Source organism: Desulforamulus aquiferis (genome assembly GCF_030577015.1).
Classification (GTDB): domain Bacteria; phylum Bacillota; class Desulfotomaculia; order Desulfotomaculales; family Desulfotomaculaceae; genus Desulfotomaculum; species Desulfotomaculum aquiferis.
The window spans coordinates 1-57671 of sequence record NZ_JARPTC010000018.1 but is presented as its reverse complement, the minus strand read 5'-3'; the positions used below and the strand labels follow the sequence as shown (position 1 = coordinate 57671).

The window sequence follows — 57671 nt, the reverse complement described above, 5'->3', positions numbered from 1 at the left end:
ATATGGCTCACACACTAAGTACCTTCAGGGGAGTTGCCCATAGGCTTGAGCACGTAGCCACCCTTGGCGGGGTTGACTACGTCAACGACTCCAAGGGAACTAATCCTGATGCCTCCATCAAAGCCCTGGAAGCTTACAATGTACCCATTGTTTTAATAGCCGGTGGCAAGAACAAGGGCATTGATTTTACCGAATTTGCTAGAAAGATAAAAGAAAAGGCCAGGGTTCTGATTGTCGTGGGTAAGGATGGGTACCAAATTGAGGAGGCGGCCCTGACCCAAGGTTTTGAACATATCTTAAAGGCCAAGGACTATGAGCATGCCGTAGAGCTTGCCCATAACCATGCAAGGTCAGGTGAGGTTGTACTTTTATCCCCGGCCTGTACAAGTTGGGATATGTTTAAAAACTTTGAGGAGCGAGGAGATCTATTTAAGGAACTTGTTTTAAAACTAAAAAGCTAATCGGGCACCAGTAATCAGAGCCAGGTACCATTTAGGGGTTATGGAACTGAATTTGGTGACCCCGGTAACCTGAAGCTGATAGGGGGTAGAGCCTATGAGATTAAAGAAAAGACCTCCGGACTTTGTCTTATTTCTCACGGTATTGATGTTGCTAAGTGTTGGATTGATTATGGTCTTTTCTTCCAGTGAATATGTTACCATGGTGAGATATGGGGATAGCTTCTACTTCTTCAAAAAACAACTTCTGTGGGCACTGGTAGGTTTGGTGGCCATGTTTGGTATGATGAATTTTGATTACTACAGGCTAAAGCGATTTATTGGGCCAATAGTATTAGTGGGTTTTGCCCTATTGATAGCTGTGCTATTACCAGGTATTGGGACTGAAACCAATGGTGCTCAACGCTGGATTAATCTGGGCTTCATGTCTTTTTCACCGGCAGAATTGGTTAAACTTTGTATGATTATGTTTGTAGCCTTTGGCCTGTCAAAGTCGGAGAATATCCACTCCTTTAAGGAAGGACTGCTCCCCTATTTGGTTGCCATGGGGTTTGCGGCCGGACTAATTTTGCTTCAGCCGGATTTAGGGACAGCAGTTGTATTGTCTGGAACCATATTTATTATGCTTTTTGCAGCGGGGGCCAGAGTACTCCATTTGAGTGGTTTGATGGGTTTAGGGGCTGTGGCCGTGGCCTTTGCCATTTATTTTGAGCCCTATCGCATGAGGAGGTTCCTGGCCTTTATGGACCCTGAAAAGGATCCCCAGGGCACAGGTTACCACATTATACAATCCTTATATGCCCTTGGCTCAGGGGGGCTATTTGGCCTTGGTCTGGGACAAAGTAAGCAAAAGTTTCTCTACCTGCCAGAAAACCATACTGACTTTATCTTTGCCATCTTAGGGGAAGAACTGGGTTTCATTGGGGCTTCATTGGTGGTGCTATTATTTGTGGTATTTATTTGGCGGGGTCTAAAAATTGCGGTTACTTCACCGGATCCCTTTGCCAGCTTGCTGGCTGCCGGTATAACAAGCGGCATAGCCCTACAAGCAATTATTAATATGGGTGTAGTTACCGGCTCAATGCCTGTTACCGGAGTGCCACTGCCCTTTATAAGCTATGGTGGTACATCCCTATTGTTTACTCTGGCGGGCATTGGCATAATACTAAATATTTCAAAATATACAACTCCCCGTTAAAGGAAGCATATAATCCATTTTAGAGGTGAGTAATTTGCGTGCAGTATTAACAGGCGGTGGAACAGGTGGTCACATCTATCCGGCCCTAGCCATTGCCAAGGGATTGCAAGAGCGCTTTGCTGGCACAGATATACTCTATATAGGAACAAACCGAGGTCTTGAGGCCGACCTAGTGCCCAAGGCCGGTTTCCCTTTTAAGGCCATAACGGTGGCAGGCCTGGAAAGAAAAATATCCCTAGCCAATGTCAAAATACTCTGGCAAGCTATACGGGGGTTTCAGGAGGCTAAAGCCCTCCTTAAAGAGTTTAGACCGGACGTAGTTATAGGAACGGGTGGCTATGTTTGTGGACCGGTGGTGCTGGCAGCCTCTAGATTGGGAATTCCCACCTTAATCCACGAGCAGAATGCTTTACCAGGTATCACCAATAAGCTTCTATCCCGGGTAGTAGATCAGGTTACTGTAACCTTTGAGGACTCCAGGAAGTATTTTTCCAAAGGAGTTAAGGTTGGGCTTACGGGTTTGCCAATTAGACCGGAAATTCTTCAGGCTGAGCGCCATACAGCCCTAAACAATTTACAGTTAAAGGATGACTTGTTAACCCTTCTTGTTTTTGGCGGCAGCCGAGGAGCCAGAAGGATCAATCAAGCCATGGTTGATGTAGTCAGGGAATTTGGCAATAGTCAATCAATTCAGGTGATTCACGCCACCGGGCAGACGGGCTATGATGAATTTATTAAGGATTGCCAAAATAAGGGTATTGATTTGGATAAATATGTCAATATTAATATTAAAGCCTATTTGTACAATATGCACGATGCCTTAGGGGCGGCAGATTTGGTTGTCAGCAGGGCTGGTGCGGCAACACTGGCGGAATTGACGGTTCTTGGCATACCTTCGATTTTGATTCCTTATCCCTATGCCTCAGAAAATCATCAAGAATTCAATGCCAGGGCCCTCGCAGATCGTGGGGCAGCGGTGCTAGTCAAAGATAAGGATTTAACCGGGCCGTTATTGGTAAAAGAAATAAGAAGCATTATTAATGATGCCGAAAGGCTGAGGAACATGTCCCTGGCCAGCAAAAGACTTGGACGGGCCGGGGCCCTTAATGATATTATTGATTGCGTAGAAAAGATTTTGCCGCGGCATTAAAAAACTAAGTTTGCCGGGGCAGTCTTTGTTTCAGAAGAGTGGACAGGCCTGCCGGTATAATCCCTGGAAAGCCATTGGTGGGCGTTAGTAACACCTACTGTTCGAGATGCATAGTATGGCTTACGGAAACGCTCTTAGGGACTTAAAGAATAGTCGGGGTAGTCCTGTTTCAGGAAGGAGTTGAAGTTAGTGCAGGTAATTGAAAAAGGAATACATTTTGTTGGCATCGGGGGGGCAGGTATGAGTGGTATTGCCACCGTTCTATTAGGAATGGGTGGTTATCGCATATCTGGCTCAGACTTAAAAAGAAGTGCCGTTACCGAGAGATTAGAATCCCTTGGTGCTGTTTGTTATATCGGGCATGCTCCAGAAAATTTAAAGAATGTTGATATAGTAGTTGTTTCTACAGCCATTTCACCGGATAACCCTGAAGTTCAGCAGGCTCGAAACCTGGGCTTGCAAGTACTGAGAAGGGGAGAAATGCTGGCCTGGTTAATGAGGGAAAAAACAGGAGTCGCCATTGCCGGAGCCCATGGGAAAACTACAACCACATCTATGGCTGCTCTGGTACTGGAAAATAACGGACTTGACCCCACCATTCTAATTGGAGGTGACTTGAGTAACATAGGTGGGAACGCTAAAAAGGGACAGGGTGACCTGCTGATTGCAGAGGCTGATGAGAGTGACGGTTCTTTTTTACTCCTGGACCCAACTATTGCAATAGTAACAAACATTGAAGACGATCATTTAGATCACTATGGAACTAAAGAAAATATTATCGCAGCCTTCAAAGAATTTTTAAGCAAAATACCTGACAAGGGATTGGCAATTCTTTGCCAGAATGACCCTGTACTTAGGGCTATGGGCAAAGAACTGAACTGCCGGCTAATTACCTATGGCACAAAGGGGACTGGCGCAGACTATACACTGGGGGCAGTTAATTTTGTCCATGGGTTAAATAGGGGAGAAGTACTTTATCATGGTGATAAGCTGGGAGATGTCGAATTGCATGTCCCGGGGCAGCATAACCTATTAAACTCATTGGCGGCCATTGCCCTGGGACGGTACCTAAATTTGGATTTTGAGGATATTGCCAGGGCCTTAAAGGAGTTTAGAGGGGCTAAAAGACGCTACCAGCTATTGGGTGAAATTGATGGGGTTAAGGTTGTGGACGATTATGCTCACCATCCAACGGAAATTAAGGCTACCCTGCAGGCAGCTAGAAACTCCCATCCCGGCAGGATCATTACAGTTTTCCAGCCCCACAGATATACCCGGACACGTCAGCTATTCAGGGAGTTCGGAGAATCCTTCCAGGATAGTGATATTGTAATTCTGACGGATATATATGCAGCATCCGAAGCGCCAATCGATGGTGTAAATACTCAATTAATTATTGATGCCATCCCGCCAAGGGAGAATCAGCAGATTATTTATCTTTCTAACCTTGAAAAGACCGTTAAATACCTTGAGTCAAATGTTGCTAAGGGAGACCTTGTGCTAACAATGGGTGCTGGGGATGTCTGGACCTTGGGACGGGAACTGTTAAGGAGGCTTGGCTAAAACCATGGATTATAGGGTATTGTCGGAAGAACTCCAAGCAATGATTAAAGGGCAAGTCAGTTCTTCTGAGCCCATGAATAAACACACTACCTGGAGAATTGGGGGACCGGCGGATATTTTTGTTAATCCGGCTAGCCTAGAGGACCTATACCAGGCAGTTGAGTATGCCCGTAACAGAGAAATACCCCTCACTATCATTGGCAACGGATCTAATCTGTTGGTCAAGGATGGTGGCATTCGGGGGATGGTAATTAAGATTGGCCGAGGCTTGGCGGAGATATCGGTTGAGGGCAATTCTATTCGGGCCGGAGCCGGTGCTATGCTGCCGGAACTGGCTGCTGCCGCTCGCCGGGCAGGTATTGGCGGATTTGAGTTTGCAGCAGGTATACCTGGTTCCCTCGGTGGGGCGGTTGTGATGAATGCCGGGGCACTAAACGGTTGTGTCGCAGATGTACTGACATCGGTACTGGTACTTGATGAGCATAGCAATTTTATAACTTTAGCAAAGGAAGATTTGGGTTTTAGCTATCGCACCAGTGCTTTGCAAAGAATGCAGCTTATTTGTGTAGAAACTACCTGGAGCAGCACCTTTAAGGATAAGGCTCTTATTGAGGAGGAAACCAGGGAGTATCTAAGTAAAAGAAAGGCTATACAGCCTCAGGGATTTCCCTGCGCAGGAAGCGTGTTTAAAAATCCTGAGGGTGACTCTGCCGGGAGATTAATTGAGGCCGCCGGTGGAAAGGGCCTGCAGGTTGGAGATGCCCAGGTGTCCACTAAACATGCTAACTGGATATTAAACCTTGGCAATGCAAAGGCCAGGGATGTATTAGCTCTAATTGAGAAGGTTCAAGGGTTAGTGGAAGATCACTTTGGCATTCTGCTTAAGAGAGAAGTTAGATTGCTGGGTGAAGACTAGGCGGAGGTGGCAACGTGGAGAAATTTGTTATTGTGGGAGGTAACCGCCTTAAGGGAACAATCAAAGCCAATGGCTCAAAGAATGCTTCGTTACCTATCCTGGCGGCAACGCTGCTGACCGGGGGCGTCTGTACTGTACATCAGGTGCCAAGACTCAAGGATATCATGGTAATGCAGGAACTGCTGGCATATCTTGGGGCAAAGGTAAACTTTGAAGGGCACACCATGACGGTTGACTGCTCGAATGTACAGCCCCAGGAAATATCGGAAGACATAATGAGAAAAATGAGGGCTTCAAATCTAGTCCTTGGACCAATACTTGGCCGGTTTGGAAATGTTAAGATATCGCACCCGGGTGGCTGCAATATTGGCTCCAGGCCGATGAATCTACATCTTAAAGGTTTGGTCTCTATGGGGGCTGAAATATCAGAAAAATTTGGTTATATCACCGCAGAAGCAAGTCAACTAGTTGGCACAGTAATTCACTTAGACGTTCCCAGTGTAGGAGCTACGGAAAATTTGATAATGGCTGGCATATTGGCCAACGGTACTACAGTTATAAGAAATGCGGCGAAGGAACCTGAGATTGTGGATTTCCAGAACTTCCTCAATGCCATGGGAGCTAAGGTTGTTGGTGCTGGAACGGACGTTATTAGAATTGAAGGGGTGAAAGAATTAGGTTCGGTCACCCACACAGTAATCCCAGACCGTATTGAGGCAGGAACTCATATGATCGCCGGAGCGGTTACCCGGGGGGATGTGACGGTTAGCAACGTCATCCCAGAGCACCTTGATCCCTTAATTTATAAACTGAGGGAGGCTGGTGTACTTGTGGAGGTAGGAGATGATTGGGTACGTGTCCAAAGTAATGGAACCCTTAAGGCAGTAGACATTAAAACAATGCCCTATCCGGGGTTCCCAACCGACATGCAGTCACAAATGATGGCATTAATGACCATTGCAGAAGGTACCAGCGTCATTAGTGAGACCATCTTCGAGAATAGATTTAAGCATGTGCCTGAGTTCCGCAGGATGGGGGCTGATATCCGTCTGGAGGGCCATACCGCCATCATTAAGGGGGTCAGTCGACTATCAGGAGCCTGTGTGGAGGCAACTGATTTGCGGGCAGGAGCTGCCCTAATTCTAGCAGCATTGGCCGGGGAGGACGGAACAGTGCTGAGTAATATCGAGCATATAGATAGGGGTTATGAGCGAATAGAAAAAAGATATAATTCCCTGGGGGCAAGAATTATAAGAGTCAATAGTTAATGGCTCTTTTTTTAGTTTTGCCTTGGACAAGGCTATCACTTATCAGTTATAATATTGTAAAAATGGGCAACATCGGAAATTATTTCAAGGGGTGGGAGATTTGTATCGACCTCGTGCTGAAGCCCCGGAAAAAAAACACCACTTGGTACAAAGTGTTTTTTTTATTTTGCTGGTAAGTGCTGCCGTATATATCTTGTTACAGTCTCCGTTGTTTGAGATTGAAAAAATAGAAATTGTTGGCAATCAGCAGATGAAAAAGGACGAAATAAAGGAATTCTCTGGAATTATTCCTGGAACTAATATATTTAAACTTAATTTGAGCCAGTGTGAAGAGCGGCTGAGCATGCTCCCGCTCCTTAAGGTCGTTAGCTTAGAAAGAAAACTACCGGATAAAATTATTATTAACGTTACCGAGCGAAGGGCGGTAGCTCTGCTCCCCCTGGAAAACAGCTTTATTAAAGTTGATAATGATGGGGTATACTTGCAAAAGGGCACAATTGCCTCGGCCTTACCGGTGATTACAGGACTGACCGTTAAGGAGAGCGGTCCAGGCAAAACTGTCGAGTCTAAGGATTTGCCCATGATGCTTCACTCATTGAGTCAACTACCAAGAACCTTGATCCAACAACTCTCTGAGATGCATGTAAATGAAACTGGACAAATTTTTCTGTACACGGTGGATGGCACCCAGGGAAGGCTTGGCCTGCCCAAGGAAATTGAGTATAAAGGACTAGTTTTTGAACAGGTAATCACAAACCTAAAGCAAGCTGGCGGAGAGATTGAATATATAGATTTGTCTAATCCTAAGGTGCCGGTGGTTAAATATTCTAAACCGGAGGGTGTCCAATAGTGAAAATAAAGGGTTATCAATTGGGTATAGCTCTTGTCGCCTTGGCACTGGGGCTAATGATATCTATTCAATACAGGTTTTCCCGAGAGGTTAATGAAAGCCCTCCCATTGCTCGGGTACAAACCTTAAACAACGAAATAAAGGAAAAAAGGGAAGCCCGGAACCAACTGGAGAAAAGAGTAGTGGAGCTAAGGGAAAGGTTGGATCAAAAGGCCAATGTTCAGCCCGATAACTTTGCTGCCGAAATGGAAACCAGTAGAATCATTGCGGGAATTCAGGCTGTTTCCGGGCCAGGTGTGGAAGTAACATTAAATGATAGCAATGTGGTACTTCAGCCGGGACAAGATCCAAACCTATATGTTTTACACGATGAAGATGTGCTTAGGGTACTTAACGAGCTTAAGGCCGCAGGGGCAGAGGCCATAGCCCTAAATGATGTCAGGCTGATAGCTACCAGTGAAATACGTTGCATTGGGCCAACAATTCTTACCAATAAAAACAAAAGACTGCCGGCCCCATTCACCATCAAGGCTATCGGCAACCCTCAGACTTTAGAAAATTCACTCTTTATGAAGGGTGGGGTTGTTGAGCAGCTTAAAATATGGGGTATTCAAGTACAAGTTCGAAAACAAACAAACCTTGATGTTCCAGGGTTTTCAGGAGCTATTTCCTTTGATTATGCCAAACCTGTGGCTGATAATTAAGGCGGTTGAAGATGAATAAACCAAGCTTAAAAACTAATATACCATTATTTTTTTCCATATTGCTTGTTTCAATGGCCCTGGGGCTGATGGTGGCTTTTCAGTTTAGGACGGCTGGCCGGGTGGATTCAGGCGTGCCCTATGACAGGGTGCAGCTTCTGACAACGGAACTTAGGCAGATAGAAAGGGAATATAGTACTCTGTTTAGTGAGGCCATTGATTTAGAAGATAAGCTGGCAAAAGCAGATAAAGGGCGTCCCGAGGCATCCCAGGCAGTTCAAGAGGAATTGATCAAGGTTAGGCAAATGGCTGGTCTAACCAGGTTACAGGGCCCGGGGGTGGAAGTAAGCATAGCTCCTATGAATAAGGGGGATAAACCAGGGGATAACCTCTTTACGGTTAGAGACGAGGACCTCCTTAGGGTTATTAATGAACTAAGGGCATCAGGGGCAGAAGCTATGTCAATTAACGGTCAGAGGATTATATCTACCACCGAGATTAGGCTGGCAGGGTCTTTCATTGATGTAAACCTTACCAGAATATCGCCTCCCTATAAGGTTTTGGCTATCGGTTCCCCAGGCCAGTTGGAAAGTGGTCTCTTAATCAAAGGTGGCCTGGTGGATACTATGCAAGATTGGGGCATTACCGTTAGTGTGGAAAGGCAAGACGAAATTGTAGTACCGGCATTTTACCATAATATAAATCTTGAATATGCTAAACCACTGAAGGAGGCCAGGTAACCGTGTGGATAGGTGTTATAATTGCCCTGGTTGGATTATTCCTGGGCGTAATGATTGGCCTAAATGTTCCGATAGTTTTACCCCAAACCTATGCACAATATCTGGGACTGGCCGTGCTGGCAGCTCTAGATTCAGTTTTCGGAGGAATCAGGGCGGCTATGGAAGACCATTATGATAACCGCATATTTGTTACAGGTTTTTTTAGTAATGCCCTATTAGCCGCGGGATTGGCATATCTGGGAACAAAGCTAGGAGTACCCCTAAGTACAGCCGCAGTGGTTGCCTTTGGTGTGCGCTTGTTCCAAAATTTAGCCATCATTCGCAGGCATATATTAAAAAAATAACTATTTTTTGGTCTTCTTTGAAAAGGGAATTTTTATTCTTTGTTGAATTTTACATTTTAAGTAAAAGCTGCACTGGAGGTGCCTGGGCTTGTCCAGGAGACGTACTGTCGCGGGATTAGACATTGGCACTACAAAAATTGTTGCAGTCATTGCCGAGGTTGGTCCCAATGGATATCCGATAATTACAGGTTTTGGAGAGAGTCCGGCCATTGGTGTCCGGCGGGGTAAGGTATATGATAGTTTTGCTTTAGGCAAATCTATTGCCCATGCCGTTGAGCTGGCCCAGGACATGACTAAAGAATTGGTTAAGGAAGTATATATTACCTTCCCAACCTCTGATTCACTAACTGGAGAGTTTGAAATTATTGATGAAAGCTTAGCCCAATGTGTTGTTAATGCTGGCTTAACCATCATAGAAACCGTTCATTCCGCAATTGCTTCAGCAGAAAAGCTTTTAACCGAAACAGATAGAAAGCTAGGTTCAGTATTAATTGACCTGGGAGGAACAACGACTGGTTTAGCTGTGTATGATCAGGGTGAGCTGATTTATAGTCATACAATACCCATTGGCAGTGAGCATATCACCAGTGATCTAGCGGTTTGTCTTAGGACAACCCTAGGGGAAGCAGAAAGAGTTAAACGAACTTTAGGAATATCCTATCCAGAACCGGAGGTCATATTAGAGATATCCAATCTTACAGGTAATGGCATAAGAAGTATCTCAGGAACCGTAGCAGTAGATATCATAAAATCTCGGGTTAAAGAAATACTTGAGTTATGTTACCACGATTTAAAGAAAAATTGTCGGTTTGAAGCATTATCCGGCGGTCTGGTATTTACAGGGGGAGGGACATTACTGAAGGACTTTTTAAGTCTAGCCCATTCGCAATTCCCCTTTTCCCGAATTACTATAGGTCCTTCAGGAGGGTCAAAACCTTCCCAAGAAGGCCTTGATGGACCTGGCTATACCTCATCGGTGGGACTGGTTATATATGGTGCTAAAAGAAGTTCCAGTCGCTTGGAGGACCATTCTGGATGGCGTGGAGTCTTGGCCCGGTTTAGGTAATATTTAAGCGACTTTCTGTGATAAACATAGAGGAGGATTATTTATATGCTTGACTTCGAGCTGGACCTGGACCATTTTGCTAACATTAAAGTAATCGGGGTCGGAGGTGGTGGCAATAATGCCGTAAACCGTATGATCAGTGCTGGACTCAAAGGAGTAGAGTTCGTTGCGGTTAATACAGATGCCCAGTCTCTGTTTTTGTCCCAAAGTAACCATAAAATCCAAATTGGCACTAAGCTGACTAAAGGTCTGGGTGCAGGGGCCAACCCGGAAATTGGCTGTAAAGCAGCCGAAGAGAGCCGGGATGAAATACTGCAGGCCCTAAAGGGTGCAGATATGGTCTTTGTTACCGCCGGCATGGGTGGTGGCACTGGTACCGGTGCTGCACCGGTGGTGGCGGAAGTTGCCAAAGAAATAGGAGCACTTACTGTAGGGGTTGTTACAAAGCCCTTTACCTTTGAGGGGAGAAAAAGGCTTTCCCAGGCTGAATCCGGCATTGAGAACCTCAAAAGCAAAGTAGACACCTTAATTACCATCCCCAATGATCGCTTGCTGCAGGTAATTGATAAGCATACCTCCATTGTTGAGGCCTTCCGTATTGCCGATGACGTCCTGCGTCAGGGTGTACAAGGTATTTCAGATTTGATTGCCGTTCCTGGACTGATTAACTTGGACTTTGCCGATGTTAAAACTATCATGAAGGATACAGGCTCTGCCCTAATGGGTATTGGTAGTTCAACGGGTGAAAACAGGGCTACAGAAGCTGCCCGGGCAGCTATATCCAGCCCGCTGTTGGAAACATCCATTGAGGGAGCTAGGGGCGTGCTCCTTAATATCACAGGGGGTTCTTCCCTAGGGTTATTTGAAGTTAACGAAGCAGCTGAAATTATTGCCCAGGCTGCGGATCCTGAAGCTAACATTATCTTTGGTGCCGTGATAGATGAAAGAATGAACGAAGAAGTACGGGTTACCGTAATTGCCACAGGCTTTGAGCACCGTCTTAATAACAAAAAGGAAAAGGGCAAAAAGGAAATGGAGATCAAGCCCTTTGCCAGCCACGATGACCTAGATATCCCTGCCTTCCTACGCCGCCGCTAATACCTCACCCCCGGACAACCCCGGGGGTTTTCCATTTGTCAATGCGAGCCGGGGACAGTTCCTTGACTCATGCCTGTTCTAAGGATATCTTTACTTAGCCTGGGTACACTAAGGTTAAGTATTTGATAGGGAGGTACAACATGAAAAAGAATATTGATAATAAAGAAAATCTGACCCGTAAAGAGGCACTAAATGAAGTAAGGGGAGAGCAGGAGTTTATTGATCATAATAAAGGGCCTGCTAAAAAAGACTCCAAACGAAATGACTGGAATGATCCGCAAAACTAGAAAATCCCGGATGTAAAAAGATATGAAAGGGTGTAGTATGATGACTCCTACTTGGCGTTTACTAACTAACGCGGCCAATATGATGGAAGCCGAGATATTAAAGGGGGCTCTGGAAAGCTCAGGATTTCCGGTCAACCTAAAATGGGAGAGTTTTAGCTCTATTATCTTTGGCAATTCAGCCACTGGCCCCTACTCTCAGGTCCAGGTGTTGGTTCCCGAGGAGTTATTGGAGGAGGCCCAGGAATTTTTAACGTCTATGCAGGAAGATGACGAAGAAAGATAGTAATTATTTTGTAGATATTAGGGTGAAATTAAATGGAATTAAATACCAGAAATTGACAAGTTTCCCAGCCCTGGCATTGTATAATATTGCCAGGGTTTTGTTATTTTGGCCATATTGGTATAAATAGATTGTTTACACCATATCATGGTAGTAACCACCCCTTTAGGCAGGGGGAGTAATGTAATGAGACAAGTGGTCTACGTGGATGAGCTTATTTTTGTAAACTTGGTGATGAACTTTACAGTGCTGTGGTTGACATCAAGATTTACAGGCAATAGGTTAATACCGGCCAGAATGTTTACTGCAGCGACTGTGGGGTGCATTTATGCCCTTTCTTTATTTATTCCCGGGTTAGGGCTTTTTGGTGTTTTATACATAAAGCTTCTTTTGGGCCTAGTAATGGTTTTTATTGCCTTCAAATACAGTGGCTGGAGAAAGCTGCTCAAGGATACCCTGTTATTGATGCTGGCCTCTTTTTTTACAGCCGGCCTAGCCATGGGCCTGCAATATTTACTGGTGTCAAATACAGGAGGCTACAGTAGTAACTGGCTCGGCCAAGCTGAATACAATAAATGGTTAGTGTTAGCCCTTACGATTATATTTAGTTATTTAATGGGTAAATGGGGGGCGATGATTTGGCTCAAACGTGTGCAGCAAAGCATTTGTGAGATGCCGGTGGCAGTATATCTCTGGGGCAAAAAAGCCCTGGTCCGTGGACTTGTTGATACTGGAAACCAGCTTATTGAACCATTGAGTCAACATCCGGTGATCGTTGTTGAATATGAAGTTTTGAGGTCAGTGCTACCTGTTAAAATATCAGAGGCCATTTCCGATCCAAAGCTAAGTGATGGTTCCCTGGCGATAATGTCACTATCTGATACACCCTATGCTGAAAGATTAAGGGTTATTCCTTTTCAATCACTGGGTAGGGAAAACGGATTGCTTTTAGGAATTCGGCCTGATGTAGTTGAGATTTGGCATGGAACAGAAAAACTTGAAATAAGGGATGTAGTGGTGGGTATTTATGGCAAGAAGCTAAGCCCTGGATCAAATTACGGGGCCTTAATACACCCAAAACTATTGGCTTCCTAGTTTCAAAGTTAGGGAGGGAGATATTTGAGGAACCCTTGGCATATTAAAATGCTGGTAAAGCTCTATGTAGTACGGGTAATGCAGTGGTTGGGCTATCAGCAGGAGATACATTATGTTGGGAGCAGCGAGGCATTACCGCCACCTTTATCAAATGATGAGGAAAACGACCTAATTGGTCGACTAGGTGAGGGAGACGGGGACGGTAAAGTAAAAAGTGTTCTCATTGAAAGAAACCTTAGGTTGGTTGTATATATAGCCAGAAAATTTGAGAATACCGGTGTGGGTATTGAGGATTTGGTTTCTATTGGCACAATAGGTCTAATTAAGGCGGTGAACACCTTTGACCCTAATAAGAAAATAAAGCTGGCTACCTATGCCTCACGCTGTATTGAAAATGAAATACTCATGCATCTGAGAAGAAATAATAAGACCCGTTCAGAGGTGTCCTTTGATGAACCATTAAACATCGATTGGGACGGCAATGAGCTATTACTTTCTGATGTCCTGGGTACTGAGAATGATATCATTTACAAAAATATTGAAGAAGAGGTGGATAAAAAGCTATTACACCAGGCCCTACTTAAACTATCCGGGCGGGAGAGGAGGATTATGGAACTTCGCTTTGGGCTAAATAATGGAACGGAAAAAACCCAAAAGGAAGTTGCAGATATGCTGGGGATATCCCAATCATATATCTCAAGGCTAGAAAAAAGAATTATTAAGCGTTTGAAAAAAGAAATTCACAGGATGGAGTAGGGTGAAAAACCAAGAATAACATTGAAAAAGGCCAAAAAAACAGCTCTAGTGGTGTTTTTTAGGCCTTTTACTAGCTCCGAACCTCATGTATATAAGAATTTTGCCAAGGTAATAATGAACCTGTAGGGCTGAAGTAACGTACATAAAGCAACTTTGGGAGGCCGGTAAATGCTAGTAAACAAAGTCGAGATCTGCGGGGTAAATACATCAAAACTTCCCGTATTAACAAACAGCAAGATGAGAACTTTGTTTGAAGCAATGCAGCAGGGGGATATGGATTCTCGGAGTCAGTTAATAAACGGCAATCTAAGACTTGTACTTAGTGTGATCCAACGATTTACCAATCGCGGAGAATATGTGGACGACCTATTCCAAGTAGGCTGTATAGGGTTAATGAAAGCCATTGATAATTTTGATCTTAGCCAAAATGTTAAATTTTCTACCTATGCAGTTCCTATGATCATTGGTGAGATTCGACGTTATCTGAGGGATAACAATCCCATCAGGGTGAGTAGATCCCTTAGGGACGTTGCTTATAAAGCCTTGCAGGTAAGGGATAGCCTTGTCAATAAATATTCTCGGGAACCTTCCATTAACGAAATAGCAGGGGAACTAAAAATGCCCCGGGAGGAAATAGTTTTTGCCCTAGATGCCATACAAGAGCCTATCTCTCTGTTTGAGCCCATCTATCATGATGGGGGTGATCCCATTTTCGTTATGGATCAAATAAGTGATGAAAAGAATCTGGATATAGGCTGGCTGGAAGGAATTTCCATAAGAGATGCCCTGCGCAGGCTCAGCGACCGGGAAAAGCATATCCTAACCTTACGCTTCTTTGAGGGTAAAACCCAAATGGAAGTGGCTGAGGAAATAGGTATTTCCCAGGCCCAGGTCTCAAGGTTAGAAAAAGCGGCATTGAATCATATGAAAAAATATGTTTAAACTGGACATGGTATTGCTTAGGCTTTGTTGTTAAACTGAACTGTTTGTGGATAGAAGGTAATACTAAGGGTCTTGGACACACCAAGACCCTTAGTATTTTCAATAGCATAAGACAATAGAAACCAAAAGTGAAAAAATGTTGTTCAGAATGTCCAGCACCCTGCATATATATTTATCACGGGGAGGTGGCATTATGATTAAAATATCGGACCTGCGTATAAGAGAGGTTGTTAATGTCATTGATGGAAGGCGATTAGGGCTAATTAAGGATATTGATATTGACCTGGAAGCAGGCCGTATTGCTGCCATAATCCTACCTGGACAGGGTCGCTTTATGGGGCTTTTTGGCAAAGAGGATGAATTAGTAGTTCCTTGGGAGAAGATCCGTAAAATTGGTATGGACGTCATATTGGTTGAGTTACCACCATATCATCAACAGAGGGATGACATTAGTAAATACTAGATAATATAAGGTATTATCATTGCACTTTGTCGCAATATTTAGTATACTGTTTTCAGAAAGAATATTTTCAAACTAGTTGCTTAATTTAAAAAATAATTTTGAGAAGGTATAATGTGGTACCTTCTTTAAAATTGAAAATAATGGTCTGACCATCATGCCCGTTGATGTTATGTCATTTGGCCTGATGAATTATAAATTATTTATTTTGGACAAGCACAAAAATAATCAACAAGAGGTGAATAGCATGGGTGCACCGCAAAAAAACTCCACCGAAGCACTTTATACGGAGTTTAAGGAGAAGGCTGAAATCCTTTCCGCCGAGGTACACAGGGTAGGAGGTCTTAACGAGGCTAGTCAATTAGTTACTAAGATTATTAAAGAACTAAAAATTAAAATGGCTGTATATGCTCCCACTGAGCTGGTTAATTCCCTTGAACCCAATGAGATTGCCAAGGCCACCGGGGTTGCCATGGAAACAAAGAATTTGAGGGAAAATGCTGCAACAGCAGACTTGGGAATATCTGAATTAGACTATGCCATTTCGGAAATCGGTACATTAGTTGGAAACGCTTCAGGACTAGAGAGTCGGATGGTTTCTATACTACCCCCGGTACACCTGGTTTTAATCAGGACAAAAAATATATTGCCTAACCTCTTGTCAGCCATTGAATTATATAATAAAAACCTAAACCAGCTACCACGTTACTTGACCTTTGTTAGTGGACCAAGCCGTACAGCAGATATTGAACGAGTGCTGACCATAGGAGTTCACGGGCCAGGCCGCTTAATTATCGTATTTATTGACTAGGGAGGAATAAGAGTTGTCTAATACAAATTTAAAACAAGATATTAATACTGCTCTGAATAACGACAACCTGAAGGGCGCCCTGGGTCGGTTCGGTGAAGCATACCCTATTGCCCGTGAAAAGGCCTACGAAGGAAAAGATTTTGAGGTTATTCGTGAGCAAATTGCCAAGGCCAAGAGCTATGCTGCGGAGAACATGGAAAAATTAGCAGCTCAATTTGCAGCTAATGCAGAAAAGGCCGGAGCGATTGTCTTCCGGGCTAAGTCTGCCCAGGAGGCCAGGGATTATATTGTTAAGGTTGCTAAAGACAATAATGTAAAGAGTATTATTAAATCAAAGTCCATGGCCTCCGAAGAAATACATTTAAACTCACACCTAAACAAAGAGGGAATTTCTGACGTTGCAGAATCAGACCTGGGCGAGTGGATCATTCAGCTTTGCGGACAACGCCCTTCCCATATGGTAATGCCTGCAATTCACATGACCAGGGGAGAAGTGGCCGAGGTATTTTCCAAAGAAGTAAAGGAAAATTTGGAGCCGGACATTCCCAAACTGGTTAAGGTGGCTAGAGAAAACCTACGCAATAAGTTTCTTAAAGCCGAAATGGGCATATCTGGAGCAAATATTGCAGTGGCTGAAACAGGAACCATTGTTATGTGCACCAATGAAGGAAACGGCAGACTTACCACCACCGTCCCACCTGTACACGTTGTGTTGGTAGGCTTAGAAAAAATAGTAGCTAATTTTAAAGACATAGGACCTATTCTAGAAGCATTGCCCCGCAGTGCCACCGGACAGAAGCTAACCAGCTATGTAACCATGATGACCGGCCCTGCCTCTGCTGTAGGTATGGATGGTGAAATAATTGAGAATAAGCAAATGCACATAGTAATGCTTGATAATGGCAGAACTGAAATGCGTAATGATCCCGTATTTAAGCAAGCCCTGCAGTGCATTCGCTGTGCTTCCTGTTTAAATGTTTGTCCTGTGTTTCAGCAGGTGGGTGGCCACGTTTATGGTGACGTTTATACCGGCGGCATAGGAACTATCTTAACTGCTTTCTTTAATAGTTTTGATAAGGCTGGGGAGCTTCAAAACCTTTGCCTGCGCTGCGAACGCTGTAAAGCCTTCTGTCCTGGTAAGATTGATTTGCCCAGCTTGATTGTGGAGTTGCGCCGCAGGACGGTTAAAAAGGACGGATTACCAACGGGCCAAAAATTAATTTTAGAAAAGGTGTTAACCAACAGAAAGTTGTTCCACTCCCTAATTAGAGCTGGTTCAGTTGTTCAAAAACCCTTCGTTAAGGGTAATATGATTCGCCATCTACCCATGTTCTTTTCAGGTTTAACTGAGGGCCGCAGTTTACCGGCAGTGGCAGCAACACCCCTTAGGGATAAGGTTGGTCACCAGGTACCTGAAGGTAAGGCTAAGGCCAAGGTTGGATTCTTTGCTGGTTGCTTAGGGGATTTTGTCTATCCCGAGCAGGGTGAAGCAGCCTATAAAGTTCTAGGCAAAATGGGAATGGAAGTGGTTTTTCCCCAAGAGCAAAGCTGCTGTGGTATTCCAGCCAGTCAAATGGGTGCTCCTGAAGTTTCAGTTAAGCTGGCCAAACAGAATCTTGAGGCCTTCGAAAAGGAAAAGGTGGATTATGTCATTTCCCTATGTCCCACCTGTGTGGAGGTCCTAAAGCATCACTTTGTGGAACACTTGAAGGACGACCCGGCATGGAAAGGCAGGGCAGAAAAATTTGCAGCTAAGGTTGTTGATTTTGCCTCCTTTGTGGCTAAGCATGGTCAGGAGCTAAAATATGACCGGATTAATACCAGTGTCACCTACCATGATTCCTGCCATATGAAGCGGGCCCTGGGGGTCTGGAAGGAACCCCGTGAGCTGCTGGATAAGGCAGGTGCAAATCTGATAGAGATGAAGGGCTGCGACGAATGCTGCGGCTTCGGTGGCTCCTATTCCATTAAGATGGCTGATATTTCTAAAGCCATTTTGGACAAGAAGATAACTAACATCGAAGCATCGGGTGCTCAAATGGTAGCCCTGGATTGTCCAGGCTGTAAAATGCAAATTTCCGGTGGTTTAGACAATAAAGGCAACAACCTGCCTGTAAAACACACAGCAGAGCTACTTGCCGAGGCGATAAAAGAATAGCACTATAAAAGGTTGGGATTAACGCCCAACCTTTTCATTGCGGATTTACAGTCAGGTGAGGGTCCTTTGAGTCATTATACCAGGTACTCTACCTTGGCTTGTGGGAAGTGCTGCTTTAACAGGCCTTCCATGAAGTCCCTTACTTCACCCATTCTTTCTTTAGGATAAACGAATTTACCATAGCCAAACTGACCATATTTGAATTGCCTGGTATCTTCCCTCATATCTAGCTGGGAGTTGGGAAAGACCTCCCTAATATTGTTTTTTGCCCGGCTGGTGAATCGATGAGTTATTAATTCAAAGGTTAGGTCCTTGCGGGACTCCTTGGGCAGGGTTGTATTTAAAGCCTCAAAGAGGTCACCATACCCCTTTTGCCAGCCTTCATAGAGAAAAATCGGAGCAATGAGAAAGCCCAAAGGGAAGCCAGCGGCCCCCGCACGACCGGCCGCTGCAACCCTTTCTGGCATGGTAGGAGTACCGTGTTCAAAGGCCTTTATAACATAATCACTGTTAAGACTGAAGCGAAAGCGGGTTTTACCATTATGCCTGGTGTCTAGCAGTGAGTCTACATCTGTGAACTTGGTGACAAATCTAAAACGGCCATGACTTTGTCGGCCAAAGAATTCTATGGATTTTTTTATGGCTCCGGTGTATCTTTCAACTGGTATAGGATCAGAGGTGGCCGCCCCCTCAAAGATTGTATGCTGGGGTCGTCGCTCATTAATATATCCTTGAGCCCGCTCAAGGACTTCTTCAATATTGACATAAACCTTTACGTAGGGCCTTTTCCCCAAATTAGTTAAAAGATAACAATATTCACATTTGCCAGGACAGCTTGATACCAGGGGTAACTGGTAGTGGGCCGAGGGCTTGCAGGTTTGGAATTCTTTAACCTTGCGAACTCCAATGACCAGTGTGCGCTTTGCTTCAAGAAATGCCTCCTGGGGTGTTTTCCCTGGGATGCCGGTAACCCTGTTGTGGGCGCCCAGGACTGAAACTGGAATACCCTCGGACCTAAACCTATCCTGCAATCCTCTCCCTAAATCATAATTCAGGGCCGCCTGTTCAATGAATACCCTCTTAGGCTTAAACAAATAGGACTTGGCAGGGGCTAGTAAAGTAATATTTTCCATTATATTCATCGCCTTTAGATATTTTCTAAAGGTAAGTATTTCGCAGAAGACTGACATTATGTAATAAAAGTGGTTTATAAAGAAATTTTCTTTGGATGGATAAAAACTGAAGGAAATTAAAGGGAGGATTAATCTTCTTAGGATATATTGGTAATTTTTACTGGAAACAGACATTGACTCACTATATATAGTGCACTATAATTAGCATGCATACAACATCTTGGAATTGTTCGAGCGTAAACCCAATATATTGGGGGTGTGTCATGTGCGTTGCCCATTTTGTAGCTTCCCTGAAAGTCGTGTATTAGATTCAAGGCCTGCCGATGAGGGCTGCAGTATTAGACGCCGCCGGGAGTGCAGCGACTGTGGAAAGAGGTTTACCACCTACGAGAAAATAGATGAGTTGCCCTTAGTGGTGGTAAAGAAGGATGGCCGCAGGGAAGTCTTTGATCGGTCAAAGTTACTGGCCGGTTTAATAAAGGCCTGTGAAAAGAGACCGGTACCTGTTCAAGAATTAGAAAAGACTGCAAATTTAATCGAGAGAGAACTTCGCAATAAGATGGACCTTGAGGTAAACAGTGGGGAAGTTGGGGAACAGGTCATGGAGCGGCTGAAAGAGTTGGATGAGGTGGCCTATGTTCGCTTTGCCTCAGTTTACCGGCAATTTCGGGATGTTTATAGTTTTTTGCAGGAAGTAGAGAAGCTTTTAAAGAGTAAGCATACTTAAAAGGGGGCCCTGTAGATATGTTTATGAATATTAGGAAAAGGGATGGTCGGGAGGTAGCCTTTGATGAGACTAAAATAACCGATGCAATATTTAGAGCTGCCAAAGCTGTTGGCGGGGAAGACCGCCAAACTGCCATGGAACTGACCCTAAATGTTTTAAAAATGCTAAAGAAGACATATAACGGCAACATTTTTGGAGTAGAAGAAGTTCAAGATATGGTGGAGAAGGTTTTAATTGAAGAGGGTCATGCCCGGACCGCCAAGGCATATATTTTGTATCGGCACCAGCGCACCCGACTCCGGGATGCTAAGAGCGATTTAATGGATGCAGTGGAGGAGATCCTAGCAGAAACCAACAGGGAGAATGCCAATATCTCTAACTCCCCCTCGGCAAAGATGCTGCAGATAGCCAGTGCCGCCAGCAAGAAATACTACCTTACTCGATTAATTCCCGAGGAAATGTCCCAGGCCCACGTGAGGGGAGATGTACATATCCATGATTTGGATTTTTATGGCAAAACCCTTACCTGCATTCAGATTCCCCTGGGCAGATTATTGAAAGAGGGATTTAATACCGGACACGGCTACATTAGGGCTCCTAAACGCCCCACCTCAGCAACGGCGCTGGCAGCAATTATATTACAAAGCTCACAAAATGATATGCACGGTGGGCAATCCTTTGCCTTCTTTGATCGGGATATAGCACCCTTTGTTGAAAACGCCACTGATGATGAAACATACCAGGCCATGGAGGCCTTGATATATAACCTGAACAGCATGCACAGCAGGGCGGGTGCCCAGGTGCCCTTCTCAAGTATTAATCTAGGCACCGAAACCTCAGAGGCTGCTCGGCGGGTAACGAAAAATTTAATTCTAGCCTATGAGGCTGGATTGGGGCGGGGTGAAAACCCAATATTCCCTAACATTATTTTTAAACTTAAGGAAGGTATCAACCTAAATCCCGGGGATCCCAACTATGATTTATTCCAACTAGCCATAAAAGTAGCCTCTAAACGCCTTAACCCAACCTTTAGCTTCATGGATTCCTCCTTTAACTCTGAATATGGGGATAATGTAAGCTATATGGGATGCCGCACCAGGGTTATGGCCAATCGCAAGGGTCCGGCAGTGACGGACGGCAGGGGTAACCTGTCTTTTACAACCATCAACCTGCCCAGGATTGCCATTAAGGCGGAGCGGAACATTGATAAGTTTTACAAGCTCCTTGATGAGACTTTAGATTTAACCTTCCGCCAGCTATATCATCGGTTTAAGGTTCAAGCAAAATTAAAGGTTAGAGATATGCCCTTTGTCATGGGCCAGGGTCTATATATGGGCTCTCAGGGTCTTGAACCTAACGATCCTATTGAAGAGGTAATTAAGCATGGAACCCTTTCTCCTGGCTTTATAGGGTTGGCAGAAACCCTGGTAGCCCTTACAGGTAAGCATCATGGGCATAGTGAAGAAACCCAGGCCCTAGGTCTGGAAATTGTTGCTTATATCAAGGGTAAGGTTGACGAGGCCAGTGAACAGTATGATTTGAATTACACACTTTTGGCTACTCCTGCGGAAAGCGTTTCTGGAAGATTTGTACGGGCCGATAGAAAAGAGTTTGGCATCATACCGGGTGTAACCGATAAACAATATTACACAAATTCCTTCCATATTCCGGTGGGCTATCCCATCAGCGTATTTGATAAAATTTCCTTGGAGGGACCCTACCATAAGTATTGTAATGCGGGACATATCAGCTATGTGGAAATGTCTTCCCCGCCGGTAAAAAATCCTGAAGCGGTGGAGACTATAATCAAACATATGAAGGCCAGTGACATGGGCTATGCAGCAATAAACTTCCCCGTTGACTATTGTACTTCCTGCAGTATAACCGGGGTAATTGATCAGGATAATTGCCCACGCTGCGAATCTCCTGAAATTCGCCGGGTACGTCGGATTACAGGCTACCTAAGCACCGTTGAGCGATTTAATGATGCCAAAGTGGCTGAGCTGAATGATCGCACCATCCATAAATTCTAGCTACTTCAATTCAACAAGCCCTTGGTCAGCCAAGAGCTTGTTGAAGCCTTTAGGTCAGCCCGGCCGGGAGGGATATATTGATGAAAATACGTCTGGGAGGTATAACCTCCAACAGTGTGGTTGACGGACCGGGACTCAGGACAGTGGTTTTTTTTCAGGGTTGTCCAAGGCATTGTCCGGGCTGCCACAATGAAGAATTATTAACCCTGGAGGGTGGTAGGGAAATCTCTTTGGAGGAAGCCCAGCAAGAGATTGCTGCTACCATTTCACCCATTACCAAGGGAATCACTTTTAGTGGAGGGGACCCTCTGCTGCAAAAAGAAGGGCTTTATGAACTACTAAAAAGCTTAAGACAGGCTTATCCCGGCCTTGATTTTTGGGTATTTACAGGTTATCAGTTCGAGGAGCTTCAAGATTTACCTTTACTGGAATTGGTGGATGTGTTGGTTGACGGACCCTTCAGGCAAGAATTAAGGGATTGGGATTTGGCCTTTCGTGGTTCCTCCAACCAAAGAATAATAGATTTATCCAAAACGCGCCACCAGGGCAGGCTAGTCGAGTGGCAGTCACCCTTCCTTTAAGACATGCGAATAGCGTGTGTTAGCCTGTTGAAAAAGATACACATGGGTTTTAATAATCCCGAACAGCGACATTCGGAGCAGTGGAAACAGCGCTTCACGAAGCTGAGGATGCGAAAATGGGTGCCCGGACATGGACGTCCGGGCAAGCCTGAGGTAAACACGATGTTTACTCGAAGGCGCCCATTTTCGCCCGAAGCAAGGGATTAGCGCTGTCCACTGCCGAGAGAGGAGTCGTGAGGGATTATTAAAACCCGAATATAGGTAGCTTCTCGACAATTTTAGACACGCGAATAGCGTGTCTTTTCATTTGGTCGGAGATAAATATAATATTAAATTCAAAAATGCACAGACTAATATTATTAAACTCCAAGGAGGATTATGTCATGGCAAGTACAACAAAGGAAGTTACAAAGGATATGACCATGGGCTATATAGTGAAGGAGTTTCCAGAAACAGTAGAGGTGTTTCAAAGGTATGGCATGGGCTGCTTGAGCTGTCCCACTGCCCAGCTAGAGTCATTAGAAAAGGGTGCCATGCTGCACGGCCTGGATGTAAACTCATTATTGGAGGAGCTAAACAAAGCCATTAAATAAAGGGGTATCTAAGATGCTAACCCTGACCCATATTGCAAGGTTTTTACATGACCTGGCCTTTACAACCTGGATTGGTAGTATGATATTTATGATGCTGGTTCTGACCCCTGCAGTGGGGGGGAAGGGCATTCCCCCCCAGTTTCTGCGCTTGATGGGTATAGAGAGATTTAAGAGCTGGGCCTGGGCCAGCATAATAATCCTAACGGTGACAGGTATCTATAGACTTTATGGTCGTTTCTATCAGTTTGACTTATTTCTCATGAGCAGATATGGCCAATTAATGACATTAAAACTGGTATTATTTATTATAATGGTACTTTTAACGGCCATTGTAAGTCTTATGTACGCAAAAAGGATCCCTATGGAAGCACCTCAAAAGCCTGGGGAGCAGCCTACTGCAAGATTTTCCCAGATGCAAAAAAGGTTTATTTCTTTTTCAGCTATAAATCTGGCCCTGGGAGTGGCTATTTTATTTATTATGTCCATCCTTCGCTAAGGGGGTGTTTGCTACGGGTGGTGAAAAGCTCTACAAAATTACCAGGTGCCGGGACTGCCCCAATGCAGTCATTAAAATAGATCGGGTAGAAGATGTTTTGTATAAACTTTTTCAAGACAAGGATTTTAATGAAAGGCACCTTAAGTATTTAAAGTGTTTGAGGCCAAAACATCATGATATATTTCAGGTAGCCATTGCTGGCTGTCCAAATTCCTGCAGCCAACCACAGATAAAAGACTTTGGAATTCAAGGTCAGCTTGTTCCCATTATCGGGGCAGGCTGCACCGGGTGTGGACTGTGTGTTGCAGCCTGTCCCGATAATTGTCTAGAGCTAGCTACTTCAGGGCCTGCAATAAATAGAGAGCTATGTATTAATTGTGGTAAATGCGCCAGCACCTGTCCCACTGGAACTATCGGTGCCGGTGAGATTGGCTTCCGTGTAATTAGGGGAGGTAAATTAGGTCGACGACCAGTCCTTGCTCAAGAGGTTTGCAGCCTAACTGATGAGAAGGGGATGGTTGGTTTATTAACCGAAACCATTGACCTTTTACATCAAGAGGGCCAGGCCGGGGAGAGATTAGGAAGCCTTTTGGAAAGAATTAATTGCAAAGACAAAAAAAATTAATCTCGACATTTGTCGTTTATTAGCATATAATTGCAATGTGTAAAAAATGCACACCCGCCTTTTTTTGTGTAACCCGGATTATCCGGGCTTTTTTTCTTTTTATGAGTTAATAAAAATGTAAGCATTAATATAAAGGGATTTACTTAAGGGTGACTAATTACTATAAAAAATATTCAGGGGGTGTAAGGATGGAAAATAGTGTTGGCGGTGTAGTAATAGTTGTAGAGGATCGGGAGAGACTAGCACCAAAGGTTAATGCTATTTTAACTAGTTATGGAGATTTGATCGTTGGACGAGTGGGGTTGCCCTACAGGGAAAAGAACAAGTATGTAATAACCATTGTTGTTGATGGAGATGTAACAGAAGTTAACAGCATGGTAGCAAAGCTGGAAGAATTGGGAGATATTCAGGTCAAAGTGGCCCTAAGTGGGGTATGCAATACATAATGTAACAAAAAGTAATGGGTGCCCCGGCACCCATTACTTTTTAGCATAAAAATTGATTTGGTAATTAGGACAAAGGTCTTATTTATTATCTAAAGGATATTTGACATAAAGTTAGAATAGTCTCTTTAAAATGAACTTTTGGGAGAAAATCATATGTCTAAAGAAATGCAGGAAAAAATTGATGCCTTGGAAAAGGAGGTTAATCAGCTTAGGTCCAGGGTTTCGGAATTAGAAGTGCGAATAAAGGGCGCCCCTTTGAGTCAAGAAGTCATTAAAAGTCAAGGACCTAAAAGTTCCTGGGTTGAGGATACAAAGGAAAAGTTGACCAAGGAGGGTTTGGAGAGTGTCATTGGGGGAAAATTATTAAACCGTCTTGGGATAATCATTCTCCTCTTTGGTGTGGCCTACTTTCTGAAATACTCCTTTGACAACCAATGGATTGGTGAAGTTGGACGGGTAGTGACTGGTCTGGCAGCGGGAGTCTTGCTGCTTGTTGCCGGTGACTTAATTATGAGGCGTAACTACCGCTACTTTTCCCAGGGTCTCACTGGAGGAGGCATAGGGGTTATATATCTCAGCACCTTTGCCGCAGCTAATTTTTACTCATTGATTAGTGCCGGTACTGCCTTTATTCTTCTTGTCATGGCAGCAGTGGCCGGAGGGTTACTGGCTGTTCGTCAAAATGCCTTCGGAGTAGCTGTGCTTTCAACCCTGGGCGGCTTTCTTTCGCCTTTCCTTATTGGAAGCACTGAGTCTAATATATTATTCCTTCTTTGCTATATCTCAGTTTTAAATTTGGCAGTTCTTGGTCTGGCCTATTATCGAAACTGGCCCAGTCTTAATTTGCTGGCTTTTTTTGGCACTGCCCTGGCATATATGGGTGGCCAGCAGTCCATATGGCAACCTTCCATTGGCGCTGTGTGGCTAAACCAGGCCTTTCTAACCCTGTATTTCTTAATATTTGCCAACCTGACATTCCTTTATAATATCAAGCATGGAAAGCCCACTAAGACACCGGATATTGTTCTCCTGGTTTTAAATGCTGCCTTTTTCTTTACGGCAAGTGCAAATAACCTCGACTCATACTATAATGAATGGCTAGGTTTCTTTGCCATACTGCTGGCAGTGGCCTATCTTGGCTTTGGCATAGTATTAAATAAAAGGAAAATAACCGACAAGCTTTTATATCTTGCCCTATTGGGAACCGGCCTAGCCTTTGTCACCATTGCCATCCCGCTTCAACTGGAGGATGAGCGAATAGTGACCACGGCTTGGCTAGTGGAGGCTATAGTTTTAGTATATGCCGGTCTAAAGGGTCAAAATCCTTGGATTCGTAAAGGAGGCCTGGCATTACTTTCTCTGGTTTCTTTTAGCCTACACATGGATCAGCCCTATTTCCTTGAACAGCAGCTGCCGTTATTAAACCATTATTCTCTGGCCTCATGTGTCTCAATAATTGGTTTTTTCTTTGTTGCCCATATGTTTTATCATCACCGGCAAACAACTAGCAGGGAACGAATACTGGTTTGGCCTTCAGCCGTCATTGGTACATTCCTGGCCATGAAGCAAATAAGCTGGGAAGTGACTACCGCCATTAGTTACTTTAAACTGGATTATTCTGAGGCCTTTGCAATTTCTTTGTTCTGGGCAGTGCTTGCACTCTTTTTAATGGTACTGGGGATGACAAGGGATATTAAGGGTATTCGCTTTATTGCCCTGGCACTGTTTTGCATTACCACCGTTAAGGTTATGATTCTAGACCTAAGCGGCTTATCCATGGCCTTCCGGGTGCTGCTTCTAATCATCATAGGGGTCATTCTGGTTGGTGTTTCATTTGTGTACCAGCGAAAGGAAAGTAAGGGGGGCGGGGTATGAACAGGGCCATTTTGATACTGTTAATATTAACACTGTCACTGCCAAAGCTAGCTTCGGCAGCTTTTCAGCCGGAACACTTTCAGTTTTTTAAGCAGGTAACTACCTCCCAGGGTGGATTTGTTATAGTTGAGTTTGACCCGGAAGTTATGGAAAGGACCCAGGGAAATTTTGCTGATATTAGGGTTAGCGGGCCTGACGGTAAGGAACTGCCCTATCAATTATTGCTGCCTGGACGCGAGCGGGAAGAAGGCCACGTTTTTGCAACCCCGATGGATAATGTAATATTAGAAGGGGAGTACTCCAGGGTTACCCTGGACTTGCAAAGGAATGGGGCCTTATCCAACAAACTAAACCTGGATATAGGTTATGACCGGGACTTTTTAAGAGAGGTTACTTTGGAAGGCAGTGACGATAATTTCACCTGGCACCTGATCCAAAGGGACCGGATATTCTCTATTAAGTCGGGAATAACAGATACGGAGCTCCTTTATCCTAATACATCCTTCCGCTACCTTCGAGTGACCATCGACAGCAAGGGGGAAAAGCCTCTGGGTATAAGTGGCGCCAGGGTAGGTTTTACTCCCGTGGAGACGGAGAATCTTGAAGCTGTACCGGGCAAAATGACCTCCCTGGAGCAGATTAAGGGAAATACAGAGATCGTTTTAGATTTAGGGGTTAAGGGTTATAGGATTGAAAATATAGTGCTAAATGCTGCCGGGCAAAATTATAACCGGAAAGTCGAAGTGTTTATAAGTAACGACAGCAGTGAATGGCATGTATTTGGCGGGGGAACTGTTTATCATTATAAATGGCCTGGTTATGAGGCTGCGGAAAATAAGCTCAACTTAGGTATTCTTGGGGAGAGGTATCTTAAAATGGTGATTTATAACCAGGATAGCCCCGCCCTGGATATTGGTGGAGTGGAAATATGGGGTGGTTATCCCGGGATGATGCTTGATCTTCCGGCCGGTACAAGCAAACTCTATTATAGCAACCCTGCTGCCAAGGCACCGGAATATGATTTGGCGGGGTTTTCTCATCTTGTTAATAGGGGAGATTTGAAGGTTGTTAAGCTGGAAAGTGAGCAGGTTAATCAGTCCTACTCACCTGCTGCTAAGCCTTGGACCGAGAGGAACCGCTGGCTGTTAAACGGGGTAATTATTGCTGCCGCATTGGTGTTGGGGGCAATTATATTGAGGAGCATGAAAGGTAAGGGTAGCTAAGCGATAACCCTGTCCCTGCGGATAGATGAGTGGTGTTCGGGATTATTAAAACCAAGTTGTAGCTTTTTCAACAGTCTGAGGGAGGCACTTTTGTGCCTCCCCTTTTGCTTCTCTATTGCTTGGGCAGATTGGCTGAAAGACCAAGTCCGGCCCGCTTTTTCTCGATATGCTCGACGTAGATGTCCGCGGCTTTTTCGGCGTCCAGCTCAACCATTACTTTACCTAAGCCCAGGGTTTCGGTGGTTTCGGTAAGGGTTTTTACAACCACCTCGCTGCCGGTTACCGAGGGTACCGGGGCTACGTGAACCAGCCAGCCCATGGCTACTGCGGTGCAGGCGTCTGCCACAGCTTTTTGTTCCAGGTATTCGGGTGCTCCGATGACCAGGGGCAGGGCGTTGGTGTCTACATCCAGGGCATCGGCCAGTTCCATGGCGGTATGGGTCATTTTGCCGATATCGACACAGGCGCCATAGGATAGTACAGGAGGAATGCCCAGGGACTTGCAGACCTGCTTCAGACCGTTGCCCGCTTCCTCCGCGGCTTCTGGCCGGCAAAGGCCGGTGTACTCGAAGACCGAGGATACGCAGCCTCCTGATAAGACCAGAACGTCACGCTCAATGAGAGCCTTAGCCATCTTGAAGGCATTGCTGCCGCCCTGACCGTACCTGGCGGTAGTGCAGCCCACTAGGGTGGCCACCCCGCGAATATTTCCATTTGCTATTTGCTCTATTAGGGGAGCCCAGCTTCCTCCCAGGGCTTGTTTAACTGATTCAGTGGAGAAGCCCACCATGCAATCGCTTACATGGGGAGGTACATATACATTGCGATTTTCGGCTTTACGCTTTTTATAGGCTTCAATGGCCCGCTCCAGGCATTGGACGGCCTGTTCCTTCATTTGCTCCGGCTTGAATTCTAAAGCCTCGGTATCAGGGAAGCGGATAACTGGGTCCACACTCATCAGCTTGGTACCAAAACGATGGGCAAATAGGGGGAGTGTGGGTACCGTGCAGTTATAATCGAACATGAATAAATCTACACAACCTGTGGCCAGCAGGTATTCCTCCGAGAGCCACTCACCCTCTTGACCCCCCAGGGCACTCATGTTGTGGGAGCCGGAATAATTGATTAATTGCTGTCCCTCGCAAACATGACCCAGGATTTGCAGGCCTGAGGCTCCGGCCTCCCTGGCCCTTTGCTGCCACTCGTCGGTGGAAGCCAGATCAATGACCACATGGGCCAGCAGGGGCATGTGACCATTGGTAATAATGTTGACTTTTTCAGGATTCAGCAGGCCCATATTTTGTTTTCTGTGGCTAATTTCCTGGGTGCCAATAAGTATTTCCTGAAGGATATCTAAGGCCCAAAGACCCTGGAATTCATTGGCGACCCCCAGGCGCACACAGGTGAGCAGAAAATCCACAGGGTCAGCACCAAGGTTAGTCATACATTTGGTTTGAGCAAAGCTAACTTCAGAAAAGGCTCCTCCGGGGAAGAGTCCCAATTTTCTCCATAACTCCTTACGGCGGGGTGGAGCAAAGGCTTCAACCAGCTTCGATTCTTCATAATGGGGACGGTGAATATCGTCAATAAACAAATTGGCGAAATCCACTGCAAGCTCTTCCAAGGATCGATTTACATTAAGGCCTAGGAATTCAGCATACTTCTTTAGCTTTTCCGGCTCCCTAATTTTCAGTCCGCTTTCTGGATTAGTTCCCGCAGCCCTTAGGGTTCTGGCAGCCTGCAGGGCATGGTAGCAGTTGGCCGCTGTACCGATGGTGGTATGACGGTAGGTAAAGTTGCGGGCCACCATTACATGGGCGTCCACGCCGCAGACACCCCGCTGGGCCTTTTTGCTAATGCGGCAGGGTCCATTGGCACAAAGCTGGCAGGAGAGGCCAGGGGCACAGAAGTTACATTGGGGCTGCTGTTCAGCATAGCGATCAAAGACGTTGGTTAATCCCTGGTTATGGACTATTTGGTACATTTCCCGCATGGCAGGATCAACGATAACATTCAGAGGATAGCCTTCTTTGCTTTGATCGTCCTTTTTAATATGTTCCCTCTGCCAGCGGTAAAGCTCTTCTCCCTTTGGAGAAGGTTCGAATTTTCTGTAATCATAGGGAACATCGGTCTTGTTATGATCCCTATGGGCACTGGGATCATTTGTGTCAGGGCTGTGTGTGGGATCACTGTTGTGGATCAAGGTATCATAGTTTTCATTGTTCTTGTCGGACATGGTAACCCCCCTAAAGTTTTCTCGTCTGAATTATTCCCATAGCAGGAACAATTATGCAGGGGGATTTCAAAGCAAAAGAAAATCCCGTAAATTATACGGGATCCGAGAAACTACCTATATTCGGGTTTTAATAATCCCTCACGACTCCTCTCTCCGCAGTGGACAGCGCTAATCCCTTGCTTCGGGCGAAAATGGGCCGCCTTCGAGTAAACATCGTGTTTACCTCAGGCTTTAGCGGACGTCCGTGTCCGCTAACCCATTTTCGCATCCTCAGCTTCGCGAAGCGCTGTTTCCACTGCTCCGAATGTCGCTGTTCGGGATTATTAAAACCAAGTTATATCTTTTGTCTACACTCTGAAATCCCGTAAATTATACGGGATTCAGCTAAGCAATTCTTCCAGCTTATTTCTATTTAGGACAATTATCTGCTGTCGATCAATATCTATGGCACCGGCCCTCTTAAAGCTATTTAACATTCTGTTGATGGTTTCCCGGGAACTGCCTGTTAGGCTGGCAAATTCCTGGTTGGTAAGATTTAGATTGATTAGTACCCCTGTTCCCTGCTTTACCCCGTGTTCCTCAGCCATTTTTAACAGGGTGAAGGCAAGGCGGCGGGCGGTGTCGTGCAGGGCCAGGTTCATGACCTTTTCCTGGGCGGTGCGCAATCTCCTGGACATAATCCTTAGCATACCCAGGGCCATCTCGGGGTTGGTGGAAATTAACCTTTCTACATCCCTATTGCGTAGTACCCCCACAATAGAATCCTCCTGGACCTCTGCCGTAGCCGGATAGTCTCCCCCATCAAAAAGTACCACCTCAGCAAAAACTTCTCCCCCATTAACGAAGTGCAGGATATGTTCCCGTCCATCCTCCAGCCGCTTGGTTAGCTTGATAAGTCCGGTCTTTAAGATAAATAGGGCCTCTCCCGGCTCGCCTTCCATAAAGATAATGCGTCCCTTATGATAGCTTCTCTCAAGGATCAGCTGTGAGAGTTCCTTTAGCTGATCCTCTGACAGGCTAAAAAAAAGCGGGATTTTCTTTAAGAAAACTAAGTTATTGTCCATGTTATACCCCCTAGCGGCTTAAAGTGCAGGTGCTCCTACGAAAGGCCTGAATTACTGTGGACTGACTGTCCCAACCATGGGGTTTCCGGCTAAAATCTCCGTAGACCTGAATGTCCACAAACCCCACTTCCCTAAGCATAGCTTCTAGCTCCTTTTTAACCAGAGGTCTTAGGGGGACTTGACCTATATCAAGGTTCTCCTGGCTTCCATTGCTGCCATTCTTAATCAAGGCCGTTTTAAAGTCAATTAGTCCGTCTGGGCGAAACTCATACTGCCGGGTAAAGATAATGCCGGCCTTTTTATTCACTATATCGGGAAGCTGGGTAATGTTTGCCTTTAAGATCCGGTCATAGTTCACAGTTTGAATAATCAGTGTTCCACCAGGATAAAGGCGTTCTTTCATTTGGCTTAGGGCTTTGAGCAAATCCTTATCATTTAACAAATGAACCAGGGAGTTGCCAATACAGACCACCGCATCAAATTTTCCTTCCAAATCTTCAAGCCTTCTCATGTCGCCGGTAATGAAATCCACATGCAAACCTTCCTTGCGGGACTTTTCCCGGGCCAGTCTAATCATATCAGGCTCATAGTCTAGACCCACAACATTTAATCCCCAGCGGGCAAATTCCAGTGCATAGGCTCCCGTTCCGCAGGCTAAATCCAAAACCCTGCTTACGCCAAGATCTTCGAAAGCAAGTTTAAAGAAATTTAATTGTCCTTGCCCCGCAGGGAATATATGGTCGTAGTATTGGGTTAAGTCTTTGTACATAGTGCACCTCTAGTTTTTTTAGTAGTTTATCCCATGGTGGCCTTGATACCTTTGGAAAATTTTAGTCTTCTTTAGGGCTGTCCTTTTTGTAATTGTAATAGAAGCAGAAAAATATGGCAATGATGGTTAACAGATGTATAAATAATAGTTTTTTGCCACAATCTATAGCTGCAAAATAACTACGTGTATAAAGGGGGTCAATATGAAGAAAACCCTCCTAATTGTAATTGGAGTAGTGCTCCTGCTAAGTCCCCTTGCTGCAAAACTGCCACCCCTTGGCCCTCTGTTGGACGGACCCAGGTTTTGTGGATCCTGCCACATTATGAATCCCTGGGTAGATACCTGGTCCAATAGCGCACACCGAGAGGTAGCCACCTGTGGTGATTGCCACCTACCCCATGACTTAATTAGGGGTGCCTATTATAAGGCCTATGTAGGGGTTAGGGATGGGATAGAAACCACTCTAGGAATTTGGCCCGAGCCTATCAGGATTAGTTCCCACGGAGGGGTAGTAACCCAGGAAAACTGCTATCGATGTCATGGGCAGATAATGGGGGCAACCAACGAGGGGCCCCGGGGAACAACCCGTAAATGTTGGGACTGCCATCGCAACACACCACATTCATTATAAACAGTTAACAGAAAGGGGCGATTATTATGAAGTCCAAGGGATTAATTTTGGCCCTGGCTGCCCTGGCAGCGGTAGTGGTACTGGGTGCCATGTTTATGTCTTTTCAAAGGAATAATCAGGTTAGGGAAGAAAGGGCTAACCTGGCACCCCTAACAGACAATGATACTAATCCGGCGGTCTGGGCCAATCATTACCCCCGAACCTATGATAGTTTCCTCCGGGGTAAGGAATGGGGGATCTCCACCAAGTACGGGGGGAATGACCCCCTTGATAAAGCCAAGCAGCAGCCGGAAATAAAAACTCTCTTTGCGGGCTACGGCTTTGGTGAAGAATACTTTGAGGAGAGAGGTCACTTTTATGCCCTGGAGGATAATGAGAAAATCGCACCGGCAAGAAGAAAGGCCGGGGCAGTATGCCTTTATTGTAAATCTTCGGAAGTGCCTGGGCTGCTGGCAAAGTACGGGGACCAATTTGGTGACCTTACCTATGACGAGGGCCGCAGTCAGGTTACCCATTCCATCGGCTGTACAGACTGCCACAACCCAGAGACCATGGCCTTGCGTATAACTAGGCCGGCATTGGAGGATGCCCTGACCCGTCGGGGGCAGGATTGGAAGCTTGCTTCCAGACAAGAAATGAGGTCCCTGGTATGTGCCCAGTGCCACGTAGAATACTACTTTACCTCTGATCCAAGGAAGGTAACCTTCCCCTGGGATAAAGGGTTCACTGCTGAACAAATGGAGGAATATTACGGTTCCTATGAACAGCCGGTTCACGTGGACTGGGAGCACCCCCAATCTGGAACCAAGCTTTTAAAGGCTCAGCACCCAGAGTATGAATTTTCCCAAGGGGGTACCCATAATGCTGCAGGAGTGTCCTGTGCCGACTGCCACATGCCCTATATGCGGGAAGGAAACACCAAGGTAACCTCCCACTGGTGGGTAAGTCCAACCAGAACCATACAGCAAAGCTGCACCCAATGTCATCGTGAAAGTGAGCAGTGGCTCCTGGACCGGGTGCACTACATCCAGGATCGCCAGTTTGAGGCCTTAAGAAGGGCAGGAAATCTTAATGTCCAGGTGATACAGGAGATAGAGAAATCCTCCCAGGAGTCGACGGTGGACGCAGCACTGCTGGAAGAGGCCAGGGCCTTGCACAGGTCTTCCCAGTGGAGATGGGATTATATGTCTGCCGAGAACAGTATGGGTTTCCATAATTCACAGGAGGGACTAAGAACCCTCAATCAGGCTATAGATTTAGCCCACAGGGCCATCGATACCGCCCGCAGGGCACGGGGGCTTCAATAATGCTAAGAATAAAACAAAGAGCTTCGGGACTATGGAGGTTGCTAACCTCCATGTCCCTGGGTATTACACTGCTGCTGCTGGCCATTGTTTTTGCCATTGCAGGCACCTACAACCCACAGGTATTTGCTTCACCCTGGTTTTTGTTATTAAGCGGGTTGCTAACCCTAAATATTGTTTGCACTACTGGTGTGAGAATCCGTCGATTAATAGGTAGAGATACCACTGTTCCCAGGGTTTTTAATAGTCAAAAGGATCATAGATTAATAAGCCTTGGACAGTGCTCTCCTGAAAGGGTAACCAGTGAGGCTGTGGGAGAGCTCAAAAGGCTGGGCTTTGCAGTAAACCTGAAGGAATTTGAACAGGGAAGGTTAATAACCGGGAAAAAAAGGGCCTGGGTAAAATTTGCTTCACCCCTGCTTCACCTGGCCGTGGTCTTACTGGTTATCGGCAGTGTGATTGGAAGTATGTGGGGCTTAAAGGGCCATTACCAGATTGAGGTACCGGGTCAAGCTGACTTAACTAAAGATGGGTTTCCCTTTGATCTTAGGGTAAATGAATTTAATATTGAGTATTATGAGGACGGAACCCCAAGGCAATATACTTCCTCCTTGGCTATTATAAAGGGTGAAGAGGTTGAGGATACCAGGAATATAGCTGTCAATAGGCCCCTCAAGCAGCAGGGGGTTAAGGTATATCAATCCACCTATGGGTATAATTTAGAGGGTTCTATTAAAAGGGGCGATGAGACAGCTACCTTTAAGGTTGAAGAGGGAGACTTGATTTTCCTGGGCGGTCCGGCTCACCTGGCCATGGAGGTGCAATGGCCAAGATACCTGGTTTATAGTCAGGGGATTCCCTTTTCTATGGGTATAGCTGAATTAAATGAGCCCCTTAATATACTTAACATGGAAGTGACCTTTAATGAGAGAATCCCTTTTACAGGACTTGAAGTTAAGTCTGATCCTGGACTGCCTTTGATTTGGCTAAGCTTTATTATAGGGCTGCTAGGGCTAACTCTGAGGCTCTACGTGAAGCCTCAAACCATTTGGCTGCTGCAAGGTCAAAGGGAGGGCAATATTGAGCTAAGACTGGCTTCAGGTCAAAGGGTCAAGGAGCAGCAGCACGCTGAGTATATCGCCCAAAGGCTTGGCGGTATTTTCCGAGAGGAGTGTTCATTTAAAGTATGATGCCGGTGATTGAGAGATATTTGTTTGAAGCAACCTTTTGGATTTACGCCCTGGGGGCGATGCTATTTTTGCTTTATACCGTAACAGAGAAGAAAAGATTGGTTTCTGTGGCCATTTTCTTAGCTGGTGCAGGACTAGTTATTCATACATCGGGATTAGTCCTGAGGGCCGTTAATATAGGGCGAATGCCCTTTGCCAATATGTATGAGTTTACTATTTTCTTTACCTGGGGATTGGTGCTGCTATATTTATTCTCCCATAGGAAGCAGCCTATTCCTTTGCTGGGAACAGTGGTAATGCCGGTGGCTGTTGCCTTGATGGCCGGTGCAGGGATGATGAATGGAGCAGCCAGGCCCCTTATGCCCGCCCTGCAGAGTCACTGGATGCAAGCCCATGTGGCCACTGCAGTACTGGCCTATGGAGCCTTTGGGGTGTCCTTCGGGGTAGGGGTTTTGTATCTGATTAGGGAAAGTCAGTCTGTGCCGGTTGCCACCAGTGCATCTGCCACTGGTCAAGGACAGCCGGTGTTACCCGCACTGGAAACCCTTGATACCATGCTTTATCGCACCATAGCCTTCGGATTTTTATTTTTGACCCTAGTGCTGATAACTGGTGCAGTCTGGGCTGAGCAGGTTTGGGGTGCCTGGTGGAGTTGGGACCCCAAAGAAACCTGGGCCTTAATTACCTGGATGGTTTATGCGGTATTTTTACACGGCAGATTTACCAGGGGCTGGCAGGGAAGAAGGACGGCCTGGCTAGCTGTAGTAGGATTTGCGGCAGTTATGTTCACTCTTTTTGGCGTGACCTGGTTGATGCCCGGACTGCATAGCTACAATTAGATTAATATGTAATTCTTAGGGGTCCTGTAGAAAACAGGGCCTTTAAAGTTTTGGTCCATAAGTCTAACAACAGAACCGGATAACATTATCCCTAAGTCCATTGCACCTTTGTCTTCCTTCTTTCATAAAATGTTTTATAAATCTTTGTCTGAAAGGAAGGAGACTGATTTAATGGCACAATATACCATTAGGACGGGGGATACCCTTTTCCTAGTTGCCGAGCGTTTTAATACCACAGTTGAAGAAATCCTAAGACTAAACCCCAATGTTACTAATCCTAATATTATATTTGTGGGACAGGTAATAACTGTACCTGACAGACCCGGTACAACACCAAGCCCCCCTGCAACAACACCGACACCCACACCAAGGCCGCCAGTGACACCTACACCGACGCCAAATCAGCCAGCACTGACCCAGTATAGCTCCATCATCGCCGGTTTGGCGCGAAACCAGCCCTATACAGCAAGGTTAATAGGGGGATTGCTGTATATATTAATTTTGGAACAGAGGGTATTTAACCAGGGAACGCCGATACGAATAAGATTGCTTAAAGTCAATGTTACCAATGCTACTATAGTATTACGCTACCCAACTGGCCAGAGATTTGAGTTGGTAGTAAGGAGAAGACCGGGAAATACTGAAATATGGAGATATTCCAGGGAAAGATTCTTTACCCAGGCAGAGGGTACTGTTACCATTAGGCCAAACCAATATGCCATCTATGAATATACCTGGAATCAACGTAACGTCCAAGGAGTGCAAGTAACCCCCGGTGAGTTTGTTTTAGATGCCTTTAATGTGGCTAGGGGTTATGCTAACCAGTCTGTTAGCATTAATTTTGAAATTCGGCGGGGTGTTACACCTACACCGACTCCAACTCCCAGGCCTACGGTTCCACCAGGGCCAGTTGCCTGTACAGGTGAAAACCTATTGAGGAATTCAAACTTTGACAGCTGGGTCAATATCACAAGTCCGAGAAATTGGGTTGCAACAAATGTGGAGAGAACCACCCAGTCTTTCAGTCCTCCCTATGCGGTACTAATGGGCAGAAATGCCGGTCAAAGCTCTACCCTTTCCCAGGAATTCCCTGTTACGCCAAATAGTAATAACAGGGTAAGCTTCCGGTTAGCTGAAAATCTGGCCGATGCAATTGCCGGCAACTTTAGCTTTGGCATCCAGGTCATTTTCCGCAATCGGGCTGGAGATGTTGTCGGGGTATCCCCTGAAGGACCCTACTCACCTGCGGTCATCGAAGATGAGCAATATGAACTCTTTACCTTCACCACCGGCAGAATCCCTGCCACAGCAGTTACCGGAGAACTGGTCTTTACCTTCACCCCAAGACCCACCAACACCAGCCGAGTCCGCCTGGACAGCGCCGAATTCCGCTGCTTAACCCTTTAAAAAACAATCCCCGGAGCCAAAACTCCGGGGATTGCTAATGCTAGTGCTTACAGGCGCTGCAGTTGCTGGAGGTGCAGCCGCTGCAGCTGTCTCCGCGGCTGCCCCGGAGGCTGCCTGGGTTGTTAAGGGTGAAGCCGGACATCACCCTGGTAGGTCCGGGACTTTGGCAAGAGGGGCAGACTAAGTTGCTGCCATTTTCACCCATTTGGCAAAGCTTCTGAAATCTATGGTCACATTTGGCGCAGCGGAATTCGTAAATAGGCATATTAACACCCCCTGAAGATATTTTTTATAGTTAAACCTTTGATACTGCCTATTCTAATATACAAAATGTCGAATTAAATTGAAAGGTATGATATAGTATGACCAAATATAAGTTATAGCTAGAATAGGGGCTTGTCAAGGTATTTTCTACTTTATCTGGCAGAAAGAAATTAAAGGTTTTCCATCTATTTGCAAGAAATAATTAGTAACGATAACGGCGGGGGGTTATGCTATGTATATTCAGTTTCTAGGTGCTGCCCAGACGGTGACCGGCTCATGTTTCCTGGTGGATACAGGGATGACCAGAATACTGGTAGACTGTGGGCTATTTCAAGGTTCTAAGGAAATTAAGGAAAGAAACTACCAGAACTTTCCCTTTAATCCCGGGAGTATAGATTTTGTCCTATTAACTCATGCCCATATTGACCATAGCGGTCTTTTGCCAAAGCTTGTGAAACATGGCTTCAAGGGGCGTGTCATCGCCACCTCAGCCACCGTTGATCTATGTAATATCCTGCTTCCAGACTGTGGACATATACAAGAGATGGAAGTAGAGCGGAAAAACCGCAAGTATCGCAGGCAGGGCAGAAAACTCATTGAGCCTATCTATACAGCAGATGATGGTGCCTATGCCCTCAAGTTTTTTGAGCGGTCCAATTATGACGAGATAATTCCCATTAGTCCCGATGTTAAAATTCGCTTTAGGGACGCAGGACACATCTTGGGGTCGTCTAATATTGTTATGTGGGTAAATGAGGGAGGTAAAGAAACTAAGCTTAACTTCTCAGGAGATATAGGAAATACTAACCAGCCCTTTATTAGAGATCCTCACCAGTTTAGTGAGGCGGACTATGTCATTATGGAATCTACCTACGGCAACCGCATGCATGAGCATTCCGACGATAAGCTTGAGATGCTTAAGAAAGCAATAAATGATGCCTACAACCGGGGCGGGAAGCTTTTAATCCCTGCCTTTGCTGCTGGACGAACCCAGGATATTCTTTATTGTATCAATAAACTTTACTGTGCCAATGAAATTCCACACTTGCCCATATATATTGACAGTCCCATGGCCATTGCTGCCACAGAGATATTTAAGAAACACTATAATATCTGTGATACAGAAACAAAGGACTATATTGATAAGGGATGTAACCCCCTGGAAATGAAAAATTTGCGTGTATCTCAGACCATGGAGGAGTCCCAGCGGCTGAACTATCTAACCGGCAGTTCCGTGATCATATCTGCAAGCGGTATGTGTGATGCCGGACGGATTAAGCACCATCTAAGACATAACTTGTGGAGAGATGAGTGTATTGTACTCTTTGTGGGTTACCAGGCTGAAGGTACCCTGGGTAGAAGAATAGTTTCTGGTGAAAAGACCGTGAAGATTTTTGGCGAAGAGGTTGTTGTCAATGCGGAAATTCGCTATATTGATGGCTTCTCAGCCCATGCTGACCAAGCCGCTTTGCTGGACTGGGTCAAGAGCTTTAATCAGAGACTGAAGAAGGTCTTTGTGGTTCATGGTGAAGCAAAGGCTTCAGCCAATTTGTCCCGGATTATTAATGAAGAAGGTATAAAGGCATATGTTCCTGGGATGTTTGAAAAGGTTGAACTTACACCTGCCTCAGAACAGGCCCCTGAGGTTGTGGTTAACACCTGGAATAGTATCAGCAATAGAATGGATCGTATTGTTAAGGGGGGGTTGGTGCCCACAGGGTATTCGGCTTTAATGCGCCAGCTTGCAGAACTTGAGGCTCAATTAAACGAAATTGAAATAGACCAAGATGAACAAGAAAGCGCTCACGGATAACCTGGGCCATAAAATGTCGCATATTAATTTTCAAAACAAAGGGTCCTTTAAATATGTAGAGTTTAATTCCCTGGTTGAGGATGGGAATATAATACATGGCTTTACCACCCGTCAGGGTGGGGTTAGCCAGACACCCTATGAAAGTCTTAACCTGGCCTTGCATGTGGATGATCGTTCAGAAGACGTTGTTGCTAATAGGGCCATAGCCTGCTCGGGACTGGGTATCAATTGGAAGCATTTGGTGGCTGGAGTTCAAGTCCACGGCTGTCATGTGCAAAGGGTGGAAGGGGATGACAGGGGCAGGGGTGCCCAAGACTACAGCACAGCCTTTTCAGATACAGATGCCCTGATAACAAATATACCGGGGGTTCCCCTGTCAAGTTATTATGCAGATTGTGTTCCCATCCTCCTTTATGATCCTGTAACCCTATCAGTTGGGCTGGCCCACGCAGGTTGGCGCGGGACGGTACAGGGAATAGCCGGTCTAACGGTGGGAAAAATGGTGGAAGCCTACGGCAGCAAACCTGGTGATATTTTAGCGGGAATAGGTCCATCCATTGGCCCATGTTGTTATCTGGTGGATCTGCCTGTACAGCGGGCTTTAGCTGAAAAATTTAGTTACTGGGCTGACCTCCTAGAACCGGTGGCACCTGAAAGATGGAAGCTTAATCTGTGGGAAACCAACCGCAGAGCTTTAATAGAGGTAGGTCTAAATTCAAATAATATTACCACCGCTAATCTCTGTACAGCTTGCAATAGGGACCTTTTTTTCTCGTACCGGGCTGAACAGGGAAATACAGGCAGAATGGCATCCTTTATCATGATCAAAGATAGACTGTAACGAGGGAGTTGTTAATAAATGCCCAAGGTCCTGGTTGTTGATGATGAGCAGCCTATTTTGGAATTAGTAAAGTACAACCTGGAGAGGGAAGGGTATGAGGTTCTGGTGGCCAGCGATGGAAATGCCGGAATTACTCTGGCAAGAACAGAAAATCCTGATTTAATTGTGCTGGATGTAATGCTGCCAGGTCAGGATGGTCTTTCCGTATGCCGTACCCTGCATCAGGACAAAGAAACCCGGGCCATACCAATTATTATGTTAAGCGCCCGGGGGGAGGAACTGGATAAGGTTCTTGGTTTGGAAATGGGTGCTGACGACTATATTACCAAACCCTTCAGCCCCAGGGAGTTAATAGCCAGGATCAAAGCCAGACTGAGGCGGAATCCCAGTGATAGTAATACCATGGACCAATCCGGACGTATAAATATAGGTAAGCTAATTATTGATCAGGAACGTTTTCTAGTATCCTATAATGGTCAAAAGCAGGATCTTACACCTAAGGAGTTTGAGCTATTAAGGTATCTGGCCAAACATCCGGGCAAGGTCTTTACCAGGGACTTCTTGCTGGAGCAAATTTGGGGCTATGATTTTACCGGAGATTCCCGGACAGTAGATGTCCACATAAGACATATCAGACAAAAACTAGAACAAATTCCTAATTCACCTCAGTTTATAGAAACAGTTAGGGGTGTGGGCTACCGATTTAAGGAGGTTTAACTTGCTGAAGGGTATACGACAGCGTACCATTGGCAACTACGGGCTGCTGCTGGCCATATTTGTTGGCTTTTTTCTGTTGCATTATCAAGGCTATGTTAGTCTTTGGGTGGTATTGATAGGTAGTTCCTTGGCTACGGGAATTGCCGCTTGGCTCACAGCCCAGAGACTTATAGCCCCGGTGGAGCAGATAACCCAAATAGCACAAGATATGGCTGGCGGAATCCTAGACAATGAGATACGTGTGGAGGGCGAGGGAGAACTGGACGACCTGGCCTGGAGTATAAACTTCATGGCCCGGGAACTTAAGGAAAACCTGGCTAATATCACCGAGGAGCGAAACAGAGCCAGAGCAATATTAAATAGTATGGCTGACGGTGTAATAGCCCTTGATAAGTATGGCAGGGTAATACTATTAAACCCTGTGGTGGAGAACATTTTTAAGGTTAAAGAGAAGGAATGCATCGGCAATATTCTGATCAAGGTTATCAGAAATTACGAACTGGAACAGTTATTTAATCGTGCCCTGTACAGTCTCCAGCCGACATTGGTAAATGATCTGCAGGTCCTTACTCCCGAGCCTAGGTTGTTACGTATTCATATAACCCCGTTAAAGGGAGCCAATGGCAGGAAAATGGGGGTTGTATGCCTCATGCGAGATGTAACGGAGCAAAAAAGGCTGGAACAGATTAGGACTGAGTTTGTGGCCAATGTATCCCACGAGCTGCGAACCCCCTTAACGTCCATTAACGGCTTTTTAGAGACCCTTTTAGATGGTGCCATTGATAATCCTAAGGTGGCCCGTAATTTTTTAGAGATAATGAATGGAGAAAGTAAACGACTGTCCAGGCTTATTGATGATTTATTGAAATTATCCAGCCTGGAGGATAAGAAATCCAGCCTAAATAAACAGCCGGTTAATTTAAAGGAATTAATTTGCGAAACTGTTAAAATGCTTTCTGCTAGGGCCCAGGAAAAGGGGATAGCATTGACAATGGCCATACCGGATGACCTGCCGGAGGTACCGGGAGAAAGGGGTTTTTTAGAACAGGTACTTATAAACCTATTGGATAACGCCGTTAAATACACCCTCTCAGGAGGGATAATTGAGATCGGGGCCTTGGTAAACGGAAAGGAAATTAAGGTGTACGTTGCAGATACAGGGATTGGTATTCCAGAGGAAAGTTTGCCCAGGGTTTTTGAAAGGTTTTATAGGGTAGATAAGGCCAGAAGCCGTGATATGGGAGGAACAGGCCTGGGTCTGGCCATTTCCAAGCATATTGTTGAGGCCCATGGAGGTAAAATTGAAGTGGAGAGTGACCAGGAGGGCAGTACCTTTAGCTTTATTCTACCCCGATAATTAGCAAAATCATGACCTCTTTAACTTTATTTTAACATTCCTGCAATAACCGTATAACATGATCTTGTTACACTTAATAAGCTGGGAAGTGAATTAACACTTCTCATCTCTTACATTAGGAGGTAACATACCGTGTCTAACAAAATTACGGTTAGGGATCTGAACCTATTTTATCGAGATTTACAAGCCTTAATTAACATAAATCTAGATATAACGGAAAAGATGGTTTCAGCGTTAATTGGCCCCTCGGGTTGCGGTAAATCTACCTTTCTACGCACCCTAAATCGGATGAATGATTTAATTGAGGGGGTTAGGGTAGAAGGACAGATTCTAATGGACGGGGAGGACATCTATAAATCTGATGTAGATGTAGTTGCCCTAAGAAAGAAAGTGGGCATGGTTTTTCAAAGGCCAAATCCCTTTCCCATGACTGTCTATGAAAATATAGCCTATGGCCCAAGAATTCACGGTCAAAGGGATCGCCGCAGGCTGGAAGAAATTGTTGAAAGCAGTTTAAGGGCAGCTGCACTATGGGATGAAGTAAAGGATCGGCTTCACAAAAATGCCCTGGGCCTCTCTGGAGGACAGCAGCAGCGTCTTTGTATTGCCCGACTTTTGGCCGTAGAACCGGCGGTGGTTTTGATGGATGAGCCAACCTCGGCCTTGGATCCCATCTCCACCCTTAAAGTTGAGGAACTGATTAGAGAGTTAAAAAATAAATATACCATAGTAATAGTAACCCATAATATGCAGCAGGCAGCTAGGGTTTCTGATACCACAGCTTTCTTTTTAAATGGTGAGCTGGTTGAGTATGGTGACACTGAGTTGATTTTTACAGGGCCCAAGGATAAGAGAACAGAAGATTACATTACTGGACGCTTTGGTTAGGTAGTACCTGTAATATAATTAACTAAAGGGGGGTTAAGAGTGTCTACCCGCCAATCCTTTGATAAGGCTCTAATAGAATTACAGCAGGACGTTTTGCGTATGGCCAGTATAGTGGAGAAATCCATTTATAATGCAGTTAAATCCCTGGCTACCCAAGATCCCATTTTGGCTGGTGAAGTTATCGAAGGGGACGATATAGTCGATGAACAGCGTCACCAGATTGAGGACAAAATCCTAAAGATAATCGCTACCCAGCAGCCCATGGCTAAGGACTTAAGGATACTTATTACAGGCATTAAAATTATCATGAGCCTGGAGCGGATGGCAGACCATTCGGTGGATATTGCCAGAGTCACAATGTGTCTAGTAGAACAAAGGCTTATTAAGCCCCTGGTGGGTATTACTGCCATGGCAAAGTTAGCCCAGCAAATGGTCAAGGATGGTTTGGATGCCTATGTACACAGTGATCCAGAAAAAGCCAGGGAGATGTGTGAAGCCGATGATGAGGTAGATCATATATATCACCAAACCTTTAAACATTTGGTTAATCATATGAAAATGGATTCTGAGACAATTGGTCAGGCTACCTACCTATTATTTGTGGCCCGGTTCCTTGAGAGGATCGCCGATCATGCCACCAATATTGGTGAAGCGGTGATATTCCAGGCCACCGGAGAGTGGCAGGAATTAAATTAATGGCAAGAAATTGAAAAAACGCCCTAAAGGGCGTTTTTTTTACAAAGGAATTAGCGCCTTGATTGTCGAAACCCTTTAATTGGATATGATTAAAAGGTGAAGGTGATGGGTAAAAAAATCCGCAGGTTAAAAATTGGCAGATTATTGCTTGCCCTGCTGGTCTTAATCCTTTTGTCAGCTTTTCTAATATGGGTGACAGTTAATGGACTTAGGGGTATAGTTATAAAATATACGGCAGATGTTCAATCCTTTCGACCTACCACTATTTCAGAACAGGTTGCCATTAAAGGTGTATTAATAAAAAGGGAACATCTTATTACGGCACCTTACAATGGTTCGGTGAGTTTTGCAATTTCTGATGGTCAAAGGGTAAAGGCCGGCTCAGTTTTCGCTGTCCTTTCGGTTAATTCACTGGAGGCCTCTTCGGGAACAATTAAACACAACCTTATAGTTCCTGCAAGTGGAGTGCTTTCTACTCATACCGATGGACTAGAAACCGTACTAGTTCCCGAAGCATTGGATACCATTGCAATACCTTCCTTAGATCAAATACCAGAGGATGGGAAAGAGTCCTCCGGCCAGGTTGAGAAAGGGCGTCCAATAGCAAAAATTATTGATAATCTTTCCCCCATTTATATACATACAGTTTTACCCGTAGAAGAGGTAAAGAAGCTTGAAGAAAAGAAGGATTCTACCATAAGTATGGAATGGCAGGGACAAAGTATTGATCTTTTGTTACACAAGGTTAATACCGGCAGCCAGCCAGGTGTGATCTTTGTAGTTAAGAAATATCCTGACAACCTCATTCATAGACGTCAGGTAGACATTAATCTAACAACTGAGAGCCTCGATGGATTGTTGATTAATGAGAAGGCTGTGGTATTCCAAGGGGAGCAGGCCGGAATATTTATCGTATGGAAGGGCATTGTCCGGTGGGTTCCGGTGGAGATTTCCGGACGACTAAAAGATCAGGTTTCTGTCAAAGGTACAGATATAGAACCGGGCATAAGGTATGTGGGTAATCCTTACCTTGTCCGGGATGGAGACAGGCTTTAAGGACGGTGAAAAACCGTGGGTATAGCGGAAAATGTAATAGAGATACAGAGGGAGATGGATCAAACCTCCCTAAAGTGCAAAAGGAATCCCGAAATGGTTACCTTGATTGGGGTAACAAAAAATATAACTGCTGATAAGGCAAGTCAAGCCGTTAGGGCAGGAATTTTGGATCTAGGTGAAAATAGGGTCCAAGAGCTTCAAAACAAACACCCTCTGATTCAGGGAGTCCGTTGGCATTTTATTGGCCATTTACAGTCTAATAAGGTAAAATATATTATTGATAAAGTTCATCTAATCCACTCCCTGGACCGATGGAGCCTGGCCCTTGAGATTGACCGAAGGGCAAGGGAAATAAATAGGGTTGTACCTGTATTGATTCAAGTTAATGTTGCTAATGAGGCTACAAAATTTGGCCTGGAAGTACAGGAGACCTATGATTTTGTTACAGAGGTGTCAGGGCTAAAGGGTATTTCTGTGCAGGGACTGATGACAATTGCACCCTTTGTTGAAGACCCGGAGGAAGTAAGACCAGTTTTCAAGCAGCTCAAGGATTTATCTGGCCACTTAAAAAATATCCCGGGTGTTCAAATGGAACAACTTTCAATGGGAATGACCAACGACTATCGTGTAGCCATAGAAGAAGGTTCCACCATGGTAAGAATTGGGACAGCCATATTTGGCTATCGGGATTATTAAGGAGGTATTGTATGGGTACTAAGATGATGGATAAATTCTTAGGCATAATTGGTTTTGACGATACCGAAGAGCAGCAGGAGAAAGCAACTGCTGTGGAGCAGGCCGAATCCCAGCATAGTAAACGTAAAGGGGCCCAGGTAGTTAGTTTACATTCGGGACGACAACTGAGAGTTGTGGTATGTGACCCAGCCTCCTTTGAAGAAGCCCAGGGTATTGCCGACAACTTAAAAAACCGCAGAGCTGTCATTATTAATTTGGAAAAGGCCGAACAGGATCAGGCTCGCAGAATTGTTGACTTTATCAGCGGAACTACCTTTGCCCTTGGTGGTAATATGCAGAAGGTAGGACAGGGAATTTTCCTTTTTGTGCCCAGCAGTATTGACATAGCTAATGAAAGTGGGAGAGAAACTAAGGAAAAGAGTATTTTTCCCTGGGTTAAATCAGAATAGTTAAATAACAAAATGATGGGGTGAATCATGTATACTATTGTTTCGTTTATTAACGTAGCCTTTTGGGTATATCAAATCATGTTGTTTGGAAGAATAATTCTTTCCTGGTTCAGGCATAATCCATACAATCCAATTATTAGATTCCTGTATGAAACAACCGACCCATATCTTAACATCTTCAGAAGGATTATCCCGCCCATTGGTGCTATAGACATTTCCCCCTTAGCGGCCTTTTGGGTTTTAGATATTATTCGCCGTTTAATTATAGGTATGATGTTGTAGTGAATAAAATGAAGCTAAAACGAGATTTATTAATAGGGCATATCAGAGAACGGGAAGAACGGGCTTTGCTGGCTAAAGTATTGGACCGGGTTGAGATTGTCCTGACAAATCATCGACCTATGCTTACGAATTTTCATGACCCGTATCATACGGGTCTTATCATTTCAGTACTGGAACGCCTAACGGATATTGAGTTTGCCACAGAGGGTGGATTCCCCATTGCCGAAAGGGTTCGCACCGCAATATTTCCTGATTATATGACCTTAGAGGAAGTGGATTTCGAAATGGCCCTGTTATCCATTGCAGGGAATTTTAAAATGAACAAGGTAAGCCATCGAGATTTCCTGGGAGCTATACTGGGTTTGGGTATCAAAAGGGAAATGATCGGTGATTTGTTAGTAACCGGGGAAGGTTGCCAGGTGCTAGTCGCCAATGACGTGGCGTCCTATTTAAGGGCTAACTTAACCAAAGTACAACGGGTTGGCGTGGAAGTATCCCAACTGGAAATGGATAAGCTGGTTTTACCGGAAAAGACTGTTAAGGAGATTAGATCTACCGTTGCTTCCCTTCGTTTGGATGCAATTGCTGCCGCAGGCTTTAGCACTTCCCGGAGTCGAATAGCCAGGGAAATCCTTGCCGAAAAATTAAGCTTAAATTGGCAGACCTGCTCCAATGTTTCCGCCGGCATCAAGGAAGGAGACATGATTTCCATGAGGGGGCGGGGGCGGGTGGAGGTGGCAGAGGTTAAAGGAAATACCCGCAGCGGCCGAATAAGTATATTGTTAAGAAGATATTTATAGCTGTTAGTCTTATAAGGATCATAGAAGAATGCCTTTTAGTCTGTACTAAATAAACATGGCTATAACAAGAACTAGGAGGTGCCAGGATGTCCATTTTAACCCCTGGAGAAATTCAAACCAAGGAATTTACTAAGTCTATCAGAGGTTATGATGCTAAGCAGGTAGAAAACTGGGTGCAGAAGGTCAAGGAAAACTACGAACGGCTATTTGTAGAAAATCATGAATTAAAAGAACGTTTGGCCCAGGCTGAAGACAGTATAGTTCACTACCGTGATTTAGAGGATGCTTTGCAACGGACTCTGGTTATGGCCCAAAAGAGTTCTGAGGATATGAGGAACAATGCCGAAAGGGAATCTAAAATTATGCTGGAGCAGGCTGAAGTGGCTGCTCGGACCATTAAACAAAGGGCCGAAGAAGAGGCTGAACAGGTATTAAAAGAGGCCTCCGGCAAGGCGGAGGAAATGTTAAAGCTGGCGGATGAAAGGGTAGGGGCCATACTTGAGGAATATCGCAGGCTGGAAAAACAGTCCAACATCTTCAGGGTTAAATTTAAAGCCTTTCTAGAAGCTCAACTACAAATGGTTGATGATAAACTTGCAGTTGATGAGGAAAACACCGCCTAATGGATGGTGTTAGATGATAGATATTAAGCAAGACGATATGGGTGTTGTGATTAAGGTCCGGGTTCAGCCCCGGTCCTCAAAAAATTGCCTGGCCGGGGAATTTGAAGGGGCTATCAAGGTCAGGCTAACGGCTCCCCCTGTTGATGGTGCGGCCAATGCGGCCTGCTGCAAGTTTTTTGCCGAGCTATTTGGCATTGCTAAATCTAATGTAGAAGTTCTTTCAGGACATACGGGCAGGAATAAATTGCTTAGAATAAATGGCATATCAGCAAAAGGAGCTAGGGAGGTTCTCGGCTAATATGTTGACCCGCCCCGTATATTTGGATATAATAGTACTGTTTATTGTATATTGTTTAAAAACCAGAGAACGGGATAGTAGACTTTAAGGTTTCTGTTCAGAGAGTCCGGTATAGGTGCGAACCGGATCAGAACCAAGTTTAAGATCACCCGGGAGGTGCCTGCTGAAATCTTAAGTAAGCCAGGCCGGTTAACCGCCGTTATAGGTATTCGAGTGTTCAGGGCGAGGCTCTGTTCATTAGGGTGGTACCACGGGTAATAAACTCGTCCCTTGCGGACGGGTTTTTGTTTTTTCTATTTTATTAAAAGACTACATTCAGTCAGGAGGATTTTTCAGTGGATTACAGCAAAACCTTAAATTTGCCCCAAACGGAATTTCCCATGCGGGGGAACTTACCCCAGAGGGAACCGGACATGTTAAAATATTGGGCCGAAATTGACCTTTATAAGAAGGTCCAGGAGAAAAATAAAGGTAAGAATAAATATATTCTCCATGATGGCCCGCCCTATGCCAACGGTCATATTCACCTGGGTCACACCTTAAATAAGGTTTTAAAGGATATGGTGGTTAAGTACCGCTCCATGAGTGGTTATGACGCACCCTATATTCCCGGTTGGGACACCCATGGTTTACCCATTGAGCAGCAGGCCATTAAGGCCATGGGGATTAATCGACATCAGGTAAGCCCGGTAGAATTTAGAAACAAATGTAAGGATTATGCCCTGGAATATGCCAAAATTCAAAGTGAAGAATTCCAAAGGCTAGGGGTACGGGGGGATTGGGATCGCCCTTACTATACACTGCTACCCCAATATGAGGCCACTCAAATTCGAGTATTTGGCGAGATGGCTAAAAAGGGCTATATTTATAAAGGCTTGAAGCCGGTTTACTGGTGTGCCAGCTGTGAAACAGCTTTGGCTGAAGCAGAAGTAGAATATGCCGATAAGACATCCCCTTCAGTCTATGTTAAGTTTGCTGTTAAAGATGGTAAAGGGACCTTGCCCCAGGATGCTTCGGTGGTAATTTGGACCACCACACCCTGGACACTGCCAGCCAACGTTGCCATCAGTGTACACCCTGAATTTGAATATGTCTTAGCAGTGGTTGCAGAACAGAAAATTGTTGTGGCCAAGGAATTATTAGAGGCCTTCAAGCAGGTTGTGGGTGTGGAAGAGGCTCAGGTATTAGAAACATTTAAAGGTGAGCAGTTGGAAAATGTGGTCTGCCAGCACCCCTTTATGGAAAGGGAATCCCTTGTTATTTTAGGTGAACACGTGACTTTGGAAGCAGGTACCGGTTGTGTTCATACCGCCCCTGGCCATGGTGAAGAGGATTTTGCCGTGGGTAAGAAATATAATTTGCCTGTCATTTCTCCCCTTGATGATAGAGGTAAGTTTACCTCTGAGGGAGGGAAATTCCAGGGACAATTTATCCTTGATGCCAATAAAACAATCCTCGAGGAACTCAAGGAACGGGAAGTTTTAATGGGTCATAATAATATTAAGCACCAGTATCCCCACTGCTGGCGTTGTAAACAGCCCATCTTTTTCCGTGCCACCGAGCAGTGGTTTGCCTCGGTGGAGGGTTTCCGGCAGGAAGCCCTTAATGCCATTCGTAACGTAAAGTGGGTTCCCTCCTGGGGTGAGGACCGTATCTATAATATGGTTGAGGGACGGGGTGACTGGTGTGTATCACGTCAGCGCACCTGGGGCGTGCCTATTCCAATTTTTTATTGTAATGACTGTGGTAAAGAAATTATTACCGAAGAAACCATTGCCCATATCCAAAAGCTGTTTAAGGAGCATGGATCTGACATTTGGTTTGCCAAGGAGGCCAATGAACTTGTACCCCCTGGTTTAAGCTGCAATCACTGCGGCAAGGGCAGCAGCTACCGCAAGGAAACAGATATCATGGATGTCTGGTTTGATTCAGGTTCAAGTCACCTTTCTGTTTTAGACCAGCCTGAGCTTTGGCCTGAATTGCAGCGGCCTGCTGATTTATATCTTGAGGGTAGTGACCAGCACAGGGGTTGGTTTAACTCTTCCCTGTCCACCTCAGTGGCAGTTACCGGAAAGCCACCCTATAAGACTGTGTTGACCCATGGCTTTGTGGTGGATGAGAAGGGTCGTAAAATGTCCAAATCCCTGGGCAATGTGGTGGATCCCCTTAAGGTAATTAATCAAATGGGTGCGGATATTTTGAGGCTTTGGGTTTCCTCTGCAGATTACCGGGGCGATTTATCTGTTTCACAAAATATTCTTAAACAGATGACCGAGTCATATCGTAAAATCAGAAACACCGCTCGCTTCTTGCTGGGTAACATCAATGATTTTGATCCGGCTAAGGATAAGGTTGACTATAAGGAGCTTCCGGAATTAGACCGGGTGGCCCTGATGGAACTGCACAAGTTAATCAAGAAAGTACTGGCAGCCTATGGGAACTATGAGTTCCATGTGGTTTACCATGCAGTGCACAATTTCTGTGTTCTTGATTTAAGCGCCTTCTACCTGGATATCATTAAGGACCGCCTCTACACTGCACCCCCGGCCTCCCTGGAACGCCGGGCAGCCCAGACGGTGCTTTATGAAACTCTAGATGCCCTGATGCGTTTGCTGGTGCCGGTATTGGCCTTTACAACCGAGGAAATTTATAAGCATATGCCGGTGGTTGGGGAGAGGCTTCCCAGTGTGCAGCTGTTAGATATGCCCGAGGTTAATGTAGAATATATTGATCCGGAGTTGGAGAAAAAGTGGGATAAGGTTTACGACATCCGTAAGGAGGTTTTGAAGGCACTGGAAGTGGCCCGTCAAAATAAAGTTATTGGTAATGCTTTAGAGGCTAAGGTGGATCTTTATGCTGGCGGCGAAGTCGAAGAATTCCTTAAAGAAATGTCCTCTGAGCTGGCCACTATCTTCATTGTATCTGGAGTTGAGCTGCACCCCATATCGGAAGCTGCTGCAGGTGCCAGTAAGTCGGAGGAAATGGAATTGGCTGTCAGGGTTTCTCCGGCAGGTGGGGAAAAGTGTGAACGGTGTTGGATGTATCATTCTAAGGTTGGAGCGGATAGTGAGCATGGGACCCTTTGTCCGAGGTGTGCGGATGTGGTGAAGAAGCATCACTGTTAGGCTGGTATTGTACTGTTTTTTGAATCTAATTCTTAAGGGTCCTGTAGAGTTTGTCTGCAGGACCCTTGATGTGTTTGTAGAAGTCCGCGTCAGACGGCATTTCCAACGCTGCGCTCCCGCAAGTTTCCTTGTTGTGGTATATGATGGTTGTATTCAACGCACAGGGAGGCAGGAGAAGCATCTGGTACGCCCTCATAATGCATTTCTATGTGGATCTTCGGGCTAGGGAACGCAGCCCGTGCTCCGCTCCGCTTTTGGAAAAGCCATCTGCCTTTGGGTTATGTGTTTAGAAGAAGGGCTTCTATTTGTATTTGTAGAAGTCCGCGGCAGACGGCATTTCCAACGCTACGCTCTCGCAAGTTCCTTGTTGTGGTTTGTGTCTAAGATTCCCTCAGGGCGTTTAGGTCGATGAGGCCTTTTTTGGCCCGTTGGGTGATGATGCCGCCGATGCGGCCGGATTCGGCGGAGGTAAGGCCGCCCCAGCCGTCGGCTTTTATTTTTTCTGCTAGGCCCAGTTCCTCGGCAATTTCTAGCTTGAGAAGATCCATGGGGGTAGGCTTCTTTTCTTTCTTTTTGGCAGTTGAATTGGGCGATGCTGATTTAGTCCTTTTAGTTACTGATTTAGACATGGTAGCTAGCCTCCTGTGTGAACAAGGAACCCTCCCTAAAGGGAGGGTCCTTTTTTACAAAGTCACAATGATCTTTACCCAAGCCGAGAGATAGCAAACCTGTACTCCCAGACCCACTAGGGAAAAGGCCGATATCTTAGACCGGATAATAATCATTGAACCTTGATGGTAGTATTATCTCCCCGAAGGAAAAAGATATGCTTTGTTAAAAATTTTTTTTACTTAAGAGGAATTTTCCAGTTTGAAAAGAATATGGGTAATATAAAGTTAAATGTACGGATGATGGTTGTGGGAGAGGTCCATATTTGGGCGCCGAAGGAGCAAACCAATTTCTTGCTGAGGAGATTGGCAAAACTCTCAGGCAAAAGGACTGCGGCCGGACGAAACTCTGGAGAGTTCCTGCTAAACTGAGCAGTGCGGGACACCAAAGGGGAAGCTTCTGTAGATTGCGAAGTCATCTCTCAGGTTTAAGGGACAGAGAATACCAGCTAAATGGTATTTCTCTGTCTTTTTGTATTTATATCACCCGGCGTAATAATTCTTCACCTAGAACATAATAAAAACAAGGAGGTGGTTGAGTGTGTCTCAGTTTAAGAGAACACCTCTATATGACATCCATCTGTCGTCAGGAGCTAAGATGGTCGAATTTGGCAACTGGCAGATGCCCATTCAATATGAGGGAATTATCAAGGAACATCAGGCTGTAAGAAGTGCTGCCGGATTATTTGACGTTTCTCATATGGGAGAAATTGAAGTTGAGGGACAGGGGGCTAAGGAGCTATTACAAAGATTGATTACCAATGATATAAATCGGCTTAGCCCGGGCAAGGCTCTGTATTCCCCCATGTGCAATCAGCAGGGTGGTACTGTGGATGATTTGTTAATATATATGATTGGTCAAGAAAAATATCTTTTAGTAGTTAATGCTGCAAATATTGATAAGGATTATAACTGGGTGGTAAATCAAGCCGGCGAAAATACTTTGGTGCACAACGTTTCCGATAATACCTGTCAGCTTGCTTTGCAAGGACCAACTGCCCAAAGTATATTACAGAAATTAACCATGGTAGAGCTTAGGGAGATTAAATACTTTAATTTTGTGTACGGTGATGTTCTGGGCTGTAATTGCCTTATTTCCAGGACCGGCTACACAGGTGAGGATGGCTTTGAGCTATATTTCCCTTCAGAATTTGGGGAAAAAATCTGGCTAGGTTTGATGAGTGCCGGGGAGCCCGAGGGTATTAAGCCAATTGGGCTTGGAGCCAGGGATACTTTGCGTTTTGAAGCATGCTTGGCTTTATACGGACACGAGCTTACCGATGATATCTCACCCTTGATGGCCGGTTTGGGCTGGACGGTAAAGTTTAATAAAGGTGAATTTATCGGCAGGGATAGTCTGTGGAAAGAAAGTCAAGGAGGGACGGAGTATAGGTTGGTTAGCTTAGAGATGCTTGAGAGGGGTATACCCAGGCAGAATTATTCCGTTACCAAAGAAGGGAACAGGGTAGGTTGGGTAACTTCCGGCACCTTTGCCCCTACCCTGGGAAAAAACCTGGCCCTGGCCTATGTTAAGTCAAAGTGGGCAGAGAATGAAAATATTTTGGAAGTTTTAATTAGGGATAAGCCTGTGAAGGCAGTTGTTGTGCCAAAACCATTTTACAAGCGGGAGGGTTAATACATGAAAATACCGGCAGAGTTAAAGTACAGTAAAGATCACGAGTGGGTGAGGGTAGAAGGAAACAAGGCAGTTATTGGAATCACAGAATTTGCCCAGGATTCCCTGGGAGATATTGTCTTTGTTGAGCTTCCTGCCCTAGGGGATACTGTGGGGGCGGAGGATACCTTCGGCGTGGTGGAATCAGTAAAGACCGCCAGTGACCTGTATAGTCCCATTAGCGGTGAGGTGGTAGAAGTTAATGAGCAACCGACGGATTCACCGGAAATTGTCAACCAGGATCCCTATGGCAAGGGTTGGCTAATAGCGGTGGAAATGTCAGACCCATCCCAACTGGATGGACTTCTTAGTGCAGAAGAATATAAGAATTTGCTGGAAGAGGGTAATTAATTTGCATTTTATACCCCATACCGATCATGAACTTAACGAGATGCTTTCTTATCTCAAGATAGATAATATTGATAATCTTTTTAAGGATATCCCACAAAATGTCAGGTTTGAAGGGGAGCTTAAAGTCCCGGGGGGTCTATCGGAAATGGAAGTTTCCCGACACTTGGCATCACTGGCGGTCCAGAATAAGGGGATGGAAGATAATATTTGTTTTCTTGGTGCCGGGGCCTATGATCATTATATCCCCAGTGCCATTAAACACATTTTATCCCGGGCAGAATTTTATACAGCCTACACACCCTACCAGCCGGAAATCAGCCAGGGGGTATTACAGTCCATCTTTGAATATCAAACCATGATTTGTGCCCTGACAGGCATGGATGCCGCCAATGCCTCTATGTACGATGGTGCTAGTGCTCTGGCTGAGGCAGCCCTGATGGCCTGTGCAGCAACCAGGAGAGATAAGGTAGTGGTTGCCAGAACGGTACACCCGGAGTATCGGGAGGTCCTTAGTACCTATATGTATGGTCCAGGCATAGAAGTTAAGGAAATATCCTTCCAGGAGGGTATCACTAAAACCAGCGAATTAGAGATATTAGTCGATAAAGGAACTGCAGCGGTTTTAGTTCAGTACCCAAACTTTTTTGGTAACATTGAAGACTTAGCTACCATGGCGGAGGCTGCCCATAAGGTTGGGGCATTACTGGTGGTATGTGCTGATCCCATAGCCCTGGCCTTGCTAAAATCACCAGGGAGCTGCGGGGCAGATATTGTTGTGGGTGAAGGTCAAGCCCTGGGTCTTCCCTTATCCTTTGGGGGACCCTATTTAGGCTTTTTAGCCTGCCGGGAAAAGTACCTTAGAAGAATGCCGGGCCGTATAGTTGGTCAGACCAAGGATGTTGAAGGCAAGAGGGCCTATGTGCTAACCCTGCAAGCCAGGGAGCAGCACATCCGTCGGGATAAGGCCACGTCAAATATCTGTTCCAACCAGGCTCTTTGTGCCCTGGCTGCTACAATTTACTTATCCCTTTTAGGAAAACAGGGTTTTGCTAAGGTCGCTAAGCTGTGCCTGCAAAAGACAGCCTATCTTAGAAGTAAGCTGTCCCAGGTGCCCGGCTTTTCAGTACCCTGGCAAAAGCCCGTGTTTAAAGAATTTGTATTAAAAACCAAAGAGAAGCCAGCTGTTATCAATAGGCTGTTGCTGGAAAACAATATTATTGGTGGTTTGGACCTTGGGAATTACTATCCTGAACTGGCAGGACACATGTTACTGTGCGTGACCGAGAAGCGGACCAGGCAAGAAATGGATTTATTAGTTGAGAAACTGGGGGCGATATAATGACTGAAAAGCTGATTTTCGAACTTAGTTCCCCAGGACGTCAGGGTGTAAGCATACCAGACAGTGATGTGCCTCAAATCAATATAGATGAGCTTATTCCCACAGACTTACTTCGGGGAGGTGAAGTTCCCCTACCCGAAGTAAGTGAGCTGGATGCGGTCAGACATTTTACCCGCCTATCCCGGATGAATTTTGGTGTGGATGTGGGTTTTTATCCCCTGGGTTCATGTACCATGAAATATAATCCTAAATTTGCTGAAGATGCTGCAAGCCTTGGTGGCTTTGCCAATTTACACCCCTACCAAAACGAGGAATTATGCCAGGGTTCCCTGGCTCTAATGTATCAGACCCAGTGTGATTTAGCAGAGATAACCGGGATGGATGCCTTTACACTGCAGCCTGCAGCAGGGGCCCACGGTGAGATGACCGGCATGCTGATTATTAAGGCTTACCTGGAGAGTAAGGGTGAAACTGGAAGGAACAAGGTAGTCGTACCAGATTCAGCCCACGGAACAAATCCAGCCACCGCTACCCTCTGCGGGTTCAAGGTGGTGGAGGTTAAATCAGACAGCCGTGGCGGGGTTGACCTGGAAGCTTTAAAACAGGTTCTTGGCCCGGATGTGGCAGCCCTTATGCTTACAAACCCTAGCACCCTGGGATTATTTGAAGATAATATTACAGAAATTGCAAACCTGGTACATGATGCGGGGGGCTTGCTATACTATGACGGGGCGAATCTAAATGCCATTATGGGGTATGCCCGACCTGGAGATATGGGCTTTGATGTTGTGCACCTTAATTTACACAAAACCTTTGCCACTCCCCATGGAGGCGGGGGTCCTGGCTCCGGTCCCGTGGGAGTAAAAAAGGAATTGGCGGAATTTTTGCCTAAGCCATTGGTGGATGAGAAGGAAGGAACATATTATCTTGACTATAATCTTCCCAAATCCATCGGCAGGGTTAAGTCCTTCTATGGGAATTTGGGTGTGGTGGTTAAGGCCTATAGTTATCTTAGGGCCTTAGGCGGCCAGGGTCTAAAGCAAGTTTCCCGGTATGCCGTCCTTAACGCCAATTATTTAATGAAAAAATTGAGTGGGCCCATGAATATTCCCTTTGAAAGGACCTGTATGCATGAATTTGTTGCTACCCCTCCTAAGGAATTAAGGGAAAAGGGCATCAAAACTTTGGATCTTGCCAAGGGCCTGCTTGATTATGGCTATCATCCACCAACCATATATTTTCCCCTTATTGTGGAGGAGGCTATCATGGTGGAGCCCACAGAAACAGAGAGCAAGGAAACCCTTGATCTATTTGCTGAAAATATGATTCAAGTACTGGAGGAGGCAGGAAAAAATCCGGAGGCCATGAAGGAAGCGCCCTATTCTACTCCGGTTCGGAGGCTGGATGAAGTATCTGCAGCCCGTAAACCGATTCTTGGTTGGTTTCCTGAATAATTTTTAGACAGGCAGTTGGTTGCTAGCAAAACTCCTGTATGTTATACTGACACCGTCAGGCCATTTATTAAAAAGGCCAGGCCGATTAGGCAGCGGTAAAACCCGTGGGACTTCATCTGATCCTCAACAAGATGGGGTTTCATGGGTTTTTTATTTTTAGCTGAATACGGGGGGTTCCTTGAGGTGGAAAATGTACAAAAAAAGAAAATAAGGGTGGCACGGCTGTCGATTATATCTAATACTACCCTGACCCTGGGGAAGCTTTGGGTAGGCTTAGCAATGGGCTCTGCAGCTGTTATTTCTGAGGCCATTCACTCAGGGTTGGATTTAATTGCAGCTATCATTGCCTTTCTGGCTGTTCGTCAATCAGGTAAGCCAGCCGATGAAAAACACCCCTACGGACATGGCAAGTTTGAAAACCTGGCCAGTATCATAGAGGCCCTATTAATTATAGCTGCTGCCATTGGTATTTTTGTTCAAGCCGTACCCAGGCTGCTTCGGGGTGGTGGTGAAATTCACTCACTGGGTTTAGGTGCCGCTGTGATGGTCATTTCAGCCCTGGTGAATATAGTCATATCAAGAATTTTAATAAAAACCGGCAAAGAGACTGAGTCACCTGCCCTTATCGCCGATGGCTGGCATCTACGGACGGATGTTTATACATCCCTGGGTGTTTTGTTTGGTCTGGGGGCGATTTATTTGACCGGATATACCATATTGGACCCTATTATCGCCATTGGAGTTGGCCTGCTGATAGTTAAGGCTGCGGTGGATTTAATCAAAGATTCTCTGGGCAGCATGTTGGATACTAGTTTACCCCGGGAGGAAGAGGAAGTTATCAAGACTATTCTAGCTGGCTATTCGGGTCAGTTTATAGAGTATCATGGACTTAGAACCCGCAAGTCAGGTCAATACCGCCATGTGGATCTCCACCTGGTAGTGGCAAGGCATTTGCCTGTGGGGGAG

Annotated in this window: 59 protein-coding genes, 1 riboswitch and 1 other annotated feature (1 of these 61 running past the window's edge); of the genes, 53 read left to right on the top strand and 6 right to left on the bottom strand. The window is 45.3% G+C overall.

What is annotated here, in order from left to right; translation table 11 throughout:
- The 20 genes from murD to ldhH all read left to right on the top strand — a co-directional run.
- On the top strand, positions 1 to 461 hold the 3' end of the coding sequence (gene murD, locus P6N53_RS12250) for a UDP-N-acetylmuramoyl-L-alanine--D-glutamate ligase (RefSeq protein WP_304543545.1). The gene continues 898 nt to the left of window position 1, outside the view; 461 of the gene's 1359 nt are visible here — the last part of the coding sequence; its start codon lies off the left edge, out of view; it ends in the stop codon at positions 459 to 461.
- 94 nt (positions 462 to 555) lie between these two features.
- Positions 556 to 1656, top strand: a complete 1101-nt coding sequence (gene spoVE / locus P6N53_RS12245; RefSeq protein ID WP_304543544.1) for a stage V sporulation protein E — start codon at positions 556 to 558, stop codon at positions 1654 to 1656.
- A 34-nt stretch (positions 1657 to 1690) separates the two neighbouring features.
- Positions 1691 to 2806, top strand: a complete 1116-nt coding sequence (murG, locus tag P6N53_RS12240) for an undecaprenyldiphospho-muramoylpentapeptide beta-N-acetylglucosaminyltransferase (RefSeq protein ID WP_304543542.1) — start codon at positions 1691 to 1693, stop codon at positions 2804 to 2806.
- 189 nt (positions 2807 to 2995) lie between these two features.
- Positions 2996 to 4369 (top strand): UDP-N-acetylmuramate--L-alanine ligase, encoded by a 1374-nt coding sequence (gene murC / locus P6N53_RS12235; RefSeq protein ID WP_304543540.1) that lies wholly within the window; start codon positions 2996 to 2998, stop codon positions 4367 to 4369.
- Positions 4370 to 4373: 4 nt separating this feature from the next.
- Entirely contained in the window at positions 4374 to 5285 is a 912-nt protein-coding gene (murB, locus tag P6N53_RS12230) for a UDP-N-acetylmuramate dehydrogenase (protein ID WP_304543579.1), read from the top strand.
- A 14-nt stretch (positions 5286 to 5299) separates the two neighbouring features.
- A complete protein-coding gene (gene murA, locus P6N53_RS12225; protein WP_304543538.1) occupies positions 5300 to 6553 on the top strand; it encodes a UDP-N-acetylglucosamine 1-carboxyvinyltransferase in 1254 nt (417 codons plus the stop codon).
- A 100-nt stretch (positions 6554 to 6653) separates the two neighbouring features.
- On the top strand, positions 6654 to 7403 hold the full coding sequence (locus tag P6N53_RS12220) for a cell division protein FtsQ/DivIB (RefSeq protein ID WP_304543536.1): 750 nt from the start codon (positions 6654 to 6656) through the stop codon (positions 7401 to 7403).
- Complete coding sequence (locus P6N53_RS12215; protein WP_304543534.1) at positions 7403 to 8107, top strand: DUF881 domain-containing protein; 705 nt, start codon at positions 7403 to 7405, stop codon at positions 8105 to 8107. The genes P6N53_RS12220 and P6N53_RS12215 overlap by 1 nt, the downstream gene beginning before the upstream one ends.
- An 11-nt stretch (positions 8108 to 8118) precedes the next feature.
- Positions 8119 to 8844, top strand: a complete 726-nt coding sequence (locus P6N53_RS12210) for a DUF881 domain-containing protein (RefSeq protein WP_304543532.1) — start codon at positions 8119 to 8121, stop codon at positions 8842 to 8844.
- 50 nt (positions 8845 to 8894) lie between these two features.
- Entirely contained in the window at positions 8895 to 9188 is a 294-nt protein-coding gene (locus P6N53_RS12205) for a small basic family protein (protein WP_373323039.1), read from the top strand.
- 88 nt (positions 9189 to 9276) lie between these two features.
- Complete coding sequence (locus P6N53_RS12200; protein WP_304543528.1) at positions 9277 to 10254, top strand: cell division protein FtsA; 978 nt, start codon at positions 9277 to 9279, stop codon at positions 10252 to 10254.
- Positions 10255 to 10299: 45 nt separating this feature from the next.
- Entirely contained in the window at positions 10300 to 11352 is a 1053-nt protein-coding gene (gene ftsZ, locus P6N53_RS12195) for a cell division protein FtsZ (protein ID WP_304543527.1), read from the top strand.
- Positions 11353 to 11492: 140 nt separating this feature from the next.
- Positions 11493 to 11639 (top strand): hypothetical protein, encoded by a 147-nt coding sequence (locus P6N53_RS12190; RefSeq protein WP_304543526.1) that lies wholly within the window; start codon positions 11493 to 11495, stop codon positions 11637 to 11639.
- Between the two features lie 22 nt (positions 11640 to 11661).
- Complete coding sequence (locus P6N53_RS12185) at positions 11662 to 11922, top strand: putative signal transducing protein (RefSeq protein ID WP_304543524.1); 261 nt, start codon at positions 11662 to 11664, stop codon at positions 11920 to 11922.
- Between the two features lie 183 nt (positions 11923 to 12105).
- The gene (spoIIGA, locus tag P6N53_RS12180; protein ID WP_304543522.1) at positions 12106 to 13014 is read left to right on the top strand and encodes a sigma-E processing peptidase SpoIIGA; all 909 of its coding nucleotides are present in this window, start codon (positions 12106 to 12108) and stop codon (positions 13012 to 13014) included.
- Positions 13015 to 13062: 48 nt separating this feature from the next.
- Entirely contained in the window at positions 13063 to 13770 is a 708-nt protein-coding gene (gene sigE, locus P6N53_RS12175) for an RNA polymerase sporulation sigma factor SigE (protein WP_304543577.1), read from the top strand.
- 168 nt (positions 13771 to 13938) lie between these two features.
- Entirely contained in the window at positions 13939 to 14712 is a 774-nt protein-coding gene (gene sigG, locus P6N53_RS12170; protein WP_304543520.1) for an RNA polymerase sporulation sigma factor SigG, read from the top strand.
- A 193-nt stretch (positions 14713 to 14905) separates the two neighbouring features.
- Complete coding sequence (locus P6N53_RS12165; protein WP_304543518.1) at positions 14906 to 15175, top strand: YlmC/YmxH family sporulation protein; 270 nt, start codon at positions 14906 to 14908, stop codon at positions 15173 to 15175.
- Positions 15176 to 15419: 244 nt separating this feature from the next.
- Positions 15420 to 15983: a LutC/YkgG family protein gene (locus tag P6N53_RS12160; protein ID WP_304543516.1), complete on the top strand. Its 564-nt coding sequence runs from the start codon at positions 15420 to 15422 to the stop codon at positions 15981 to 15983.
- Positions 15984 to 15996: 13 nt separating this feature from the next.
- The gene (gene ldhH, locus P6N53_RS12155; RefSeq protein ID WP_304543514.1) at positions 15997 to 18141 is read left to right on the top strand and encodes an L-lactate dehydrogenase (quinone) large subunit LdhH; all 2145 of its coding nucleotides are present in this window, start codon (positions 15997 to 15999) and stop codon (positions 18139 to 18141) included.
- A 74-nt stretch (positions 18142 to 18215) separates the two neighbouring features.
- Here ldhH and splB read toward each other — a convergent pair whose 3' ends face one another.
- Positions 18216 to 19274, bottom strand: a complete 1059-nt coding sequence (splB, locus tag P6N53_RS12150) for a spore photoproduct lyase (protein ID WP_304543512.1) — start codon at positions 19272 to 19274, stop codon at positions 18216 to 18218.
- A 265-nt stretch (positions 19275 to 19539) separates the two neighbouring features.
- On the opposite strand from splB, the gene nrdR reads away from it, so the two are divergent.
- The 9 genes from nrdR to P6N53_RS12105 all read left to right on the top strand — a co-directional run bounded on the left by nrdR (position 19540) and on the right by P6N53_RS12105 (position 27873).
- Entirely contained in the window at positions 19540 to 20001 is a 462-nt protein-coding gene (nrdR, locus tag P6N53_RS12145; protein WP_304543509.1) for a transcriptional regulator NrdR, read from the top strand.
- A 17-nt stretch (positions 20002 to 20018) separates the two neighbouring features.
- Positions 20019 to 22034, top strand: a complete 2016-nt coding sequence (gene nrdD / locus P6N53_RS12140) for an anaerobic ribonucleoside-triphosphate reductase (RefSeq protein WP_304543508.1) — start codon at positions 20019 to 20021, stop codon at positions 22032 to 22034.
- Positions 22035 to 22114: 80 nt separating this feature from the next.
- The gene (gene nrdG, locus P6N53_RS12135) at positions 22115 to 22615 is read left to right on the top strand and encodes an anaerobic ribonucleoside-triphosphate reductase activating protein (RefSeq protein WP_304543506.1); all 501 of its coding nucleotides are present in this window, start codon (positions 22115 to 22117) and stop codon (positions 22613 to 22615) included.
- A gap of 383 nt (positions 22616 to 22998) precedes the next feature.
- On the top strand, positions 22999 to 23208 hold the full coding sequence (locus tag P6N53_RS12130; RefSeq protein WP_304543504.1) for a DUF1858 domain-containing protein: 210 nt from the start codon (positions 22999 to 23001) through the stop codon (positions 23206 to 23208).
- A 13-nt stretch (positions 23209 to 23221) separates the two neighbouring features.
- A complete protein-coding gene (locus tag P6N53_RS12125) occupies positions 23222 to 23704 on the top strand; it encodes a CopD family protein (RefSeq protein WP_304543502.1) in 483 nt (160 codons plus the stop codon).
- A 4-nt stretch (positions 23705 to 23708) separates the two neighbouring features.
- Positions 23709 to 24329: a 4Fe-4S binding protein gene (locus P6N53_RS12120; RefSeq protein WP_304543501.1), complete on the top strand. Its 621-nt coding sequence runs from the start codon at positions 23709 to 23711 to the stop codon at positions 24327 to 24329.
- A 188-nt stretch (positions 24330 to 24517) separates the two neighbouring features.
- Entirely contained in the window at positions 24518 to 24775 is a 258-nt protein-coding gene (locus P6N53_RS12115) for a TM1266 family iron-only hydrogenase system putative regulator (RefSeq protein ID WP_304543499.1), read from the top strand.
- Positions 24776 to 24928: 153 nt separating this feature from the next.
- On the top strand, positions 24929 to 26650 hold the full coding sequence (locus tag P6N53_RS12110; RefSeq protein WP_304543497.1) for a DUF2339 domain-containing protein: 1722 nt from the start codon (positions 24929 to 24931) through the stop codon (positions 26648 to 26650).
- Complete coding sequence (locus tag P6N53_RS12105) at positions 26647 to 27873, top strand: DUF3999 family protein (RefSeq protein WP_304543495.1); 1227 nt, start codon at positions 26647 to 26649, stop codon at positions 27871 to 27873. Before P6N53_RS12110 ends, P6N53_RS12105 begins: the two co-directional genes overlap by 4 nt.
- A gap of 112 nt (positions 27874 to 27985) precedes the next feature.
- Here the strand turns inward: P6N53_RS12105 and cooS are convergent, their stop codons facing one another.
- The 3 genes from cooS to P6N53_RS12090 form a co-directional block, all read right to left on the bottom strand.
- Positions 27986 to 30109, bottom strand: a complete 2124-nt coding sequence (cooS, locus tag P6N53_RS12100; protein WP_304543493.1) for an anaerobic carbon-monoxide dehydrogenase catalytic subunit — start codon at positions 30107 to 30109, stop codon at positions 27986 to 27988.
- Positions 30110 to 30489: 380 nt separating this feature from the next.
- Complete coding sequence (locus P6N53_RS12095) at positions 30490 to 31173, bottom strand: Crp/Fnr family transcriptional regulator (protein WP_304543491.1); 684 nt, start codon at positions 31171 to 31173, stop codon at positions 30490 to 30492.
- 10 nt (positions 31174 to 31183) lie between these two features.
- A complete protein-coding gene (locus tag P6N53_RS12090) occupies positions 31184 to 31942 on the bottom strand; it encodes a class I SAM-dependent methyltransferase (RefSeq protein WP_304543490.1) in 759 nt (252 codons plus the stop codon).
- A 202-nt stretch (positions 31943 to 32144) separates the two neighbouring features.
- Here P6N53_RS12090 and P6N53_RS12085 point away from each other — a divergent pair, with 202 nt between their 5' ends.
- From P6N53_RS12085 to P6N53_RS12065, 5 genes are all read left to right on the top strand, one after another.
- Positions 32145 to 32573, top strand: coding sequence for a NapC/NirT family cytochrome c (locus P6N53_RS12085; protein WP_304543488.1), 429 nt, complete (start codon positions 32145 to 32147; stop codon positions 32571 to 32573).
- 26 nt (positions 32574 to 32599) lie between these two features.
- Positions 32600 to 33880, top strand: coding sequence for an ammonia-forming cytochrome c nitrite reductase subunit c552 (locus tag P6N53_RS12080; protein ID WP_304543486.1), 1281 nt, complete (start codon positions 32600 to 32602; stop codon positions 33878 to 33880).
- Positions 33880 to 35067, top strand: a complete 1188-nt coding sequence (locus P6N53_RS12075; protein ID WP_304543484.1) for a cytochrome c biogenesis ResB family protein — start codon at positions 33880 to 33882, stop codon at positions 35065 to 35067. Before P6N53_RS12080 ends, P6N53_RS12075 begins: the two co-directional genes overlap by 1 nt.
- The gene (ccsB, locus tag P6N53_RS12070; protein ID WP_304543482.1) at positions 35064 to 35906 is read left to right on the top strand and encodes a c-type cytochrome biogenesis protein CcsB; all 843 of its coding nucleotides are present in this window, start codon (positions 35064 to 35066) and stop codon (positions 35904 to 35906) included. The genes P6N53_RS12075 and ccsB overlap by 4 nt, the downstream gene beginning before the upstream one ends.
- A 171-nt stretch (positions 35907 to 36077) precedes the next feature.
- Positions 36078 to 37313 carry a BsuPI-related putative proteinase inhibitor gene (locus P6N53_RS12065; protein WP_304543480.1) on the top strand — a complete coding sequence of 412 codons (1236 nt, stop codon included), beginning with the start codon at positions 36078 to 36080 and terminating at the stop codon, positions 37311 to 37313.
- 40 nt (positions 37314 to 37353) lie between these two features.
- Here the strand turns inward: P6N53_RS12065 and P6N53_RS12060 are convergent, their stop codons facing one another.
- Positions 37354 to 37578, bottom strand: a complete 225-nt coding sequence (locus P6N53_RS12060; RefSeq protein ID WP_304543478.1) for an FmdB family zinc ribbon protein — start codon at positions 37576 to 37578, stop codon at positions 37354 to 37356.
- 231 nt (positions 37579 to 37809) lie between these two features.
- On the opposite strand from P6N53_RS12060, the gene P6N53_RS12055 reads away from it, so the two are divergent.
- The 14 genes from P6N53_RS12055 (at position 37810) to ileS (ending at position 51218) form a co-directional block, all read left to right on the top strand.
- Positions 37810 to 39390: an MBL fold metallo-hydrolase RNA specificity domain-containing protein gene (locus tag P6N53_RS12055; protein WP_304543476.1), complete on the top strand. Its 1581-nt coding sequence runs from the start codon at positions 37810 to 37812 to the stop codon at positions 39388 to 39390.
- A 13-nt stretch (positions 39391 to 39403) separates the two neighbouring features.
- Positions 39404 to 40231 (top strand): peptidoglycan editing factor PgeF, encoded by an 828-nt coding sequence (gene pgeF / locus P6N53_RS12050; RefSeq protein ID WP_304543474.1) that lies wholly within the window; start codon positions 39404 to 39406, stop codon positions 40229 to 40231.
- Positions 40232 to 40249: 18 nt separating this feature from the next.
- Positions 40250 to 40948: a winged helix-turn-helix domain-containing protein gene (locus tag P6N53_RS12045; protein WP_304543472.1), complete on the top strand. Its 699-nt coding sequence runs from the start codon at positions 40250 to 40252 to the stop codon at positions 40946 to 40948.
- 1 nt (position 40949) lies between these two features.
- Positions 40950 to 42305, top strand: a complete 1356-nt coding sequence (pnpS, locus tag P6N53_RS12040; RefSeq protein ID WP_304543470.1) for a two-component system histidine kinase PnpS — start codon at positions 40950 to 40952, stop codon at positions 42303 to 42305.
- 132 nt (positions 42306 to 42437) lie between these two features.
- A complete protein-coding gene (gene pstB / locus P6N53_RS12035) occupies positions 42438 to 43193 on the top strand; it encodes a phosphate ABC transporter ATP-binding protein PstB (RefSeq protein WP_304543468.1) in 756 nt (251 codons plus the stop codon).
- A 39-nt stretch (positions 43194 to 43232) separates the two neighbouring features.
- Complete coding sequence (gene phoU, locus P6N53_RS12030; protein WP_304543466.1) at positions 43233 to 43889, top strand: phosphate signaling complex protein PhoU; 657 nt, start codon at positions 43233 to 43235, stop codon at positions 43887 to 43889.
- Between the two features lie 105 nt (positions 43890 to 43994).
- Positions 43995 to 44945, top strand: a complete 951-nt coding sequence (locus tag P6N53_RS12025) for a biotin/lipoyl attachment domain-containing protein (RefSeq protein ID WP_304543464.1) — start codon at positions 43995 to 43997, stop codon at positions 44943 to 44945.
- Positions 44946 to 44960: 15 nt separating this feature from the next.
- Positions 44961 to 45641, top strand: coding sequence for a YggS family pyridoxal phosphate-dependent enzyme (locus P6N53_RS12020; protein ID WP_304543462.1), 681 nt, complete (start codon positions 44961 to 44963; stop codon positions 45639 to 45641).
- An 11-nt stretch (positions 45642 to 45652) separates the two neighbouring features.
- Positions 45653 to 46090, top strand: coding sequence for a cell division protein SepF (locus P6N53_RS12015; protein ID WP_304543460.1), 438 nt, complete (start codon positions 45653 to 45655; stop codon positions 46088 to 46090).
- A gap of 27 nt (positions 46091 to 46117) precedes the next feature.
- Positions 46118 to 46372, top strand: a complete 255-nt coding sequence (locus tag P6N53_RS12010) for a YggT family protein (protein WP_304543458.1) — start codon at positions 46118 to 46120, stop codon at positions 46370 to 46372.
- 8 nt (positions 46373 to 46380) lie between these two features.
- On the top strand, positions 46381 to 47172 hold the full coding sequence (locus tag P6N53_RS12005) for a photosystem II electron transport protein, Sll1252 family (protein ID WP_304543456.1): 792 nt from the start codon (positions 46381 to 46383) through the stop codon (positions 47170 to 47172).
- 86 nt (positions 47173 to 47258) lie between these two features.
- Complete coding sequence (locus tag P6N53_RS12000; protein WP_304543454.1) at positions 47259 to 47795, top strand: DivIVA domain-containing protein; 537 nt, start codon at positions 47259 to 47261, stop codon at positions 47793 to 47795.
- A 13-nt stretch (positions 47796 to 47808) separates the two neighbouring features.
- Positions 47809 to 48093, top strand: coding sequence for a DUF167 domain-containing protein (locus P6N53_RS11995; RefSeq protein ID WP_304543452.1), 285 nt, complete (start codon positions 47809 to 47811; stop codon positions 48091 to 48093).
- Between the two features lie 56 nt (positions 48094 to 48149).
- Positions 48150 to 48367: a binding site (T-box leader), on the top strand.
- Between the two features lie 61 nt (positions 48368 to 48428).
- Positions 48429 to 51218: an isoleucine--tRNA ligase gene (gene ileS / locus P6N53_RS11990; protein WP_304543450.1), complete on the top strand. Its 2790-nt coding sequence runs from the start codon at positions 48429 to 48431 to the stop codon at positions 51216 to 51218.
- 380 nt (positions 51219 to 51598) lie between these two features.
- On the opposite strand, the gene P6N53_RS11985 is transcribed toward ileS, so the two are convergent.
- The gene (locus tag P6N53_RS11985; protein WP_304543575.1) at positions 51599 to 51766 is read right to left on the bottom strand and encodes an alpha/beta-type small acid-soluble spore protein; all 168 of its coding nucleotides are present in this window, start codon (positions 51764 to 51766) and stop codon (positions 51599 to 51601) included.
- A 360-nt stretch (positions 51767 to 52126) separates the two neighbouring features.
- Positions 52127 to 52230: riboswitch (glycine riboswitch) on the top strand.
- Positions 52231 to 52427: 197 nt separating this feature from the next.
- On the opposite strand from P6N53_RS11985, the gene gcvT reads away from it, so the two are divergent.
- From gcvT to P6N53_RS11960, 5 genes are all read left to right on the top strand, one after another.
- Entirely contained in the window at positions 52428 to 53522 is a 1095-nt protein-coding gene (gene gcvT, locus P6N53_RS11980; RefSeq protein WP_304543448.1) for a glycine cleavage system aminomethyltransferase GcvT, read from the top strand.
- A 3-nt stretch (positions 53523 to 53525) separates the two neighbouring features.
- Positions 53526 to 53912, top strand: coding sequence for a glycine cleavage system protein GcvH (gcvH, locus tag P6N53_RS11975; protein WP_304543446.1), 387 nt, complete (start codon positions 53526 to 53528; stop codon positions 53910 to 53912).
- Between the two features lies 1 nt (position 53913).
- A complete protein-coding gene (gene gcvPA / locus P6N53_RS11970) occupies positions 53914 to 55251 on the top strand; it encodes an aminomethyl-transferring glycine dehydrogenase subunit GcvPA (RefSeq protein WP_304543573.1) in 1338 nt (445 codons plus the stop codon).
- Positions 55251 to 56705, top strand: a complete 1455-nt coding sequence (gcvPB, locus tag P6N53_RS11965; protein WP_304543444.1) for an aminomethyl-transferring glycine dehydrogenase subunit GcvPB — start codon at positions 55251 to 55253, stop codon at positions 56703 to 56705. The genes gcvPA and gcvPB overlap by 1 nt, the downstream gene beginning before the upstream one ends.
- A gap of 183 nt (positions 56706 to 56888) precedes the next feature.
- Positions 56889 to 57671: cation diffusion facilitator family transporter (locus P6N53_RS11960; RefSeq protein WP_304543442.1), on the top strand; the 783-nt coding region annotated here is incomplete at its 3' end.

Coding starts and splice junctions, on each gene's coding strand:
- P6N53_RS12110 (WP_304543497.1), top strand. CDS start 24,929: ATGTCTAAAGAAATGCAGGAAAAAATTGATGCCTTGGAAAAGGAGGTT.
- nrdG (WP_304543506.1), top strand. CDS start 22,115: ATGAAAATACGTCTGGGAGGTATAACCTCCAACAGTGTGGTTGACGGA.
- P6N53_RS12130 (WP_304543504.1), top strand. CDS start 22,999: ATGGCAAGTACAACAAAGGAAGTTACAAAGGATATGACCATGGGCTAT.
- pgeF (WP_304543474.1), top strand. CDS start 39,404: ATGTCGCATATTAATTTTCAAAACAAAGGGTCCTTTAAATATGTAGAG.
- spoVE (WP_304543544.1), top strand. CDS start 556: ATGAGATTAAAGAAAAGACCTCCGGACTTTGTCTTATTTCTCACGGTA.
- P6N53_RS12060 (WP_304543478.1), bottom strand. CDS start 37,578: ATGCCTATTTACGAATTCCGCTGCGCCAAATGTGACCATAGATTTCAG.
- splB (WP_304543512.1), bottom strand. CDS start 19,274: ATGGAAAATATTACTTTACTAGCCCCTGCCAAGTCCTATTTGTTTAAG.
- gcvPB (WP_304543444.1), top strand. CDS start 55,251: ATGACTGAAAAGCTGATTTTCGAACTTAGTTCCCCAGGACGTCAGGGT.
- P6N53_RS12190 (WP_304543526.1), top strand. CDS start 11,493: ATGAAAAAGAATATTGATAATAAAGAAAATCTGACCCGTAAAGAGGCA.
- P6N53_RS11985 (WP_304543575.1), bottom strand. CDS start 51,766: ATGGATCTTCTCAAGCTAGAAATTGCCGAGGAACTGGGCCTAGCAGAA.
- P6N53_RS12165 (WP_304543518.1), top strand. CDS start 14,906: ATGATTAAAATATCGGACCTGCGTATAAGAGAGGTTGTTAATGTCATT.
- sigE (WP_304543577.1), top strand. CDS start 13,063: ATGCTGGTAAAGCTCTATGTAGTACGGGTAATGCAGTGGTTGGGCTAT.
- P6N53_RS12000 (WP_304543454.1), top strand. CDS start 47,259: ATGTCCATTTTAACCCCTGGAGAAATTCAAACCAAGGAATTTACTAAG.
- P6N53_RS12045 (WP_304543472.1), top strand. CDS start 40,250: ATGCCCAAGGTCCTGGTTGTTGATGATGAGCAGCCTATTTTGGAATTA.
- P6N53_RS12095 (WP_304543491.1), bottom strand. CDS start 31,173: ATGGACAATAACTTAGTTTTCTTAAAGAAAATCCCGCTTTTTTTTAGC.
- P6N53_RS12010 (WP_304543458.1), top strand. CDS start 46,118: ATGTATACTATTGTTTCGTTTATTAACGTAGCCTTTTGGGTATATCAA.
- P6N53_RS12105 (WP_304543495.1), top strand. CDS start 26,647: ATGAACAGGGCCATTTTGATACTGTTAATATTAACACTGTCACTGCCA.
- nrdD (WP_304543508.1), top strand. CDS start 20,019: ATGTTTATGAATATTAGGAAAAGGGATGGTCGGGAGGTAGCCTTTGAT.
- spoIIGA (WP_304543522.1), top strand. CDS start 12,106: ATGAGACAAGTGGTCTACGTGGATGAGCTTATTTTTGTAAACTTGGTG.
- P6N53_RS12210 (WP_304543532.1), top strand. CDS start 8,119: ATGAATAAACCAAGCTTAAAAACTAATATACCATTATTTTTTTCCATA.
- P6N53_RS12205 (WP_373323039.1), top strand. CDS start 8,895: ATGATTGGCCTAAATGTTCCGATAGTTTTACCCCAAACCTATGCACAA.
- P6N53_RS12065 (WP_304543480.1), top strand. CDS start 36,078: ATGGCACAATATACCATTAGGACGGGGGATACCCTTTTCCTAGTTGCC.
- ftsZ (WP_304543527.1), top strand. CDS start 10,300: ATGCTTGACTTCGAGCTGGACCTGGACCATTTTGCTAACATTAAAGTA.
- sigG (WP_304543520.1), top strand. CDS start 13,939: ATGCTAGTAAACAAAGTCGAGATCTGCGGGGTAAATACATCAAAACTT.
- P6N53_RS12125 (WP_304543502.1), top strand. CDS start 23,222: ATGCTAACCCTGACCCATATTGCAAGGTTTTTACATGACCTGGCCTTT.
- P6N53_RS12025 (WP_304543464.1), top strand. CDS start 43,995: ATGGGTAAAAAAATCCGCAGGTTAAAAATTGGCAGATTATTGCTTGCC.
- P6N53_RS12185 (WP_304543524.1), top strand. CDS start 11,662: ATGAAAGGGTGTAGTATGATGACTCCTACTTGGCGTTTACTAACTAAC.
- P6N53_RS12090 (WP_304543490.1), bottom strand. CDS start 31,942: ATGTACAAAGACTTAACCCAATACTACGACCATATATTCCCTGCGGGG.
- P6N53_RS11995 (WP_304543452.1), top strand. CDS start 47,809: ATGATAGATATTAAGCAAGACGATATGGGTGTTGTGATTAAGGTCCGG.
- P6N53_RS12015 (WP_304543460.1), top strand. CDS start 45,653: ATGGGTACTAAGATGATGGATAAATTCTTAGGCATAATTGGTTTTGAC.
- P6N53_RS12160 (WP_304543516.1), top strand. CDS start 15,420: ATGGGTGCACCGCAAAAAAACTCCACCGAAGCACTTTATACGGAGTTT.
- P6N53_RS12085 (WP_304543488.1), top strand. CDS start 32,145: ATGAAGAAAACCCTCCTAATTGTAATTGGAGTAGTGCTCCTGCTAAGT.
- P6N53_RS12005 (WP_304543456.1), top strand. CDS start 46,381: ATGAAGCTAAAACGAGATTTATTAATAGGGCATATCAGAGAACGGGAA.
- murB (WP_304543579.1), top strand. CDS start 4,374: ATGGATTATAGGGTATTGTCGGAAGAACTCCAAGCAATGATTAAAGGG.
- P6N53_RS12080 (WP_304543486.1), top strand. CDS start 32,600: ATGAAGTCCAAGGGATTAATTTTGGCCCTGGCTGCCCTGGCAGCGGTA.
- P6N53_RS12055 (WP_304543476.1), top strand. CDS start 37,810: ATGTATATTCAGTTTCTAGGTGCTGCCCAGACGGTGACCGGCTCATGT.
- ccsB (WP_304543482.1), top strand. CDS start 35,064: ATGATGCCGGTGATTGAGAGATATTTGTTTGAAGCAACCTTTTGGATT.
- P6N53_RS12075 (WP_304543484.1), top strand. CDS start 33,880: ATGCTAAGAATAAAACAAAGAGCTTCGGGACTATGGAGGTTGCTAACC.
- cooS (WP_304543493.1), bottom strand. CDS start 30,109: ATGTCCGACAAGAACAATGAAAACTATGATACCTTGATCCACAACAGT.
- P6N53_RS12115 (WP_304543499.1), top strand. CDS start 24,518: ATGGAAAATAGTGTTGGCGGTGTAGTAATAGTTGTAGAGGATCGGGAG.
- gcvH (WP_304543446.1), top strand. CDS start 53,526: ATGAAAATACCGGCAGAGTTAAAGTACAGTAAAGATCACGAGTGGGTG.